Below are 57,671 nucleotides of genomic sequence, written 5' to 3' on the forward strand. Positions count from 1 at the left end.
GTCTACGGGTTCAATGACGAACTGGAAAGCAACGCCCTCAACGTCCATATCCATCACCTGCGGCGCAAGCTCGGCAATGGCATTGTCGAGACGGTCCGCGGGCTGGGTTATCGGCTGGGCCCGGCCGACGACGGGGAGTCCTCCAAGTGATGAGTCTGCGATTGCGCCTGAGCCTGACCCTCGGCGCGGCCTTCGCCCTGATCTGGGCCCTGGCGGCGGCGTGGATGCTCAGTGATCTGCGCAACCAGATGATGTTTTCCCTTGACCAGCGGCTGGTGGCTTCGGCGCGGATGGTCGCCGGGCTGCTGGAACAGATGCCATTGCCCAGCAAAGGGGAAGGCACGCACCTGAAAACCGAGCAGGTGAGCATTCCGGGGGGCATGGCTTGCCAGGTCAGCTCCTTGCGGGGGGAGATCCTGGCCCGCAGCCATGGCACCCCAGACCAAACCCTGGAAGCCGAGAAGCTGGGCTTTCACGACCAGATGATCGACGGCGCGCCCTGGCGCAGTTTCACCCTGGCCCGAGGGGATTTGCGCATCACCACCGCCGACCGCCAGATCGAACGCGAAGCCTTGAACATGTCGGTGCTGTTGGCGGCCTCGGTGCCGGTCGGCGTGGCGCTGCTGGGCTGCCTGTGCCTGTTATGGCTGGGCATTGGCCAGGGCCTGGCGCCGCTCAATCGCATGCGCGATGCATTGATGCGACGCAATGCCGACTCCCTGGAGCCGTTGCAGATCCATCCGCTGCCCAGCGAACTGCGGCCGTTGCTTGAGACCCAGAACCAGCTGTTCCAGCGGATCGGCAAGACCATTGAGCGCGAGCGCCGGCTGACCGGCGATGCCGCCCATGAACTGCGCAGCCCATTGACGGCCATCAAGACTCACCTGCAAGTGGCGCGCATGACCGAAGGCGTCGCCCGCGATCAGTCCCTGGCCCGGGCCGAGGAGGGCGCCGACCGCTTGCACCGCACCCTCGAACAGTTGTTGCTGCTGGCCCGGGTCGAGGGCAGCCTGTCGTTCGACGATGGCGTGCAATGCAACGCCGAGCAAGTGGCGCGACTGGCGATCCAGGATGCGACCGGCGGCGCTCCCCAGCGGATCAAGTTGCACTTGGCACCCGGGGTGTCCGACGCGCCGGTGCAAATGCCGGCGGTGCTTTCCATCGCCGCCTTGCGCAATCTGCTGGACAACGCCTTGCGGCATACGCCGGACGGGACCGAGGTGCAATTGAGCCTGGAAATGATTGGCCAGCGCGTACGCTTCCAGGTTCGCGATCATGGTCCCGGCATTGACGCCGACGATATCCAGTACCTGACCCAGCGCTTCTGGCGCAACGGCCAGAGCACCGGCTGCGGACTGGGGTTGGCGATTGTCCAGGCCATCGTCCAGCGTTGTGGTTGCGGTCTGCATTTCGACAGCCGTCCGGACGGATTGCGGGTTGAATTGACGATGCCTGTACAGGTGGGTTAACCCAGGTCTACCGGGGAGCTGCATACATCCGTTGTAACGACCTGCCATTGGCGCACCCACCTCATCCGGGGCTATGTTTTTCTCAGCTCGACTCAAGGACTGAGGAACACCGCGCCATGGAACCACTCATTGAAATCAGCACCGCCACCCCCAGCGATGCCGGCATCATCAGCCGGATCGCCGAACGCTCCATCCGCCTCGGATGTGCCGCCGAACACCGTAACGACCCGCGCATCGTGGCAGCCTGGACACGCCACAACACCCTTGCCCACCTACAGCCCTTACTGCTCGACCCAAGGTTGCGCCTGACCCTGGCGCGTTTGCAGGGGCGGCTGGTGGGCACCGCCATGGCCTCGGTTTCAGGACGAATCGCGTTCTGCTATGTGCAACCGGAATGGTTTCGCCGCGGTGCCGGGCGAGCGCTGGTACGGGACATCGAGGCGTGGTTGCGCGGTCGCGGGGTCGTCCAGGCGACCCTCAACAGCACACGCAGCAGCCACGGGTTCTATCGACACCTGGGGTTCAGGCAAAGCGCCGAGGCGTTCGCCATCGGCGGTGTCACCGCCATTGCCATGCACAAGCCACTGGTCGAGCCTGCGGGGGAAAGTTCGATTCCAGAGTAAATCCTTGCCGCGCCGGTGCGTTTCCACAACAGGAAACCTGCACGTGCGCCCCGACCGGATGCGCACCTGCCCGGTGTGCCATTTGGGTCACTACTACAGTGTATTGCGGGGTCGAGAGATGTCAGTCGCCAATAGTCTTATCGAAGCACAGCCGGCGCGGGTCAGTTGCGCGCCGACCGAGACGCTCTACCAATTCAACGAGTCGCCGCTGCTGGCCCGCCAGAGCCGGCAGGAGTCCAATGCCCGCAGCTATCCACGGCGCATTCCCTTGGCCCTCAAGCGCGCCAGGGGTTTGTATGTCGAGGACGTCGAGGGTCGCACTTTCATCGACTGCCTGGCCGGGGCCGGCACCCTGGCCCTGGGGCATAACCATCCGGTGGTGATCGAGGCGATCCAGCAGGTGCTGAGCGATGAGTTGCCTTTGCATACCCTGGACCTGACCACGCCGGTCAAGGACCGCTTCGTCCAGGACCTGTTCGGCCTGTTGCCGGCAGACCTTGCCGCCGAGGCGAAGATCCAATTCTGCGGCCCCACCGGCACTGATGCGGTGGAAGCCGCTCTCAAACTGGTGCGCACGGCCACCGGGCGCAGCACCGTGTTGTCGTTTCAGGGCGGTTATCACGGCATGAGCCAGGGGGCGCTGAGCCTGATGGGCAGCCTGGGACCGAAGAAACCCTTGGGCGCCTTGCTCGGTAACGGTGTGCAATTCATGCCTTACCCCTACGATTACCGCTGTCCGTTCGGTTTGGGCGGTGCCTCGGGGGTGAAGGCCAATCTGCATTATCTGGAAAACCTGCTGACCGACCCCGAGGCCGGCGTGCAATTGCCGGCGGCGGTGATCGTCGAGGTGGTGCAGGGCGAGGGCGGGGTCATACCGGCCGATCTGGATTGGTTGCGCGGGTTGCGGCGCATCACCGAGCAGGCGGGCGTGGCGTTGATTGTCGACGAGATCCAGAGTGGTTTTGGCCGCACCGGTAAAATGTTCGCGTTCGAACACGCCGGCATCATTCCAGACGTGGTGGTGCTGTCCAAGGCCATCGGCGGCAGTCTGCCGCTGGCGGTGGTGGTTTATCGCGATTGGCTCGACACCTGGCTGCCGGGAGCCCATGCCGGGACCTTCCGTGGCAATCAAATGGCCATGGCTGCCGGTTCCGCGGTGATGCGTTATCTGGTGGAACACAACCTGCCGGCCCACGCCAGCGCCATGGGCGATCGCTTGAGCGAACACCTGCACGTCCTGCAGCGGGATTTTGCGCAACTGGGCGATATCCGTGGACGCGGGCTGATGCTTGGCGTCGAACTGGTTGACCCGGCCGGAATGCCGGATGCCTTGGGCCACCCGCCGGTAGATGCGCGCTTGGCGCCACGGTTGCAACGTGAATGCCTCAAACGCGGGTTGATCCTGGAGTTGGGTGGCCGGCAGGGCGGCGTGGTGCGTTTCCTGCCGCCGCTGACCATCACAGCGACGGAGATCGACCGGGTTGCCGAGATTTTCGGACGCGCCTTGAAGGCTGCCGTTGCCCAAGCCTAATTTTCACCCGGCTCCAAACGTTCCTTTCATACCCTGGCTGCGCATGCGCCGCAGTGAACCTCGAACAAAGATGGAGAGACACCCATGACTTCAGTATTCGACCGCGAGGACATCGTCTTTCAGGTCGTGGTCAACCACGAAGAACAGTATTCGATCTGGCCTGAGTACAAAGCCATCCCCGAAGGTTGGCGTGCGGTTGGCAAAAGCGGCTTCAAAAAGGACTGCCTGGCCTACATCGAAGAAGTCTGGACCGACATGCGTCCCTTGAGCCTGCGCAAGAAAATGGATGAGCAGGTGGCGGTAGTCCATTAATGCAGAGCATGTAAGGACGCCTCAACCCCTGTGGGAGCGAGCCTGCTCGCGATAGCGGTGGATCAGCGACATTAATGTTGGCTGGCACTCCGCTATCGCGAGCAGGCTCGCTCCCACAGGGTTTTGTGTTGTTGCGGGTTACTTGAACCGCCGCTCCACCCCTTTCTCCACCAGGATCTTCGCCGAAATCTCTTCCACGGAAAAATGCGTGGAGTTGATGTGGGGAATGTTCTCCCGCCGGAACAGGTTTTCTACCTCGCGCACTTCGAATTCGCACTGGGCGTAGCTCGAATAGCGGCTGTTGGGCTTGCGCTCGTTGCGGATCGCGGTGAGGCGATCCGGATCGATGGTCAGGCCGAACAGCTTGTGCTGGTGGGCGCGCAGGGCGCTGGGCAGTTGCAGGCGCTCCATGTCGTCCTCGGTCAGCGGATAGTTGGCCGCGCGGATACCAAATTGCATCGCCATGTACAGGCACGTCGGCGTCTTACCACAGCGCGACACACCCACTAGGATCAAATCGGCCTTGTCGTAATAATGCGTACGGGCGCCATCATCGTTGTCCAGGGCGAAGTTGACCGCCTCGATGCGCTCCATGTAGTTGGAGTTATGACCAATGGAATGGGACTTGCCGACCGAGTAGGAGGAATGCTCGCTCAGCTCCTGCTCCAGAGGCGCCAGGAAGGTGGAAAAAATGTCGATCATGAAACCATTGGACGTTGCGAGAATCTCACGGATGTCCTGATTGACGATGGTATCGAAGATAATCGGGCGGAAACCGTCGGTTTCGGCGGCTTTATTGATTTGCTGTACCATGGCCCGCGCCTTGTCGACACTGTCGATGTACGGACGTATGAATTTGGCGAAGGTAATGTTTTCGAATTGCGCCAACAGGCTTTGGCCCAGTGTTTCGGCTGTAATGCCGGTGCCGTCGGAGATAAAGAAAGCAGATCGTTTCATTTGCGCCTTGGGCCCTAGTGAGCTAGTGACGATTCTTGGATATGATAGGCGCGATTTGCCGGCCGCCAGTGGCCCGCATTCTCACTTATTTTCCAGGTCCAGGCCATATCGCCGGTATTAGCTCCCCTGGAGCCACCGGTGCCTTGAGCTTTTCCAACACAGTTAGTGGAGAGATCACCTTGGTAGAGTACGTAGTTTCCCTCGATAAGCTCGGCGTCCATGATGTAGAGCATGTGGGGGGCAAGAACGCATCCCTGGGCGAGATGATCAGTAACCTCGCCGGTGCCGGCGTATCGGTGCCAGGTGGCTTCGCCACGACGGCTCAGGCTTATCGTGACTTTCTGGAACTGAGCGGCCTGAACAAACAGATCCACGACGCGCTCGATGCCCTGGACGTCGATGACGTCAACGCCTTGGCCAAGACCGGCGCCCAGATCCGCCAATGGATCATGGAAGCCGAGTTTCCCGAGAAGCTGAACGCCGAAATTCGCACCGCCTTCGCCAAACTGTCCGAAGGCAATCCCGACGTTGCCGTCGCCGTGCGCTCCTCGGCCACCGCCGAAGACCTGCCGGATGCCTCCTTCGCCGGCCAGCAGGAAACCTTCCTGAATATCCGTGGCGTGGAAAACGTCATCCGTGCCGCCAAGGAAGTCTTCGCTTCCCTTTTCAATGACCGTGCCATTTCCTACCGTGTGCATCAGGGCTTCGACCACAAACTGGTCGCCCTGTCTGCCGGTGTGCAGCGCATGGTCCGCTCCGAAACCGGCACCGCCGGGGTAATGTTCACCCTCGACACCGAGTCGGGTTTCCGTGACGTGGTGTTCATCACTGGCGCCTACGGCCTGGGTGAAACCGTCGTACAAGGCGCGGTGAACCCGGATGAGTTCTATGTCCATAAAGGCACACTGGAAGCCGGTCGTCCGGCCATCCTGCGCCGTAACCTGGGCAGCAAGGCCATCAAAATGATTTACGGCGACGAAGCCAAAGCCGGTCGTTCGGTCAAGACCGTCGACGTGGACAAGGCCGAGCGCGCGCGCTTCTGCCTGAGCGACGCCGAAGTCAGCGAGCTGGCCAAGCAGGCGATGATCATCGAGAAGCACTACAAGTGCCCGATGGACATCGAATGGGCCAAGGACGGTGACGACGGCAAGCTGTATATCGTGCAGGCCCGTCCGGAAACCGTGAAGAGCCGTACCCAGGCCAATGTCATGGAGCGCTATCTGCTCAAGGAAACCGGCACCGTGCTGGTGGAAGGCCGTGCCATCGGCCAGCGCATCGGCGCCGGCAAGGTGCGGATCATCAAGGACGTCTCGGAGATGGATAAGGTCCAGGCCGGCGATGTGCTGGTTTCCGACATGACCGACCCGGATTGGGAACCGGTGATGAAGCGCGCCAGCGCCATCGTCACCAACCGCGGCGGACGTACCTGCCACGCGGCGATCATCGCCCGTGAACTGGGCATTCCGGCTGTGGTCGGTTGCGGCAACGCCACTCAGTTGCTCAAGGACGGCCAGGGCGTCACCGTGTCCTGCGCCGAAGGCGATACCGGCTATATCTTCGAAGGCGAACTGGGCTTCGACATCAAGAAGAACTCCGTGGACGCCATGCCGGACCTGCCGTTCAAGATCATGATGAACGTCGGCAACCCGGATCGCGCCTTCGACTTCGCGCAACTGCCGAACGCGGGTGTGGGCCTGGCCCGCCTGGAATTCATCATCAACCGCATGATTGGCGTGCACCCCAAGGCGTTGCTGAACTACGACGGCTTGCCGCCGGAGATCAAGGACAGCGTCGACAAGCGCATTGCCGGTTACAACGATCCGGTCGGTTTCTACGTCGAGAAACTGGTGGAGGGCATCAGCACCCTGGCGGCTGCGTTCTGGCCGAAAAAGGTCATCGTGCGCCTGTCGGACTTCAAGTCCAACGAATACGCCAACCTGATTGGCGGCAAGCTCTACGAGCCGGAAGAAGAAAACCCGATGCTGGGTTTCCGAGGCGCTTCGCGTTACATCAGCGAATCGTTCCGTGACTGCTTCGAACTCGAGTGCCGCGCCCTCAAGCGTGTGCGCAACGAGATGGGCCTGACCAACGTCGAGATCATGGTGCCGTTCGTGCGCACCCTGGGCGAAGCGAGCCAGGTTGTCGACCTGTTGGCGGAAAACGGCCTGGCCCGTGGTGATAACGGCCTGCGCGTGATCATGATGTGCGAGCTGCCGTCCAACGCGATCCTCGCTGAAGAATTCCTTGAATTCTTCGACGGTTTCTCCATCGGCTCCAACGACCTGACCCAGCTGACCCTGGGCCTGGACCGTGACTCCGGCATCATCGCGCACCTGTTCGACGAGCGGAACCCGGCGGTCAAGAAGCTGCTGGCCAATGCCATTGCCGCCTGCAACAAGGCCGGCAAGTACATCGGCATCTGCGGTCAGGGCCCTTCGGACCACCCGGACCTGGCTAAGTGGCTGATGGAGCAGGGCATCGAAAGCGTTTCGTTGAACCCCGACTCCGTGCTGGAGACCTGGTTCTTCCTGGCTGAAGGTCAGGCTGCGGTCTGATCGAGTGAAGGGGCCTCACCGGCTGATGTCAGTCGGTGAGCGCAGCCCTTGTGGGAGCGAGCCTGCTCGCGATGGCGGAGTGTCAGTCAACGTTGATTTGCTGATCCACCGCCATCGCGAGCAGGCTCGCTCCCACAGGTTGCGCGGCAGCCCCTTTTGATTGAAGTAGGGCGGGCTCCAGGCGGATGCCGCCCTTTTTTGTGCAAGAGCATTATGCAAAGCAGCAGCAACCTTTTTCCTGTCGCCCTGATCAGCGCCGAGCGGCGTGGTGATCTGAGCGAAGACGTCTATCGTCTGAAGCCCGGCAACAGCCCGGACTACAGCGTTGAACTGGCCGTCACCCGACTGGGCATGGCCGACGGCAGCGAGGTTCGCGGCGTTCCCGTGATCCTGCTGCACGGCAGTTTTTCCAACCGGCGCTTCTGGTATTCGCCTAAGGGCCTGGGACTGGGGGCCTATCTTGCGCGGCTGGGCTTTGACGTGTGGATTCCCGAAATGCGCGGTCATGGCCTGTCCCAGCGCAATCACGATTACCGCAAGAACCGCGTGGCCGATTACGCTCGTTACGACCTGCCGGCCATCGGCGCCTTTGTGCGTGAGCAGAGCGGGCAGGTGCCGCACTGGATCGGCCATTCTTTGGGCGGCATCACCCTGGCGGCGGCCTTGGGCGGTCACTATCTGGGCGAGCCGGCGGTGGCTTCGGCGGCGTTTTTTGGCACCCAGGTCAGCCGCACTTATTGGCCGCTGAAGATCCCGCCGGTGGAATGGAGCGGACGTTTCATTCTCAAGCGTTTTGCCCAGTTGTCCGGTTCGCGGCTCAAGCGCGGCCCGGAGGACGAGCCCATCGGCCTGGCGCTGGAGAGCATGCGCTGGTATGGCCTGTTCGGGCGTTTTGGTGATGCGCAGAAGAACTGGTGGGCGGGGCTGGCCGATGTGCAGGTGCCGATACTGGCGGTGAGCGCGGCCGGCGACCAGCAGGATCCGACCTGGGCTTGCCGCAAACTCTTCGAGCAGGTCGGCTCTGCGCACAAGCAGTTTGTCTGCCTGGGCCGGGAGCAGGGCTTTACCGACGATTTCGGCCATGTCGAGATGCTGGTCAGCAAAGCGGCCCATGCTGAGGTCTGGCCGCTGGTGGCGCGTTGGCTGGCAGATCAGCATGCACCGCTACTGGCGGATCCATCCAGGCTGGCCGAAGCGGTTTGAAGCGAAGGCTCTGACAAGGGCATTTCGCTCTTGTCGGCTTGCGGCTAAGATATGACGCGATACGCGGTTCCGGTCACAAACGGTTGCTCACTCAGCCTGACGTTCCAGCCTTTACAGGAGTTGTTCAATGAACCATTACCTCACGCCCGACCTGTGCGACGCCTACCCGGAGTTGGTGCAAGTGTTGGAGCCGATGTTCAGCAATTTCGGTGGCCGCGATTCCTTCGGCGGCGAAATCGTGACCATCAAGTGCTTCGAGGACAACTCCCTGGTCAAGGAGCAGGTGGAACTCAAGGGCAACGGCAAAGTGTTGGTGGTCGATGGCGGCGGCTCACTGCGCCGGGCATTGCTGGGTGACATGCTGGCCGAAAAAGCCGCGAAAAACGGCTGGGAAGGGCTGGTGATTTACGGTTGCATCCGCGACGTCGACGTCATCGCCCAGACAGACCTTGGTGTCCAGGCCCTGGCCAGCCATCCGATGAAAACCGACAAGCGTGGCATCGGCGATCTCAATGTCGCGGTGACCTTTGCCGGCGTGACGTTTCGTCCAGGCGAGTATGTCTATGCGGACAACAACGGCGTGATTGTGTCGCCCAGCCCGCTGAAAATGCCTGAATGAAGCGTCAAAGCCATAAGGGATGAGGATGTTCGAGGAAGAAAACGCGCAATGGGGGCTGGTGCATGCCCTGGTGCTGGACGGTAATGGTGGCGCGCGTTCGATAGCCCGGACAGAACTCGACGATTTGCAGTTACAGGCCCACGAAAGCTTGTGGCTGCACTGGGATCGCAGTCATCCGCAAACCCACACCTGGCTGCGCAAGTCCAGTGGCCTGAGCGAATTCAACTGCGACCTGCTGCTGGAGGAGAACACCCGGCCGCGCCTGTTGCCGCTGCCCAACGCCGAACTGCTGCTGTTTCTGCGCGGCGTCAACCTCAATCCGGGCGCAGAACCGGAGGACATGGTGTCGGTGCGGATCTTCGCGTCCCCCCAGCGAGTGATCTCCCTGCGCCTGCGTCCGTTGCGCGCCACCGATGAACTGTTGACGCAACTGGCCGAGGGCGAGGGGCCAAGGACTGCGTCGGAACTCATCCTTTATATGGCGCAGTACCTGACCAACAAGGTGCAGGATCTGGTCACCCAGCTCTCGGAAATCGTCGATAGCGAAGAAGAAAAGATTGATACCGACGAACGGTATACCCCCGAGCATGATGCCATTTTGCACATTCGCAGAAGGGCGGCCGGGCTGAAGCGGTTCCTGGCCCCCCAGCGGGATATTTTCGGCCAGATGACACGGCTCAAACTGCCGTGGTTTGTCGAGGATGATGGCGATTACTGGAATGAATTGAACAACAGCCTGACCCGCTACCTCGAAGAGCTGGAATTGACCCGAGAGCGCGTGGGGCTTGTGCTGGAGGCCGAGGACCGGCGTCTGTCGGTGCGTATGAATCGCACCATGTACCGCTTCGGCATCATCACCGGGATTTTTCTGCCGATGAGTTTTCTCACCGGTCTTTTGGGCATCAACGTCGGCGGTATTCCGTTCTCCGAAAGCCCTTATGGCTTCCTGGTTGCATGCCTGTTGATGGTCGGCGTGGCCCTCGGTCAGTGGTGGCTGTTCCGCCGTTTGCGCTGGGTTTGACGGGGCGCCATGTGACCTGCCGAAATTTGATCGCGTCTTTCACAGACATCACGAGAGGTGCGTATGCACGATCCGTTTGAACAGTCTTTGCGCGACATGCTCAAGGCTTCGCCGTCCAGCCGGGACGACGATGCATGCCTGGGACGTGTACTGAAAACCGCCAACCGCCAGGTTGGCGCCGGCGATCTGTTCAGCCTGCTGGGCCGCTGGTTGCCCGCGCTGATGATCGCCCTGAATAACGGGTCGGCCCACGTTTCGCCGGTTTCCCGTCGTAAACCTGTTACTCGCACCGCTGATAAGGCTGATTGAATATGGAACTTGATCTCTGGACCCAGAGCCTCGTCACGGCAATGACCGCGTTGTGGACCAAGGTGGCTAATTTCATCCCCAACCTCTTCGGCGCCCTGGTGGTGCTGTTGTTGGGGTTCGTGGTGGCCAAGCTGCTGGACACCCTGCTTTCAAAACTGCTCGCCAAATTGGGGCTCGACCGCCTGATGGGCGGCACCGGCCTGACCAAGCTGCTGTCGCGCGGTGGCATTCAGGTTCCGATCTCGACCTTGGTCGGCAAGATCGTCTACTGGTTCGTTCTGCTGATTTTCCTGGTTTCTGCCGCTGAATCCCTGGGCCTTGAGCGAGTTTCAGCTACGCTCGATATGCTAGCGCTGTATTTGCCGAAGGTTTTCGGTGCCGCGCTGGTATTGCTGGTGGGCGTTCTGCTGGCGCAATTGGCCAACGGGCTGGTGCGCGGCGCGGCCGAAGGTGTCGGGCTTGACTACGCCCAGGGCTTGGGGCGAATTGCCCAGGGCCTGGTGATCATCATCAGTATTTCGGTCGCGATCAGCCAGTTGGAGGTCAAGACTGACCTGCTCAACCATGTGATCGTCATCGTATTGATTACCGTTGGTCTGGCGGTTGCGCTGGCAATGGGGTTGGGAAGCCGGGAAATCGCCGGCCAGATTCTTGCGGGAATCTATGTGCGTGAATTGTATGAGGTTGGGCAACAAGTGCGTGTTGGCGAGGTCGAAGGCCAGATCGAAGAGATCGGCACGGTGAAGACCACATTGCTGACCGAGGAGGGTGAATTGGTATCGCTCTCCAATCGGATCCTACTGGAACAGCATGTGAGTAGCCGCTAACCCGGCAAACCCTGCTAATGTATGCCGCCGCAAAATGCCCGTTAACGCAGGCTGCGGCGCACATTGACCTAGACTGTCGGCCCGACTTGTTTTGAACAAACCCCAATCGCTATCCACGCGCTACGACCCCCGTGATCTCTCCGATGAGGAGTTGGTCGCGCGCGCGCATACGGAACTTTTCCACGTAACGCGTGCTTACGAAGAATTGATGCGCCGTTACCAGAGAACATTATTTAACGTTTGTGCGCGTTATCTGGGGAACGATCGTGATGCTGACGATGTCTGTCAGGAGGTGATGTTGAAGGTGCTGTATGGCCTGAAGAACTTCGAGGGGAAATCGAAGTTCAAGACATGGCTCTATAGCATCACGTACAACGAATGCATCACGCAGTACCGCAAGGAACGGCGAAAGCGTCGCTTGATGGATGCTTTGAGCCTGGATCCTCTGGAGGAAGCGTCTGAAGAAAAGGCGCCCAAACCAGAGGAAAAGGGTGGGCTGGATCGCTGGCTTGTCCATGTGAACCCGATCGACCGGGAAATTCTGGTGCTACGATTTGTCGCAGAGCTGGAATTCCAAGAGATCGCAGACATAATGCACATGGGGTTGAGCGCGACAAAAATGCGTTACAAGCGCGCTCTTGATAAATTGCGTGAGAAATTTGCGGGTATTGCTGAAACTTAGTTCGGCGCAAATATCTCTTACGTGTAGGCAAGTTCTGATAGACTTGTCGCCGAGTTGTCCCCCGGTTTGCGGGACTGCTTTACAATCACCAGATGGGGATTTAACGGATGAAACTGAAAAACACCTTGGGCTTTGCCATTGGTTCTTTGATTGCTGCCACTTCGTTCGGCGCTCTGGCACAAGGCCAAGGCGCAGTTGAAATCGAAGGCTTCGCCAAGAAAGAAATGTTCGACAGCGCTCGCGACTTCAAGAACAACGGCAACCTGTTCGGCGGCTCGATTGGTTACTTCCTGACCGACGACGTAGAACTGCGTCTGGCCTACGACGAAGTGCACAACGCACGTGCCGAAGACGGTCGTAACATCAAGGGCTCCAACACCGCTCTGGACGCTCTGTACCACTTCAACAACCCAGGCGACATGCTGCGTCCTTACGTATCGGCTGGTTTCTCCGATCAGAGCATCGGTCAGAACGGCCGTAGCGGTCGCAACGGCTCCACCTTCGCCAACGTTGGCGGCGGTGCCAAGCTGTACTTCACTGACAACTTCTACGCCCGTGCCGGCGTTGAAGCTCAGTACAACATCGACCAGGGCGACACCGAGTGGGCTCCAAGCGTCGGTATCGGTGTGAACTTCGGTGGCGGCTCCAAGCCTGCTGCTGCTCCAGTTCCAGCTCCGGCTGAAGTCTGCTCCGACAGCGACAACGATGGCGTGTGCGACAACGTCGACAAGTGCCCTGACACCCCAGCCAACGTAACCGTTGACGCTGATGGCTGCCCAGCTGTTGCTGAAGTCGTACGTGTTGAGCTGGACGTCAAGTTCGACTTCGACAAGGCGGTCGTTAAAGATAACAGCTACGGCGACATCAAGAACCTGGCTGATTTCATGAAGCAGTACCCATCCACCACCACTACTGTTGAAGGTCACACTGACTCCGTCGGTCCTGACGCTTACAACCAGGCTCTGTCCGAGCGTCGTGCAAACGCCGTTAAGCAAGTCCTGACCAACCAGTACGGTGTTGAATCGTCCCGCGTTCAGTCTGTTGGCTACGGCGAATCCCGCCCAGTTGCCGACAACGCTACTGACGCTGGCCGTGCTGTTAACCGTCGCGTAGAAGCGCAGGTTGAAGCCGAAGCTAAGTAATTAGCCCACAGCTTTGGAAAAGCCCGGCTTAGGCCGGGCTTTTCTTTGCCTGCGATTTATGAAAATCAGGGGCGGGGCTGGAGAAACACAAAAAACTGTGGGAGCGAGCCTGCTCGCGATGGCGGTGTGTCAGTCAGCATCAATGTTGCTGATCCACCGCCATCGCGAGCAGGCTCGCTCCCACAGGTTTGCTGGTGTCTGTGCTATAGCGCCGAAGCCTGGACCCAGGCCGGTTGCGCGCCTGCCAGCTCAGCAGCTCTGGCCACCTCGCCAATCACCAGGATCGCCGGGCTCTTGAGTTGAAATGCGCCTGCATCGGCCTCCATCGAGGTCAGGTCACTGCGACAGTCGCGCTGATGGGGCAGAGAGGCATTTTCAATCATCGCCACCGGCGTGTCCGCCGCCAGGCCTCCGGCCAGCAGTTGCTCGCGGATCTCGCTCAGTTTCGCCACCCCCATGTACACCACCAAGGTGGTCCCGCTTTGTGCCAGGGCTTGCCAGTTCAGGCTGCTACCGTCCTGGGTGTGGGCGGTGACCAGCGTCACGCCCCGGGCAATCCCACGCAGCGTCAGCGGAATATCACATTGCGTCGCACCCGCGAGGCCGGCCGTAATGCCATTGACCAGTTCCACTTCGACGCCATGCTCGCGCAGCCACTGCGCCTCTTCGCCGCCCCGGCCGAAGATGCACGGGTCGCCGCCCTTGAGGCGTACCACGCATTTGCCCTGACGGGCATAACGCAGCATCAGCCGATGGATAAAAGCCTGTGGCGTGGAACGGCATCCGCCGCGCTTGCCGACGGCGATGATCCGCGCGCCAGGGCAGTGCTCCAGCACTGCATCGTTGACCAGATCGTCGATCAACACCACGTCGGCTTCGCCCAAGGCGCGCACGGCTTTGAGGGTCAGCAATTCAGGGTCGCCAGGACCTGCACCCACCAGCCAGACTTTTGCGTTCATAGTGTTTTCCTCACGAGACAGCGGCCACCGGTTGCGCGGTGGCAACCAGCAGGCGTTTGATTTCCGGTACACAGGAGCCGCATTGCGTGCCGCAGCCCAGTTCCTGTTTCAGCCCCTGCAAGTCCAGGCCACGTTCAATGCCGGCGCAGATCGCACGCTGGCTGACGTTCATGCAGTTGCACAGTGTTTTGCTGCCGCCAACGGCGGCGCCGGCATTGCCTGGTGGGGCGCTCAAAGGCGCCAGCAGCCAGCGCCGCAACTGCTCATCGGCGCGGCCTTCCAGCCAGAGGTTTTGCAGCCAGTGGCGGGCCAGGGTTTCGCCGGCCAGGCGAATGGCGGTGATGCGACCGTTCTCGATTCGCACCCGTTTACCGATGGAACGACGCGGGTCGTCATAGGCCAGTACCGGCCCTTCGATCAGCCCCAATTGCTCGTCGATCGCCTGCAGCAACTGCGGTTCGGGGGCGACGGCGCTGGCCGCGCGAATCAGCAACGCGGGACGTTCGCGCCCAGTCAGGCTCAGGCTGACGTAGGCAAACGCCTCACACAGTGGTCGCAAAGTCTCCAAGTGCTGTTGAACATCGCCTTCGACCAGGGCGAAAAGCTGCCAGGGCAGGTTCACCGGTTCCAGGCGCACGCCGCTGTGTTTGAGTTCCGGCTGTTTTGACAGAGGGTCGAAGGCCGGTTGAGTCAGGGTATTGACCCCACCCTTGAGAAAGCGATCGCCCCAGTGCATGGGCAGAAACGCCTGCCCGGGGCGCACGCTGTCGTCGCTGTCCACCGCCACGATCACGGCGCCACGACGGCTCTTGAGGCTGACCAGGTCGCCGGCTTGCAGGCGATGGCGAAGCAGTTCGTCAGGGTGCAGGCTGAGCACGGCTTCGTTCACATGACCGAACAATTGCGCGGCGGTGCCGGTGCGGCTCATGCCATGCCATTGGTCCCGCAGTCGACCCGTGTTGAGGGTCAATGGGTAGCGGGCGTCGCGCAACTCTTTGGCGGCGCGATACGGTTCTGCGACAAACCGCGCGCGGCCATTGTCGGTAGGAAAAATCCCGTCCAGATACAGGCGCGGTGTTCCGCTGCTGGCGCCTTGCGGGAAGGGCCATTGCTGAGGACCGAGTTGATCGATCAGGGCATGGCTGATACCGGACAAGTCCAGGTCGCGGCCACGGGTCAGTTGCTTGTATTCATCGAACAACTGGGCCGGGGTTTCAAAGGCGAACAGGCTGGGTTGACCCGGGCGCAGGCGTTTCTCCAGGCGTTGGGCGAAATCCACGGTAATTGCCCAGTCCGGCCGTGCCTCACCCGGTGCGGCAATCGCCCGGCGGACGTGGGAAATACGCCGTTCAGAATTGGTCACCGACCCTTCTTTCTCGCCCCAACTGGCCGCTGGCAGCAGCAGGTCGGCAAACGCGGCGGTTTCGGTGGTCCGGAAGGCCTCTTGCAGCACCACGAATGGACAGGCTTGCAGGGCTTCCCGGACCGCCGTCTGGTCAGGCATCGACTGCGCGGGGTTGGTGCAGGCAATCCACAGTGCCTTGATCTTGCCACTGCGAACCTGTTCGAACAGTTCGATGGCGCTCAAACCCGTGGTCGCGGGCAATTGCTCAACACCCCAGTAGCGAGCGACTTCGGCGCGATGTTCGGCGTTGGCGGCGTCGCGATGACCCGGCAGCAGGTTCGACAAGCTACCGGTTTCCCGACCGCCCATGGCATTGGGCTGACCGGTCAGCGAGAAGGGCCCGGCGCCCGGCCGGCCGATTTGGCCGGTGGCCAGGTGCAGGTTGATCAACGCGCTGTTCTTCGCACTGCCGGCGGTGGACTGATTCAAGCCCATGCACCACAACGACAGGAAGCTGGGCGACGTGCCGACCCATTCGGCGCACTGGTGCAGTTGCTCGACGCTGATGCCGCAGATCTGGGCGACCATGGCCGGGGTGTAGTCGCGCACCAGGTTCTTGAGGTCCGCCAGGCCTTCGGTGTGGGCCTTGATGAAGCCGCGGTCGACCCAGTCTTCCCACAACAACAGGTGCAAAATCCCATGGAACAAGGCGACATCGGTGCCCGGCAGGATCGCCAGATGCAGGTCGGCAAGGTCGCAGGTGTCGGTACGCCGTGGGTCGATGACGATGATTTTCATCTGTGGTCGGCGGGACTTGGCGTCCTCGAGGCGGCGAAACAGGATCGGATGGGCGTAGGCCATGTTACTGCCGACAATCATCACACAGTCGCTCAGCTCCAGGTCTTCATAGCTGCAGGGCGGGGCGTCGGCACCGAGGCTGCGCTTGTAACCCACCACCGCCGAGGACATGCACAGCCGGGAATTGCTGTCGATGTTGTTGGTGCCCACCAGTGCCCGGGCGAGTTTGTTGAAGGCGTAGTAGTCCTCGGTCAGCAGTTGCCCGGAGATGTAGAACGCCACGCTGTCGGGGCCGTGTTCGGCGATGGTATCGGCGAAGATGCTGGCCGCGTGATCCAGCGCGCTGTCCCAATCGGTGCGGGCGCGGGACAGGCCCTTGCCCAAGCGCAGTTCGGGATACAAGGCGCGCGCGGCGAGGTCGCCGGTCAGGTGCAGGGTCGAACCCTTGCTGCACAGTTTGCCAAAGTTGGCCGGGTGAGCGGGATCGCCACTGACGCCGAGGATACGCTCGTCGTCATGTTCGATCAGCACGCCGCAACCGACCCCGCAATAACAGCAGGTCGAGGCGGTGGTTTGACGGCTCATCAGCTTGCTTCCCGCAATGCCAGCATCACCCGGCCGTTTTCGACCCGCGCCGCATGATGATGAGCGCAACCCACATCCGGGGCCTGAGCCTGGCCGGTTTCCAGGTCGATCTGCCAGTTGTGCAGCGGGCAGGCCACGCGCTTGCCATAGATCAACCCCTGGGACAGCGGGCCACCCTTGTGCGGGCAGCGGTCATCGAGTGCGAAAACCTCATCGTCGCTGGTACGAAAAATCGCGATATCGCCTTTCGGGCCATTGATGATGCGCGAGCCCAGGGCGTTGATCTCTTCCAGTGCGCAGATATCCAGCCAGTTCATGCCGGTACCTCCAGGTTTTTCACGGTGATGACTTCAAACTCTTTCTTCAGCTGGGGCTGTTCCAGGCGTTCTTTCCATGGGTCCTGTTCCAACGACAGGGAGAACTTCAGGCGGTCATGCAAGGCTTTGCGTCGTTGCGGATCTTCAAGTACTGCTTTCTTGATGTGCTCCATGCCGACCCGTTGCATGTAGTGCACGGTGCGTTCGAGGTAGAAGGCTTCTTCGCGGTACAACTGCAGGAATGCGCCGTTGTATTCGCGCACTTCTTCGGCGGTCTTGAGTTTGACGAAGAATTCGGCGACCTCAGTCTTGATCCCGCCGTTACCGCCGATGTACATCTCCCAGCCGGAATCGACGCCGATAATGCCGACATCTTTGATGCCCGCTTCCGAGCAGTTGCGGGGGCAACCGGAAACGGCCAGCTTCACTTTGTGGGGCGACCACATGTTGAAGAGGTCGTGCTCCAGCTCGATTCCCAATTGGGTGGAGTTCTGCGTGCCAAAACGGCAGAATTCGCTGCCTACGCAGGTTTTTACGGTGCGGATGGATTTGCCATAAGCGTGGCCGGACGGCATGTCCAGGTCTTTCCAGACTCCGGGTAGATCCTGCTTTTTGATCCCTAGCAAGTCGATACGCTGGCCGCCGGTGACCTTGACCATCGGCACGTTGTATTTGTCGGCCACATCGGCAATGCGCCGCAACTCAGACGGATTGGTCACGCCACCCCACATCCGCGGGACGACGGAGTAAGTGCCATCTTTCTGGATGTTGGCGTGGGCACGCTCGTTGATCAGGCGCGACTGCGGATCGTCGTGCGCTTCGCCGGGCCAGGTGGAAATCAGGTAGTAGTTGAGCGCCGGGCGGCAGGTGGCGCAGCCGTTTGGGGTGCGCCAGTTCAGGTAGCTCATGGTTGCGGCGATGGTCAGCAGATGCTGGTCGCGGATCGCCTGGCGAATCTGCCCATGGTTGAGATCGCTGCAACCGCAGATGGCTTTTTCGCTTTTCGGTTTGACGTCCGCCGCGCCGCCCACGGTGTTGATCAGGATCTGCTCCACCAAACCGGCGCAGGAGCCACAGGAACTGGCGGCCTTGGTGTGTTTTTTCACATCATCGACGCTGAACAGCCCATGCTCCTGGATCGCCTTGACGATGGTGCCCTTGCACACGCCGTTGCAGCCGCAGACTTCGGCGGTGTCGGCCATGTTCATGGCTTTGTCCTGGCCCTGGTGTCCTACGTCTCCCAGGGCGTTTTCCCCAAACATCAGGTGATCGCGGATCTCGCTGATGGTGTGGTTCTCACGGATCTGACGGAAATACCAGCCACCGTCTGCCGTATCGCCGTACAGACAGGCGCCGACCAGCACGTCATCCTTGATCACCAGTTTTTTGTAGACGCCACCAATCGGGTCGGAAAGGGTGATGGTCTCGGTGCCTTCGCCGCCCATGAAGTCCCCGGCGGAGAACAGGTCGATGCCGGTGACTTTGAGTTTGGTCGAGGTCACTGACCCCTTGTAGGTGGCGAAGCCCAGTTGCGCGAGGTGGTTGGCACAGACCTTGGCTTGCTCGAACAGCGGTGCCACCAGGCCGTAGGCGGTTCCACGGTGGCTGGCGCATTCACCGATGGCATAGATGCGCGGGTCGTAGGTTTGCATCGTGTCGTTGACCAGAATCCCGCGGTTGCAAGGGATGCCGGACTTTTCCGCCAGTTCGGTATTGGGGCGGATACCGGCGGCCATCACCACCAGATCGGCCGGGATGATGTCACCGTTTTTGAATTGCACCGAGCCGACCCGGCCATTGCCGGCGTCGTGCAGGGCTTGCGTTTGTTCGCTCAGGCGGAATTTCAGCCCGCGATTTTCCAGGGCGGTTTGCAGCAACTGACCGCTGGTCTTGTCCAGCTGACGCTCCAGCAGCCATTCACCCAGGTGCACCACTGTCACGTCCATGCCCCGCAGTTTCAAGCCGTTGGCGGCTTCCAGGCCGAGCAGCCCGCCGCCGATCACCACGGCGTGTTTGTGGGTCTTGGCGGTGTTGATCATCGCCTGGGTGTCGGCGATGTCGCGGTAGCCGATGACGCCATCCAGGGTGTTGCCGGGGATCGGCAGGATGAATGGCGTGGAGCCTGTGGCGATCAGCAGACGGTCGTATTCGGCTTCGCTGCCGTCCTCGGCGATGACCCGGCGCTTGACTCGGTCGATCTCCACGACCTTGCGGTTGAGCAGCAGCTTGATGTTGTTGTCCAGGTACCAGCTCAGGTCGTTGAGCACGATCTCTTCAAACGTCTGCTCGCCGGCGAGCACGGGCGAGAGCAGGATTCGGTTGTAGTTGGTATGAGGCTCGGCGCCGAACACCGTGATGTCGTATAGCTCATTGCTCAGCTTGAGCAGTTCTTCAAGGGTTCGAACCCCGGCCATGCCGTTGCCGATCATCACCAGTTTGAGTTTCTTCATCAGGGTTCTCCACAAGCTCAGGCCCGGTTCATCACGGTGCTCGGACTGGCTCGATACTTTTACGAAAACAAAAAAAGGCGTCCCGCTAGTTGCCTAGCGAGGACGCCTTTGTCCTTGTCCCGTTCTCTCGGGAAGCACCGCCCTCATCGTTGGAGGCGTTGCTTTATGTATGGTGAGAGAGGTTATGCAGTGGTTGTGCCAACTGGCTTGAGGGCGCGGATTTATTGGAGGGGAGGCGGGTTGTGCGGATTGGAGCGGGATTTATTGCACCGAATCAAAGCGTGTTGCCCGGTATTGGAGCGTCCCGCAGGCGCAGTTGCAGGGACCATCAGGCCGCCATCGCGAGCAGGCTCGCTCCCACATTGGATCTGCGGTGGACACAAAACCTGTGGGAGCGAGCCTGCTCGCGATAGACGCGACTGGGTTTCAGCCATGAAACGCTAAATACAGCAGCACCAGATTCACCACCAAAGACACCAGCGCCAATGTGCGCCAAACCTTCAGCGGCTCCCTTTCCAGTAGCGGCCGAGGCCTGACGCCCAAGCTGCGCCGTTCACCCTGTTCCAGCAGCAACAGCCATTCCTCGGCGGTTTCAAACCGTTGCCCAGGATCCGCCGCCACGGCACGCTCCAGGCTTTGCCCAAGCCATTCGGCCAGGTCCGGTCGATAGCGATGGGCACTGACCGGTATGCCAAAGCGCGGTCGCTGGAACGCCTCGATTTCGCCGTAGGGATAGTGTCCGGTGAGCAGGAAATACAAAGTCACGCCGACCGCATACAAGTCTTGTTGCGCCGTCGGCGGCGCACCCCCGAAGGCTTCCGGGGCGATATAGCTGGGCGTGCCGGGCAGCACGTTGGCCTGGTCTTCGGACAATCCCGGGCAGTACGCCAGGCCGAAATCCAGCAAGCGCAGTTCCCCATCCTCGCCCAGGTGCAGGTTCTCCGGCTTGATATCGCGGTGAAAGATCTGTCTTCGATGCAACAGGCCCACCGCGTGCACCAGCCGCTGCGCCAGATCCTGCCACTGGGGCAGAGGCAACGGGCCGCCCTGGTTGAACAGCTCGGCCAGGGTCTTGCCCGAATATTCCCGCATGACGTAGTACAAATGCTGACGCTGGGCAACGCCGTGGACTTCCGGAAACTGCCTCCCGGCGACCCGCCTGAGGAACCACTCTTCCGACAGCAACGACTGCCCGGCCTGAGTATCGTCCCGTAGATGCCCCGGCAAGGTTTTCAGCAACCACGGTTGGCCCTGGCCATCGTGTACCCGGTAGAGCAACGATTGCTGGCTCTGGCCGAGCAGGCTTTCGATCTGCCAGCCCTCGAACACTTGCCCCGGTTTCAATGCCGGGGGAAGGGGCCATTGCTGTAACTGGGCCAGCGCATCGCCTATGCTCGCTTCACCCACCGCATCGACCCGCACCAGCAGTGCGCTGGCGTTGTCCTGGCTGCCGGCCAGGTGCGCAGCGTTGACCAGGGTTTGCGCGGCAATGTCCAGGTCCGGCTGGTCGCGAAGGATACCGGCGATGGCCGTGTCCCCCAGAACCGCCCAGACGCCATCGCTGAGCAGTACGAAGGTCTCGTCGGCGCGCAGTTCGCCATCGAGGAAGTCCAGGATCAGGTGCTGATCCAGCCCCAGGGCACGCTTGAGCACGTGCTGCATGCCCTGTTGTTCCCAGACGTGATCCTCACTGACCCGCTGCAGATGATTGTCGTGCCAGCGGTAGACCCGGCAATCGCCCACGTGGGCCAGGGTGAAGCGCCGGCCCCGCAGGACCAGCGCGCTGACGGTGGTGAGCAGCGGTTGCCCGCCACCGTTGGCTTGCAGCCAGCGATTCTGTGCCAATAACAGCCGGTCCAGCGCTTGGGCCACACCCCAGGTTTGCGGCGTGGAATAGTAGTCCAGGGCCAGGGCCTGCAAGGTCGAACGGGCGGCCAGCCCGCCATCGGCGCATTGGCTCACACCGTCGGCGATGGCGAACAGGTACCCCTTGCTCGCGGCCAGGGCCGGCGCCGGGGTCACCAGGCGCAGGGCGTCCTGGTTTTCTTCCCGAGGGCCAATGGCACTGGCTTCGGCAAAACTCAGTTGCAGGCTCATGGAGGCTATTTATACCCGAGCCGCGGTGACAGCGGCCGAACCCCAGGTGGTCCTCCAGCGACGCTTGACGCCGTACAGGCCGAACCAAGCCAGGACGCCGAGGCTGGCGAACAACCACAGTGCCAGTTGATAGCTGCCGGTGCTTTGCTTGATCGCGCCCATGCCTGCCGCCAGGGCGAAACCGCCGATGCCGCCGGCCATGCCGATCAATCCGGTCATCACGCCGATCTCGCGACGGAAGCGTTGTGGCACCAGTTGGAATACCGCGCCGTTGCCCGCACCCAAACCGAGCATGGTGCAGACGAACAGGGCCAGGGCCGCGTAGGAGCTTGGCAGATTGAAGCCCACTGCCGCGATGCAGACAGCGGCCACGGTGTACATGCCCAACAGGGTGCGAATGCCACCGAAACGATCCGCCAGGGCGCCGCCCAGTGGACGCATCAGGCTGCCCCCGAAGACGCAAGCGGCGGTGTAGTAACCGGCGGTCACCGGGCTCAGGCCGTACTGGTCGTTGAAGTAGCCGGGCAGTGCGCTGGCCAGGCCGATGAAGCCGCCGAAGGTGACGCTATAGAAGAACATGAACCACCAGCTGTCCCGGTCGCCCAAGGCCTTGAGGTAGTCGCCCATGGATTTGGCTTTTGGCCGCTCGGGAGCGTTCTTGGCCAGCCAGGCGAAGAGGATCAGGGTCACGATCAGCGGGATCAGCGCGAAACCGAACACGTTGCTCCAGCCGAATGCCACTGCCATTACCGGTGCGATCAGCGCAGCCAGTACGGTGCCCGAGTTACCAGCGCCGGCAATGCCCATGGCCTTGCCCTGGTGCTGTGGCGGATACCACTGGGAGGCCAGCGGCAGGGCCACGGCGAATGACGCACCGGCCACGCCGAGGAACAGCCCCAGCAGCAAGGCTTGTTCGTAGCTGTGGATGCCCAGTTTCCAGGCACAGAACAGTGCACCGATCACAATCACCTGACCGACCATACCGGCGGTTTTCGGTGAAATCCGGTCGGCCAGCAGGCCCATGAACAAGCGCAGTACGGCACCGGCCAGGATCGGCGTAGCCACCATCAGGCCGCGTTGCTGGGTGGTCAGGTGCAGGTCGGCAGAGATCTGCACCGCCAGTGGACCGAGCAGGTACCAGACCATGAAACTCAGGTCGAAATAGAGGAAGGCCGCGAACAGTGTCGGGGTGTGGCCGGATTTCCAGAAGCTTGAATTCATCGCGCACCTCAGCTGTAAAAGTCTCGAGAAATGAGTCAGTGCCTTGAAGCAGTGCGCCGCCTGTGGCTGCACCACCGACCCCGGACTGTGGGATCAAAACAAAAAAACGCCGCAACCCGAATCGCCAGGGGGCGAGGAGGGTGTGCGACGTCTTTGTCGTAGGTGGGGCAACCGCCGTTGGTTACCTGTGGCTTTGCTAAAGCGAGAACTGTGCCAACAGGGGAGCAGTGTGAGACCTATCGCGAGCAGGCTCGCTCCCACAGTGGATCTTCAGTGGCCATGAAACCTGTGGGAGCGGGCCTGCTCCCACATTGGAGTTCCAGTGGCCACAGGATCTGTGGGAGCGAGCCTGCTCGCGATAGCGCCGGGCCAGGCGCTGCAAGGCTTTCAGCCGAGCAACTCATTCATCGCAATGATCTGCTCGGCCACCTGGATCAGCTTCTGCTGGCGACTCATGGCCTGGCGGCGCATCAGGGTGTAGGCCTGTTCTTCGTTGCATTCTTTCATCTTCATCAGCATGCCCTTGGCCAGTTCGATGCGTTTGCGTTCGGCCAGTTGCTGGTCCCGGGCCAGGAGCTGGGCGCGCAGGGCCTGGTCGCTTTCGAAGCGGGCCATGGCCACGTCGAGGATCGGTTGCAGGCGCGCGGCGTGGATGCCTTCGACGATGTAGGCGCTCACGCCCGACTTGATCGCCTGGCGCATTACATCCGGGTCGTGGGAGTCGGTAAACATGACGATCGGTCGTGGCTGGTCGCGGCTGACCAGCACCACTTGCTCCATGACATCGCGCCCGGGTGACTCGGTATCGATCAGGATCACGTCCGGACGCACTGTTTCGACGCGTGCCGGCAGGTCGATGGTCAATCCGGATTCATCGATGACTTCGAACCCGGCCTCAATCAGGGCCGCTTTGAGACGGCCGACTTTTTTCGCGGTGTCGTTGATCAGCAGGATACGCAGCATGGTCGTGGCTCCTGTCAGCGGCTGGCGAAGAGGGGAGCCGCATCGCTCAAAGCGTGCAGTTTGAAGCTTTTGGCATAAGCGGCCGGATCCGAGCCGTCCCAGATGGTGCCGTCGATCAATTGGCTGCTGCGCATGTCCTGGCGGGGGGCGGCGATGTCCAGTGCCGCGCAGGCTTGACGGTAGAGCGTGAGCTGCTGGACTTGCTGTGCCACGGCCAGATAATCCGGGTCTTCACGCAACAGGCCCCAGCGGCGGAACTGGGTCATGAACCACATGCCATCGGACAGGTAGGGCAGGTTCACTTCGCCGTTGCCGTGGAAACGCATCGCGTGAGGGTCCTGCCAGCTGTTGCCCAGCCCGTCGGCGTAAATCCCCAACAGGCGCGGCTCGATGCAATCCAGCGGTGCGTCCAGGTATTCGGGGGCACTCAATAGTTGTGCGGTGCTGCGGCGGTTCTCGGTGCTTTGCTCAATGAAGCGACTGGCTTGCAGGATCGCCATCACCAGTGCGCGGGCGGTATTGGGGTATTGCTCGACGAATGCACGGGTGCAGCCGAGGACTTTTTCCGGGTGATCGGGCCAGATGGTTTGAGTCGTCGCCAGGGTGAAGCCCAGGTTCTGTTTGACCGCACTGGCGCACCACGGCTCGCCCACGCAGAACCCGTCGATCCGTCCGGCCTGCAGGTGGGCGATCATTTGCGGCGGCGGTACCACCACACTGTCGACATCCGACAGCGGATGGATGCCTTGAGCGGCGAGCCAGTAATAGAGCCACATGGCGTGGGTGCCAGTGGGGAAGGTCTGGGCGAAAGTCAGTTTCGGGCGAGTTTGGTGCACATGCTGTTCCAGTGCCTCAGGACTGGTCACGCCTTGGGCCTGCAAGCCATGGGAAAGGTTGATGCTCTGGCCGTTCTGGTTCAGCCCCATCAACACCGCCATGTCGGTCGGCGCGACCCCGCCGATGCCCAGGTGCACCGCGTAGATCAGGCCATAAAGGCTGTGGGCGGCATCGATTTCACCGCTGACCAGCTTGTCCCGCAGGTTGGCCCAGGACGCTTGGCGCTTGAGGTTCAAAGTCAGCCCGTAAGGCTGGGCAAAGCCCTGGGTGGCGGCCACCACCAGCGGCGCGCAGTCGCTCAAGGCCATGAAGCCAAGATTGATCGCGCTCTTTTCCGGGGCATCGCTGCCGTTGACCCAGGCCAGGGGGTTGGCTGGAATTTCATTCATCGCGCATCACCTTTCCACAAAAAAAGGCGCCGTATCCGGACGCTTGCAAGGCCGGATGACGACGCCGTTGTCCTTCAAATACAGTGTGGCACTCATTCCGTCGTTGGCATGGGTGCCGATGAACGCAAGTGGTGCAAGGCATATGCCATCGCCGCTGTTTTGTGCAGGCGCCTCGCGTGCATCGTCGTAGCCCGGCTATAATCGCCGCCTCATTTCGTCGCCCGAGTCCAAGCCGCCCATGTACACCCTGGCCCGTGAACTGCTGTTCAAACTTTCCCCGGAAACCTCTCACGATCTGTCCCTGGACCTGATCGGCGCGGGTGGACGTTTGGGCCTCAATGGTCTGCTGTGCAAGGCGCCGGCTAAATTGCCGGTGAATGTGATGGGGCTTGAGTTCCCCAACCCGGTCGGGCTGGCGGCGGGCCTGGACAAGAATGGCGCGGCCATCGACGGTTTTGCCCAGTTGGGGTTCGGTTTCGTCGAAATCGGCACCGTCACCCCGCGTGCCCAGCCGGGCAACCCCAAGCCACGGATTTTCCGCCTGCCGCAAGCCGAGGCGATCATCAACCGCATGGGCTTTAACAACCTGGGCGTCGACCATTTGCTGGGGCGTGTGGCTGCCGCCAAGTACAAGGGCGTGCTGGGCATCAACATCGGCAAGAACTTCGATACACCGGTGGAGCGCGCGGTCGACGATTATCTGATCTGCCTGGACAAGGTCTACGCCCACGCCAGTTATGTGACCGTCAACGTCAGTTCCCCGAACACTCCGGGGCTGCGCAGCCTGCAATTTGGTGATTCGCTCAAGCAACTGCTGGCTGACCTGGCTCGACGTCGCGCCGAATTGGCGGTGATCCATGGCAAGCATGTGCCACTGGCCATCAAGATCGCCCCGGACATGACCGACGAAGAGACCGCACAGGTGGCCCAGGCCCTGATCGACACCGGAATGGACGCGGTGATTGCCACCAACACGACGCTGGGTCGCGAAGGCGTCGAAGGGGTGGAACACGCCGACGAGGCGGGCGGGCTGTCCGGTGCGCCGGTGCGGGACAAGAGCACCCATACCGTGAAAGTGCTGGCCGCCGAACTGGCGGGGCGCTTGCCGATCATCGCGGCGGGTGGCATCACCGAGGGCAAGCATGCTGCCGAAAAAATCAGCGCAGGCGCGAGCCTGGTGCAGATTTATTCGGGCTTTATCTATAAGGGGCCGGCGTTGATTCGGGAATCGGTGGATGCGATTGCTGCATTGCGTTGATTCTCAAGGTGCAACGCGATTCAACTGTGGCGAGGGGATTTATCCCCGCTGGGGCGCGAAGCGGCCCCAAACAGCTCACTCGTTAAACCTGACACTCTGAGGGGCTGCTGCGCAGCCCAGCGGGGATAAATCCCCTCGCCACAACTGTATTCACAGCCCAGCTTTTTGCAGTGTTCATGAAACCCAGGCATTAAAAAGGGCTCCTCGAAGGAGCCCCCTGGGCCGAAGCCCGCCGTCCGGATGGGACGTGCGTGGTTAAATCGATGTGAGTATCAAATTGTCGAGTTCTTGAGTGTTAAGCCCTGTGTCAGCCGACGGCGTGAAGTTCGTTGAGTCTATGGATACCCGCAGTGCCGGTCATACCGTCCCAATTGTCGCCGCGTCCTTCTCGCCAGCCATTGATCCAGGCTTGACGTACCGACGGTAGAGTAAAGGGGCAAAGCTCACGGGATTTACCACCAACGCCATATTGGTAACCGCGTAAAAATGCTCTTTCCAACGGATCACGCTTAAGTCTTCTCATAGGGTGTTGCCCTCACTTGTTGACTGTTGCTTAGCGTCGACCTCTATTGAGGCCGGGGCAGAATCATTCTGCCGTTGGTGGCTCGTTGCCGGCGTGACGAGCCGAGGTGTTGACGCCGTTGCGACGTCAACCTGTGTTGAGTTCTAACCAAAGCGTCACATGGATGGAATGATCGTTTTGTCATAAGCACGTAACAATAAAGATGTTAGGGCGATAAGTAACATGATGTTCGTCACCCGCTTTCAGGCAAGACCCCTGTATGATCGGCCCTGCATCGAAGGGTGCAGCCCTCAGGCGAATGAGAATGTCCCCCCGTTGCACTCGGGTACTATTCGACGAAAGGGTCGAGTTTTCACAATTTGTTGCACAGAATTTTTTATCTGCCCTCGCCTCTAAGCTCTTTTAACCTGAGCGGCGAGGGTGGCACGGCACACTTTCGTGCCACACGGGTGTTCTTGAGAAAAGCACCTGATTGAACCCGGCCCGGCAATGCGTTGCCCGGTCCACTTAGCCAAAGGCTCTGGAAATCCCATGTCCGATCGTTTCGAACTCTTCCTCACTTGCCCCAAAGGTCTTGAAGGCCTGCTGATCGAGGAAGCCGTCGGGCTTGGCCTTGAAGAGGCGCGTGAGCACACCTCGGCCGTGCGCGGCATGGCCGACATGGAAACGGCTTATCGCCTGTGCCTGTGGTCGCGCCTGGCCAACCGCGTATTGCTGGTGCTCAAGCGCTTCCCGATGAAGGATGCCGAAGACTTGTATCACGGCGTGCTGGATGTGGATTGGCAAGACCACATGCTCGCCGATGGCACCCTGGCGGTGGAGTTCAGCGGCCACGGCTCGGGTATCGACAACACCCACTTCGGCGCCTTGAAGGTCAAGGACGCCATTGTCGACAAGCTGCGTACCCCGACAGGCGAGCGGCCATCCATCGACAAGCTCAACCCGGACCTGCGCATCCACCTGCGCCTGGACCGCGGCGAAGCGATCCTTTCCCTGGACCTTTCTGGCCACAGCCTGCACCAGCGCGGCTATCGCCTGCAGCAAGGCGCCGCGCCCCTGAAAGAAAACCTCGCCGCGGCCATCCTGATCCGTGCCGGCTGGCCGCGTATTGCCGCTGAAGGCGGGGCGTTGGCTGACCCGATGTGCGGCGTCGGTACCTTCCTGGTGGAAGCCGGCATGATCGCCGCCGACATGGCGCCGAACCTGCGTCGCCAGCAGTGGGGTTTTACCGCCTGGCTCGGCCATGTGCCGGCGTTGTGGAAGAAGCTCCACGAAGAAGCCACCGAGCGTGCCGCTGCCGGCCTGGCCAAGCCACCATTGTGGATTCGCGGCTACGAAGCCGACCCACGGCTGATCCAGCCGGGCCGCAACAACGTTGAGCGGGCGGGCCTGAGCGAGTGGATCAAGATTTATCAGGGGGAAGTCGCCACGTTCGAACCCCGCCCGGACCAGAACCAGAAAGGCCTGGTGATCTGCAACCCGCCGTACGGCGAGCGTCTGGGCGACGAAGCCAGCTTGCTCTATCTCTATCAGAACCTCGGCGAGCGCCTGCGCCAGGCCTGCCTGAACTGGGAGGCCGCAGTGTTCACCGGCGCGCCGGACCTGGGCAAGCGCATGGGCATTCGCAGTCACAAGCAGTATTCGTTCTGGAACGGCGCCTTGCCGTGCAAATTGCTGCTGATCAAGGTCCTGCCCGATCAGTTCGTCACCGGCGAGCGTCGTACCCCGGAACAGCGCCAGGCCGAGCGTGAGCAGGCTGAGTACGATCAGGCGCCGGAAGTACCGCAAGAGCGCCAGTACAACAAGAACGGTAACCCGATCAAGCCGGCACCGGCTCCGGCTCCTGTGGTCGAGCAGGCCCGTTTGAGCGAAGGCGGGCAGATGTTCGCCAATCGCCTGCAAAAAAACCTCAAGCTGCTGAGTAAATGGGCCAAGCGTGAAGGCGTGGACTGCTACCGGGTCTACGATGCCGACATGCCGGAATACTCCATGGCCATCGACCTGTACCACGATTGGGTTCACGTCCAGGAATACGTCGCGCCAAAATCCATCGACCCGGAAAAGGCCTCGGCCCGGCTGTTCGACGCCCTGGCGGCGATTCCCCAGGCACTGAACGTCGACAAGAGCCGCGTGGTGATCAAGCGTCGCGAGCGGCAGAGCGGCACCAAGCAGTACGAGCGCCAGAGCACCCAGGGCAAGTTCACCGAGGTCAACGAAGGCGGCGTGAAGCTGCTGGTCAACCTCACCGACTACCTGGACACCGGGCTGTTTCTCGACCACCGGCCGATGCGCCTGCGGATCCAGAAAGAGGCGGCCGGCAAGCGCTTCCTCAATCTGTTCTGCTATACCGCGACCGCCAGTGTCCACGCTGCCAAGGGCGGTGCGCGCAGCACCACCAGTGTCGACCTGTCGAAAACCTACCTGGACTGGGCGCGGCGCAATCTGTCGCTCAATGGTTTTTCGGACAAGAATCGCCTGGAGCAGGGCGACGTGATGGCTTGGCTTGAAGCCAGTCGTGACGAATACGACCTGATCTTCATCGATCCGCCGACATTCTCAAATTCCAAGCGCATGGAAGGGGTGTTTGACGTGCAGCGCGACCACGTCCAACTGCTGGACCTGGCCATGGCCCGCCTGGCGCCGGGTGGTGTGCTGTACTTCTCCAACAACTTCCGCAAGTTCCAGCTCGAGGACAATCTGGCGGAGCGTTACGCGGTGGAGGAAATCACCGCCAAGACCATCGATCCGGATTTTGCCCGCAATGGCAAGATTCACCGTGCCTGGAAAATCATGGCCCGCTGACCTATAGCCGATTGGATCCATGGAAGCCTTGAAACTCAAGGCTTTCAGGCGTTTTTGTGCTGGTCAAAGTGATGGCTAATAGCTATAACTTAAGCCTGTGGACAGGGCAGTACCTACTGCCTGCCCCTTTCTGAGTTGTATTTATGGCATTGCATCAGGTACGCCCCAGAATCCTGGGTTTTATCAGCGAAGATGTGTCGGCCTGGCTGGTGGCTTCGCTGGTGCTGCTGGCCGGTGCGTTCCTGACCGGTTTGCTGACCTGGGCGATGGCCAATCTGTTTGACCAGCAATTGCGCCAGCGCTTTGAACTGCAAGCCGATGAACGCTTTAGCCGCATCGAGGAACGTTTTCAGGACCAGGAGCAACGTCTCGACAGCCTGAGGCGTTTCTTTGCCAACTCGGCCGGGGTTTCCGAGAGGGAATTCCATGGCTATGCCGAAGCGTTGCTGCGGCGCACCCAGGCGTTCGCCTGGGCGCCTCGGGTGCTGCGCGACGAACGATCATCGTTCGAACAACAAGCCCGCACCGAGGGGGGCGATACGTTTTCCATCCGTGAGCCCGACGACTCCGGTGGCTTGCGTCTGGCCGCCGAACGGGACGAATACGTGCCGGTGTTGTACCTCCAGAATCAACCTTCCTTCAAGGCTCCACGGGGCTTGGACCTGCTCGCCCAGCCCTTGCGCCGTGCCACCCTTGAGCGCGCTCGCCATCGGGAGACCATAGTGGTATCGCAACCTTTGGACCTGGCGGGAGAGGCCGCCACCGCCACCCGCGGGGTGTTGCTGGTCGCGCCGGTCTCCAAGGCGTGGTCCAAGGAACCTTTCGGTTACGTCGTGGCTGCCGTCAGCATGCGCCAACTGGTGGGTGATGGCCTGCCGGCGCCCGGTCAGGACAACCTTTCGATGCGGGTCATGGACCTGTCCACGGACGATCGGGAGGAAGTGCTGTTCGAGTCACTCGATCCACCGGGCGAAAGTGACTTGTCGGCGACCCGCCTGTTGCGCCTGGCCGATCGTGACTATCGGATAGAGTTGCGGCCCAGTCACATGTTCCTGTCCACCAACCCTTCCTCGGTGGCCAGCCTGGTGGTATTGGGGGGCTTGCTCAGCCTGCTCCTCAGTGCGCTGCTGTATGTGCTGGTCAGCCAGCGACAGCGGGCCCTGCAGTTGGTCGAGCTGCGGACCCGAGAGCTGCGCGAGCGTGAGCAGGAACTGCGGGGCACTCATGGTCAGTTGCGTGGTGTGCTGAATGCCGCGACCCAGGTTGCGATCATCGCCACGGATCTTCGCGGGGTGATCACCACGTTCAATGCGGGCGCCGAGCAGATGCTTGGCTACGACAGCGGCGAGGTTCTGCACTGCATGACCCTCGAAAGCCTTCACTTGCCGCGCGAGCTCCAGGCCCGGGCCGTACAACTTGCTGCGCGTTATGGCAAACCGATTCCCACGTGCCACGCAATGTTGGTCGAGGGCGGCGAACAGGGTGGCCAGCAGGCCCGGGAATGGACTCTGGTGCGCCGCGATGGCAGCCATCTGACCGTGAACATGCTGGCGACACCGATGCTCGATGATCAGGGGCTGTGGGTCGGGCATCTGGCGATCTGCATCGACATCACCGAACGCAAGCGCGTTCATGAGGCCTTGGCCGCCCGGGACCTGTTGCTGAAAAAACTCAGTGCCCACGTGCCTGGGGGCATCTACCAGTTCAAGATGGATTTCAATGGGCGTTTCAGCGTGATTTATGCCAGTGATGGCATTCGCGATATCTATGAACTGGAGCCCGAGACACTGGTGCGCAACGCCGAATCGATTTTCTCGCGCATCCATCCGCTGGACAGTGCGCGCGTGCGCAGATCGATCCGCACTTCGGCCGACACCCTGAGCCCATGGCGCGAGGAGTATCGCCTGCAGCTGCCGCAGCGGGGGTTGCGTTGGGTGCGCGGCGAGGCCACGCCTGAGGAGCTGCCAGGCGGCGGGGTGTTGTGGCACGGTTATATTTCCGACATTTCCGATCTCAAGCGGGTGGAAGAAGAACTGCGAGCCTTGTCAGTGACCGACGCCCTGACAGGTATTCGCAACCGGCGCTATTTCCAGGAGCGCCTGACCACGGAGATGGCGCGGGTGGAGCGGGGCACCGGCGAGTTGGCGGTCATCATGCTCGACATCGATCACTTCAAGCGCATCAACGATCAGCATGGTCATGCAGTGGGCGATCGGGTGTTGCAGGCGGTTTGCCAGCGCATCACCCAGCGGCTGCGACGTACCGACGTGTTCTGTCGGCTGGGCGGTGAAGAGTTCGTAGTGTTATGCCCGGACACCGACGGCGAAAGTGCCCAGGCCTTGGCCACAGGGTTGTGGGAAGGGCTGCGCAGCGCGCCGATCGAGGACGTGGGTGTCATCACGGCCAGCTTCGGTATCGCCACCTGGCGCGTGGGGGAGGGGGCGGATGCGCTGCTGCTGCGGGCCGACTCGGGGGTGTACGCGGCCAAGCAGGCCGGACGGGATCGGGTTGAGGTGCAGTTGGGGTAGGCGTTCGCGCCGGTGATCGATGTGGGAGCGAGCCTGCTCGCGATAACGGTGTGCCATTCAACATCGCTGTTCACTGGCTGACGCATCGCGAGCAGGCTCGCTCCCACATTCAATTTGGTACGGGTTTAGAGCACCGAAGCCGTCTGCGGCAGTTTCGGCTGGCGGTACAGGTCCAGCAGCACCTGGTCCAGCACCGACGAAGCGCCCCATGGCCGCGGATCGTTGAGAATCGCCACGACGGCCCAGGTGTTGCCGTTGATGTCACGGCTGTAGCCCGCGATGGCGCGAACGGTGTTCAGGGTGCCGGTCTTGACGTGCGCTTCGCCGGCCATGGCGGTGGTCTTGAGACGTTTGCGCATGGTGCCGTCGGTGCCGGCGATGGGCATCGAACTGATGAATTCGGCGGAGTACGGGCTGCGCCACGCGGCTTGCAGCATTGCCGCCATTTCCCGGGCACTCACCCTTTCGGCGCGGGACAGGCCGGAGCCGTTTTCCATGACCAGGTGCGGCGCGGTGATGCCTTTCCTGGCCAGCCACTGGCGTACCACCCGCTGTGCCGCTTTGGCGTCGTCACCGTCGGCTTCGTTGCGGAACTCTGCGCCCAGGCTCAGGAATAATTGCTGGGCCATGGTGTTGTTACTGTATTTGTTGATGTCGCGAATGATCTCCGCCAGGTCCGGCGAGAACGCCCGGGCCAGCACCTTGGCGCTGCTCGGGGTCGCCGCCAGGCGGTCCTTGCCCTGAATGCTGCCGCCCAGTTCCTTCCAGATCGCCCGCACCGCTCCGGCGGTGTAGGTGGGGTGGTCCAGCAGCGCCAGGTAAGTCTGGGAGCTGCAACCGTCACCGAGCTGGCCGCCGACGGTCACGGTCACGCTGCCGTCTGCCTGGGGCACCGGGTTGTAGCGCACGCCACCGGTGCATTGCTTGGAGTTGAGTGCCTTGACCTGGTTTTCGATGCGAATGCTGGCAATCGGCGGCTCCACCGACACCAGCACCCGGCCGGCGTCATTGCGGGCGACAAAACGCAGGGCCTTGAGGTTGACCAGCAAGGAGTCGGGCTTGACCAGGAACGGTTTGTTCTTGTCGTTGCCGTCGTCGTTGAATTCAGGCAACTGCGGTTTGATGAAGAAACCACGGTCCAGCACCAGGTCCCCGGTCACCTGTTGCACGCCATTGGCCCGCAGGTCGCGCATCAGCAGCCAGAGTTTTTCCATGTTCAGCTTGGGGTCGCCGCCACCCTTGAGGTACAGGTTGCCGTTGAGAATCCCGCCGCTGAGGGTGCCGTCGGTATAGAACTCGGTTTTCCACTGGTGATTGGGCCCCAGCATCTCCAGGGCGGCATAGGTGGTCACCAGCTTCATGGTGGAGGCCGGGTTCACCGAGACGTCGGCGTTGTACAGGGTCGGGGTGCCAGGGCCGTTGAGCGGGATCATCACCAGGGACAAGGCGTTGTTTTGCAGCTTGCTGTTCTTGAGGGCCTTTTGCACATTGGGCGTCAGGGCCGTGTTGATAGTGGCGGCGCTGGTGGATGCGGGCAGGGCCAGGGGAAGAAGAAGGCTGGCCAAAAGCAGTGGACGCAAAGATCTGATCATTTGAAATAAAACCCTACGGGCGAGGGGGAAAAAACGAGGACATGAAAATGAACGCCCTCAACGTCATGAAAGTGTCGGCATTATGCCCCAAGGTGCAACGGCTTGTGCCGTGCCTGAGCCCTTCGGGGCGCTATTTTTTACCGACGGTAGGCCCACACACCCGATCAGGCGGGCAAACAGTGCACCAAACTGGTAGAGTGCCGGCCGTTATTACTTATGAGGATTGTTCCAATGGCGACTAACCGTTCCCAGCGTCTGCGCAAAAAACTGTGCGTGGATGAATTTCAAGAGCTGGGTTTCGAACTGAACCTGGATTTCAAAGAAGATCTGGCCGATGAGGCCGTTGACGCTTTCCTCGACGCTTTCCTGAAAGAAGCCATGGAAGCCAATGGCCTGGGCTATGTTGGCGGCGACGACTACGGTCTGGTTTGCCTGCAGAAGCGTGGCTCGGTGTCCGAAGAGCAGCGTGCGGCCGTTGAAGCCTGGCTCAAGGCGCGTCCTGAGCTGACCAGCGTTGAAGTCAGCCCGCTGATGGACGTCTGGTACCCGGAAAAGCCGATCAATCCGGTCGCTTGATGGTCTGAAACCGGCAGCCCGTTTGGGTGCCGGTTTTTTTGTGCCTGTCGGTTGGGGTTATCGTTCCCACGCTCCGCGTGGGAATGCCTCTAGGGACGCTCCGCGTCCAGTGACGCGGAGCGTCACGGGTGGCATGCCCACGCAGAGCGTGGGCACGATCAATCGTTACGCCAGTTCAGGATCACTAAGGTCAACACCCCCGCGACAATCCCCCAGAACGCCGAACCGATGGAAAACAGCGTCAACCCCGATGCCGTGACCATGAAGGTGATCAGTGCTGCCTCCCGTTCCCGGGCTTCGCTCATGGCGATGCTCAAGCCATTGATGATTGAGCCGAACAGCGCCAGCGCCGCGATGGACAGTACCAACTCCTTGGGCAGCGCCGCGAACAACGCCGCCAGTGTCGCGCCGAACACCCCGGCAAGCCCATAGAAAACCCCGCACCAGACTGCTGCCGTATAGCGTTTGTTACGATCCTCATGGGCGTGGGGCCCAGTGCAGATGGCCGCACTGATGGCCGCCAGGTTAATGCCGTGGGAGCCGAACGGTGCTAGCAGCAGCGAGGCGATGCCGGTGCTGGTGATCAGCGGCGAGGCCGGTACGTTGTAACCGTCGGCCCGCAGCACCGCGATGCCAGGCATGTTTTGCGAAGTCATCGCCACCACGAACAATGGAATGCCGATGCTGATGGTGGCCGCCAGGGAGAAATGCGGCGTGGTCCATACCGGTGTGGCGACTTCCAGGGCAAAGCCGCTGAAGTCCAGCAGCCCCATCAAGCCTGACAAAGCTGTACCGATCAGTAACGCCGCCAGCACCGCGTAGCGCGGCGACAGGCGCTTGACGATCAGGTAGGTGAAAAACATCCCCAGCACCAGACCGGTTCGATGCTGGGCGGCGACGAAAATCTCGCTGCCGATCTTGAACAGGATCCCCGCCAGCAATGCCGCCGCCAGCGAGGCCGGAATGCGCTTGACCAGGCGCTCGAAGCTGCCGGTCAGGCCACAGATCGTCACCAGCACCGCGCAGGTGATGTAGGCGCCGATGGCCTCGCCATAACTGACCCCGCCCAGGCTGGTGATCAGCAGCGCCGCGCCGGGTGTCGACCAGGCGATGGTGATCGGTGTGCGATACCGCAATGACAGGCCAATGGAGCACACGGCCATGCCGATGGAAATCGCCCAGATCCACGAAGAAATCTGCCCGCTGGTCAGCCCCGCCGCCTGTCCGGCCTGGAACATCAACACCAGCGAACTGGTGTAGCCGGTCATCATGGCGATGAAACCGGCGACGATCGCCGATGGCGATGTATCGGCCAACGGACGAAGTGGCGTGGTCGTGACTTCGGTCATGGTGGGCGGTGGTCCTTGTTGTAAATTGCAGGAGGGCGGGGGCCACAGATTCGGGGTTTAAGCCTAAACTCAACTCCGTTGCCAATTGCAATACAGCCACGTCCGTAAACAGCCGTACAGTCGTGTTGCCATCAGAGGTTGTGTACAATCGACGTATTATTTACGTGATACTTGTCAGCGACCCGCTGAGGCGTATTACAGTCACGGTCAATTCGCCGCAGTTCTCCGACTCGAGTGCCCATGAACGAACAGTTGCAGCCCCTCAAGAAACAACCGCGAGCAGGCAAAGCCGGCCGCAGCGGAACCCAGGACGATATTGTCTATGCGCATATTTTCGAGGCCATCCTCGAACAGCGTCTGGCGCCCGGTACAAAGTTGAGCGAAGAGGCGTTGGGGGAGATTTTCGGGGTCAGTCGCACCATCATTCGCCGCGCGTTGTCGCGCTTGGCCCATGAAGGTGTGGTGCTGTTGCGGCCCAATCGCGGCGCCGTGGTGGCCAGCCCGAGTGTTGAAGAGGCCCGCCAGGTATTCATGGCCCGGCGTCTGGTGGAGCGGGCCATCACCGAACTGGCCGTGCAGCACGCCACCGCCGAGCAGCTTGCCGAGCTGCGGCAGATGGTCAGCGACGAGCGCGACAGTTTTTCCCGTGGTGACCGTGGCGCCGGCATCCGCCTGTCAGGCGAGTTCCACCTCAAGCTGGCCGAGGCGGCGAAGAATGCCCCGCTGATCAGCTTCCAGCGCAGCCTGGTGTCGCAGACCTCGCTGATCATCGCCCAGTATGAAAGCGGCAACCGCTCCCACTGTTCCTACGACGAACACACTCAATTGATCGACGCCATCGAGGCCCGCGACGCCACCCTGGCGGTGGACCTGATGATGCACCACATGGACCACATCGACAGCAAGCTCAACCTCGACGAAGAAAGCGCGTCGGATGATTTGCATGCGGTGTTTTCGCATTTGTTGCAGAGCAAGAAGCCAGGGCGGTCGACGGCCAAGCTTTGATGGGTTGAATCAGGCGTACCGAGTTGCCTTCATCGCGAGCAGGCTCGCTCCCCCAAGGGTTATGTGACTGAGACAAATCCACTGTGGGAGCGAGCCTGCTCGCGATTGGCGGTCTGATAGGCGCTAGAAATCTAGCGCTCATGCACCAACCGGCCCGCCGCAAAAGTCTGCGCCACCGTCCGATCATCCCCCAACGTCATCAACACAAACAACTTCTCGGCAATGTCCCGGGCCTGCTTGAGGCGATAGCTCAACAGCGGCGTGGCGTTGTAGTCCAACACCAGAAAGTCCGCATCGCTGCCCGGCTGCAAGGTCCCGATCCGGTCTTCCAGGCGCAAGGCCCGGGCGCCGCCAAGCGTGGCCAGGTACAGCGACTTGAACGGGCTCAGGCGGGCGCCCTGCAACTGCATCACCTTGTAGGCTTCGTTCAGGGTTTGCAGCAGCGAAAAACTGGTGCCGCCCCCCACATCCGTACCCAACCCCACGTTCACTTTGTGCTTCTCGGCCATTGGCAGGTTGAACAGGCCGCTGCCGAGGAAAAAGTTCGAGGTCGGGCAGAACGCGATGGCCGAACCGGTCTCGGCCAGGCGCGCGCATTCGTCGTCACACAGGTGCACGCCGTGGGCGAACACCGAGCGTTCGCCGAGCAGTTGGTAGTGGTCGTAGACGTCCAGATAACCTTTGCGCTCGGGGAACAGTTCCTTGACCCATTGCACTTCCTGCAGGTTCTCACTGATGTGAGTCTGCATGTACAGGTCGGGATATTCCCCCAGCAACTGACCCGCCAGGGCCAGTTGTTCCGGCGTGCTGGTCGGCGCAAAACGCGGGGTCACGGCGTAATGCAGGCGGCCCTTGCCATGCCAGCGCTCGATCAGCGCTTTGCTTTGGGTGTAGCTGGATTCGGCGGTGTCGGTCAGGTAGTCCGGGGCGTTGCGATCCATCATCACTTTGCCGGCGATCATCCGCAGGTCGAGTTTCTCGGCCACCTCGAAAAACGCGTTCACCGATTGCGGGTGCACACTGCCGAACACCAGCGCGGTGGTGGTGCCGTTGCGCAGCAGTTCCTTGACGAAAATATCGGCGACAGCGTCGGCATGGGCCTTGTCGGCGAACTGACTTTCGCACGGGAAGGTGTAGGTGTTGAGCCAGTCCAGCAATTGCTCGCCGTAAGCCCCGACCATGCCGGTCTGTGGCAGGTGGATGTGGGTGTCGATGAAGCCGGGCGTGATCAGCGCGTCCTGGTAATGAGTGATCTCGATGTCGGCCTCCAGGGTCGGCAGCAACTCGCTGGCGTGGCCGATGGCGCTGATCTGGCCGTTTTCCACCACCAGCAGGCCGTCTTCAAAATATTCATAGGACGCTTCAATGCCGACTTCGGCGGGGTCGGCAAGGCTGTGGAGCAGGGCGGCGCGGTAGGCTTTACGTGTCAGGGGCATGGGAATTCTCAACGATTGTTCAACGGTTCGCCTGGCTGCGGCGCGAGGCCGGCAACAGCTTGGCAATCGGTTCGGCGCGCGTGGTGTGCTGGCCGAAATCCGCGTTATAGGTGGCGATGATTTCACCGGCGATGGAGATGGCGATTTCCACAGGCAACTTGCCTTTGACGTCGCCAATGCCCATCGGGCAGCGCATGCGCTGCAAGGTGCTGCTGTCGAAGCCGCGATCGCGCAGGCGATGTTCGAACTTGACCCGTTTGGTTTTCGAACCGATCAGGCCGAAGTAGGCGAAGTCGTTGCGCTTGAGGATCGCGGCGCTCAGTTCCAGATCGAGTTGATGGTTGTGGGTCATGACGATGCAGTAGCTGCCAGCGGGCAGCTCGTCGATTTCATCCAGCGGCTCTTCACTGACGATCTTGCGCACGCCGTGGGGCAGGTGTTCAGGAAACTCCGCTTCCCGGGAGTCGATCCAGCGCACCTTGCAGGGCAGGCTCGCCAGCAGCGGCACCAGGGCGCGGCCGACGTGGCCGGCGCCGAATACGGCGATCTGCGCCTGGACCTGGCCCATGGGTTCGAACAGCAACACGGTCACGCCGCCGCAGCACTGGCCCAGGCTGGCACCGAGGCTGAAGCGCTCCAGATGGGTGCTTTGCTGGCCGCTGGCGATCATCTGCCGGGCGATCTCCATGGCCTTGTATTCCAGGTGGCCGCCACCGATGGTGTCGAACGTCTGGCTGGCGCTGATCACCATTTTCGAACCGGCATTGCGCGGGGTCGAGCCGAGTTCTTCGATGATCGTCACCAGCATGCAGGGTTCACCGCGATCTTGCAGGTCGGCGAGGGCGCTGATCCAGTTGTACATATTTCACCTCAACTGATCGTTCCCACGCTCTGCGTGGGAATGCATCTTTGGACGCTCCGCGTCCGCTCTTCAAACTTCGACGCAGAGCGTCGGGGGCTGCATTCCCACGCAGAGCGTGGGAACGATCATCAAATGGCTTCGGGCTCGGCTTCCTTAACCTTCGCCACCCGCAACCCACGCATCTGCTCACATCCCCACAACACCCGCTCCGGTGTCGCCGGTGCATCGATTTTCGGTTGGTGCTGGTAATCCCCCAGGCTCGCCACGGCATCCTTGATGGCGCACCACGCGGCGATGCCGAGCATGAACGGCGGTTCGCCCACGGCTTTGGAATGGAACACCGTGTCTTCCGGGTTCTTGCGGTTTTCCACCAGCTTGACCCGCAGATCCAACGGCATGTCGGCCACCGCCGGAATCTTGTAGCTGGCCGGGCCGCAGGTCTGTAGCTTGCCTTTGTCGTTCCATACCAGCTCTTCCATGGTCAGCCAGCCCATGCCCTGGATGTAACCGCCCTCGACCTGGCCGATGTCGATGGCCGGGTTTAGCGAGGCGCCGACGTCGTGGAGGATGTCGGTGCGCAGCATCTTGTATTCGCCGGTCAGGGTGTCGACGATCACCTCGGCGCACGCCGCGCCATAGGCGTAGTAGTAGAACGGCCGCCCTCGGGCCTGGCTGCGGTCGTAGTAGATTTTCGGGGTCTTGTAGAAACCGGTGCTCGACAGCGAAACCTGGGCGAAATACGCCTGCTGCACCAGCGCCTCGAACGTCAGGATGTGATCGCGCACCCGCACATGGCCGTTGTGGAACGCCACGTCTTCTTCGCTGACCTTGTACTGCCGCGCGGCGAACTCCACCAGGCGCTGCTTGATGGTTTCGGCGGCATTCTGCGCAGCCTTGCCATTGAGGTCGGCACCGCTGGAGGCAGCGGTGGGCGAGGTGTTCGGCACCTTGTCGGTGTTGGTCGCGGTGATCTGTACCCGGTCCATTTCCACCTGGAACACTTCGGCCACCACTTGCGCGACTTTGGTGTTCAAGCCCTGGCCCATTTCCGTGCCGCCATGGTTCAGGTGGATGCTGCCGTCGGTATAGACATGAATCAGCGCCCCGGCCTGGTTGAGGAAGCTGGCGGTGAAGGAAATACCAAATTTCACCGGGGTCAGCGCCAGGCCTTTTTTCAGAATCGGGCTATTGGCGTTGTAGCGGCGGATCGCTTCGCGGCGCTCGGCATACTGGCTGCTTTGCTCGAGTTCGGCGGTCATCTCCTCGAGCATGTTGTGCTCGACGGTCTGGTAGTAGTGGGTGACGTTACGCTCGGTCTTGCCGTAGTAGTTGGCCTTGCGCACCGCCAGCGGATCCAGCCCCAGATGCCGGGCGATGGCGTCCATCACCTCTTCGATGGCGACCATGCCTTGCGGCCCGCCGAAGCCACGGTAAGCGGTGTTCGACGCGGTATTGGTCTTGCAACGATGGCCGTTGATGGTTGCATCGCCCAGGTAGTAGGCGTTGTCGGCATGGAACATCGCCCGGTCGACAATCGAGGCCGACAGGTCCGGCGAGCAACCGCAGTTGCCGGCCAGCTCCAGGGCAATACCGTGCAGGCGCCCGGTGCTGTCGAAGCCGACGTCGTATTCGATGTAGAAAGGGTGGCGCTTGCCGGTCATCAGCATGTCTTCGACCCGGGGCAGGCGCATCTTGGTCGGCTGGCCGGTGAGGTGGGCGATGACCGCGCACAGGCACGCCGGGCTGGCGGCCTGGGTTTCCTTGCCACCAAAGCCGCCGCCCATGCGGCGCATGTCCACCACGACTTTGTTCATCGAAACGTCCAGCACTTCGGCCACCAGTTTCTGCACTTCGGTGGGGTTCTGTGTGGAGCAGTAGACGATCATGCCGCCGTCTTCGGTGGGCATCACCGAGGAAATCTGGGTTTCCAGGTAAAAGTGTTCCTGGCCGCCAATGTGCAGCGAGCCCTGGATACGGTGCTCGGCGCTGGCCAGTGCCGCCGCCGAATCTCCGCGCTGGTGGGTGTGGCTATCCAGCACGAAATGCCGCTTGCGCAGGGCCTCGACCACGTCCAGCACCGGTTCCAGATCTTCGTATTCGATGATGGCCGCCATCGCTGCCTTGCGCGCGGTTTCCAGGTCCCTGGCGGCAACGGCCAGCACCGGTTGGCCGACGAACTGCACGTCATCGATGGCCAATAACGGGTCACCGGGCAGCAGCGGGCCGATGTCCTTGAGGCCGGGCACGTCTGCATGGGTGATGGCGATGCGCACGCCTTCAAAGGCGTAGCAAGGCGCGGTGTCGATGCGCAAGATCCGGGCGTGGGCGCGGTCCGACAGGCGGGCGTAAACGTGCAACTGGTTCGGAAATTCCAGGCGATCGTCGATGTACTGGGCTTCGCCGGATACATGCTTGGCGGCGCTGTCATGCTTGACGCTGCGGCCCACGCCGGTGGTCAGGTCGCGGGCGAACAGTTCGGCCAGCTCGGCTTGAGTCTTCTCTACGGCGTGATGGTTAGACATAAGCGGTCACCCGAGTCTCGATGTGCGGCGTTTGCAGTTCGATGAAGTATTTGCGCAGCAGGTTGCGGGCGCTGAGCAGGCGGTATTCCTTGCTGGCGCGGAAGTCCGACAGCGGTGTGAAGTCCTCGGCCAGTGCGGCGCAGGCACGTTCGACGGTGTTGTCGTTCCACGCGGCACCGATCAACGCGGCTTCACAATGCTTGGCGCGCTTGGGCGTCGCGGCCATGCCACCGAAGGCCACCCGGGCGTCCTGGACCACGCCATGCTCGATACGCAGGTTGAACGCCGCGCATACGGCGGAAATGTCATCGTCCAGGCGCTTGGAGACCTTATAGGCGCGGAACGCTTGCTCGGCGTTGGCCCGGGGCACGATGATCTTCTCGATGAATTCGCTTTCCTGGCGGGCGGTGACCCGGTAATCGATGAAATAGTCTTCCAGCGCCAGGGTGCGGCGGGTCTGGCCCTTGCACAAGACGATCTGCGCGCCGAGGGCGATCAGCAAGGGCGGCGAGTCGCCAATCGGCGAGGCGTTGCCGATGTTGCCGCCCAAGGTGCCCTGGTTGCGGATCTGCAACGAAGCGAAGCGCTGCAGCAGTTCGCCGAAGTCCGGGTATTCAGCCTGCAAGGCTTCGTAGCAGTCGGAGAGTGCGGTGGCGGCGCCAATCTCCAGGCGATCGGCGAAACGCTCGATACGCTTGAGCTCAGCGACGTTGCCCACGTAGATCATCACCGGCAGGGTGCGATGGAACTGGGTGACTTCCAGGGCCAGGTCCGTGCCGCCGGCCAGCAGGCGCGCCTGGGGATAAGCGTCGTAAAGGTCGGCCAGGTCGGCCACGGTCAAGGGCACCAGGCAGCGTTTGTCGCCGCTGTTGAGCTCACCCGTGTCAGTCGGTGCGATGGCCTTGAGGCGAGCGATGGTCTCGGCTTCGCGGGCGTCGAACTGGTCCGCTTGCCTGGCGCAGCAGACCTGCTCGGCGGCCGCCAGAATCGGCCGGTAGCCGGTGCAGCGGCACAGATTGCCGGCCAAGGCTTCGTGGGCCTTATGGGCGTCGGGCTGTTCGCTGTTCTTTTGCAGGGCGAACAGGGACATCACGAAGCCCGGTGTGCAGAAGCCGCATTGCGAACCGTGGCAATCGACCATCGCCTGTTGGACGCTGTGCAACTGGCCCTGGTGCTTGAGGTCTTCGACGCTGATCAACTGCTTGCCGTGCAGGGACGAGACGAAGGTCAGGCACGAATTGAGGCTGCGATAACGAATGCGTTCACGGCCGTCCTCGTCGGTCTGCAACTCGCCCACCACCACGGTGCACGCACCACAGTCGCCGCTGGCGCAGCCTTCTTTGGTGCCGGATTTGCCGAGGTGTTCGCGCAAATAGTTGAGCACGGTCAGGTTCGGGTCCAGGGCGTGCTCGCTACGGAGTTCCTGGTTGAGTAAAAACTGGATCACGGAAGGCCTCGCAGACTCATTATTGTTGTATCGACTTGGGCTGAATTTAGCAGGTCTGACTTTGCGGTCAACGATTTTCTGACTTAAAGGTCAAGAAACTCCGCTTGGTCGATGAACAACGGTCTATAGACACTGTAGAACCCTGTGGGAGCCGAGCTTGCTCGCGATGACGGCGGTACATTCAGTATGGATGCATGCTGACAGACCGCTATCGCGAGCAAGCTCGGCTCCCACAGGTTCTTCCACAGATTCTGTTTCAGGATGAGGGCTCAAACTTTTTTGCTTGGATCGTGCCAAAAACCCGCTGCAGGCCCTGCGCCATGACGTATTGAGTGCGCTACACTGCGCCGCTTGTGCAAATCGAAGAGTTTGAAGGACAACCATGACGTTCAAGGCCCCGGACAGCCTCGCCGAGCAAATCGCCCATCACCTGGCCGAGCGCATCATTCGTGGTGAAATGAAGCCGGGCGAGCGCATCCAGGAGCAGAAGGTCACGCTGGCGCTCAACGTGAGTCGCGGTTCGGTCCGTGAGGCTTTGCTGATACTGGAGCGCCGGCATCTGATCGCGATCCTGCCTCGCCGTGGTGCACACGTCACCGAATTGAGCGAACACAAGGTGCGCAGCCTCTGTGCGCTGATGAGCGAGCTGTACATCCTGCTGGGCAACGCCGTGGCTCATGGCTGGCAGGAACAGGCCGACATGGCGCCGTTCATCGAGATCCAGCAGCGTCTTCAGGACGCCTTCGCGCGCCAGGACATCCGCACCTTCGTCGATGAAAGTTTCAGCGTGATGCGCGCCGCGTATCCCTTCGCCAACAACCCGTACTTGCAGGAAACCGTCGAGAACCTGCAACCGGCCATGAGCCGCGCCTACTTCCTGGCCCTGGAACAACGCAAGGCCGAGATGAGCGAATTCCTCGACCTGTTCCAGCGCTTGCTGACCGCCGTGCTGGCCCGTGATTTGCCGCAGATCCGCATCGTGCTGACGGCTTATGCCCAGCGCAGTTGCGATCTGGTGGTTTCTGCCCTGACGGCGGCCTGAACGTGCGGCTCAAATGCATCAAACTGGCGGGGTTCAAATCCTTCGTCGACCCGACCACGGTGAACTTCCCCAGTAACATGGCGGCGGTGGTCGGGCCCAACGGTTGCGGCAAGTCGAACATCATCGACGCCGTACGCTGGGTGATGGGCGAGAGCTCGGCCAAGAACCTGCGCGGCGAGTCGATGACCGACGTCATCTTCAACGGCTCCACCAGTCGCAAACCGGTGAGCCAGGCGAGCATCGAGCTGGTGTTCGACAATTCCGACGGCACCCTGATTGGCGAGTACGCGGCCTACGCGGAAATCTCCATTCGCCGCAAAGTGACCCGCGACAGCCAGAACAGTTATTTCCTCAACGGCGCCAAGTGCCGACGTCGCGATATCACCGATATTTTCCTCGGCACCGGCCTCGGCCCGCGCAGCTATTCGATCATCGAGCAGGGCATGATCTCCAAGCTGATCGAGGCCAAGCCCGAAGACCTGCGCAACTTCATCGAAGAAGCCGCCGGCATCTCCAAGTACAAGGAGCGGCGGCGCGAGACCGAAAACCGCATCCGTCGCACCCACGAAAACCTGGCCCGCCTGACCGACCTGCGCGAAGAGCTCGAACGCCAGCTCGAGCGCTTGCACCGCCAGGCCGAAGCCGCCAAGAAATATCAGGAATACAAAGGCGAAGAACGTCAGCTCAAGGCCCAGCTTTCGGCCCTGCGCTGGCAGGCGCTGAACGAGCAGGTCGGCCAGCGCGAGGCGATCATTGGCAATCAGGAAGTCAGCTTTGAAGCCCTGGTGGCCGAGCAGCGCAATGCCGACGCCGCCATCGAGCGCCTGCGTGACGGCCACCACGACCTGTCCGAACGCTTCAACCTGGTGCAAGGGCGCTTCTATTCGGTGGGTGGCGACATCGCCCGGGTCGAACAGAGCATCCAGCACGGTCAGCAACGGCTGCGCCAGCTGCAGGATGATTTGAAAGAGGCCGAGCGCGCGCGCCTGGAAACCGAATCCCACCTGGGCCACGACCGCACGTTGCTGCTGACCCTGGGCGAAGAACTGGACCGGCTCACGCCCGAGCAGGAACTCACCAGCGCCGCCGCCGAAGAGGCTGCCGCCGCCCTGGAAGAAGCCGAGCTGAGCATGCATGGCTGGCAAGAGCAGTGGGACAGTTTCAACCTGAGCTCTGCCGAGCCGCGGCGTCAGGCCGAAGTCCAGCAGTCGCGCATCCAGCAACTGGAAGCCAGCATGGAACGCCTGGCCGAGCGTCAGCGCCGTTTGGCCGAAGAGCGCGCCTTGCTCGCGGCGGACCCTGAAGACGCGGCGATTGTCGATCTGAGCGAACAACTGGCTGCCAGCGAAGCCACCCTTGAAGACTTGCAAGCCAGCGAAGATGCCCAGGTCGAGCGGCTCGAGCAACTGCGCCAGGCCTTGCAACTGGCCCTGCAGAATCAGCAGCAGGCCCAGGGTGAATTGCAGCGCCTCAATGGCCGTCTGGCTTCGCTGGAGGCCTTGCAGCAAGCGGCGCTGGACCCCGGCACCGGCGCTGCCGAATGGCTGCGCGACCAGCATCTGGCCGAGCGTCCGCGACTGGCCGAAGGCCTGAAGGTCGATGCCGGTTGGGAACTGGCGGTGGAAACCGTGCTGGGCGCCGATCTGCAAGCGGTGCTGGTGGATGACTTCGCAGGCTTCGATCTGTCGGGCTTCACTCAGGGCGATCTGCGCCTGCTCAGCCCGCCTGGCGATGGCGTGCGGATGCCGGGCAGCTTGCTGGATAAAGTCGAGGCCCAGGTCGACCTGTCTCCCTGGTTGGGGCAGGTGAAACCGGTGGACAGCCTTGAACAGGCCTTGGCCCTGCGCGGACAACTGGCGGCCGGGGAAAGCCTGATCAGCCGGGACGGCTATTGGGTCGGTCGGCATTTCCTGCGGGTGCGCCGGGCCAGCGAAGCCGAGAGCGGCATGCTTGCCCGAGGCCAGGAAATCCAGCGCCTGAGCGCCGAGCGTGAAGAACGCGAAGCGAGCGTCGAAGCCCTGGAAACCGAATTACAGAATCTGCGGGCGCAACAGCGCCAGCAGGAGAATGGTCGCGAACACTTGCGTCGGTTGTTGCAGGACGAAGCACGCCAGCAGGGCGAGCTCAAGGCGCAGTTGTCCGCCGGCAAGGCCAAGGTTGAACAACTGGCCTTGCGCCGCACGCGCCTTGAGGAAGAAATCGCCGAGCTGGGCGAGCAGCGGGCGCTGGAGCATGAGCAGATCGGTGAAGCGCGCCTGCAACTGCAGGAAGCCCTCGATGCCATGGCCGTGGACACCGAGCAGCGCGAGTTGCTGCTGGCTCAGCGCGACAGTCTGCGCGAACGCCTCGACCGGGTGCGCCAGGATGCCCGCCAGCATAAGGATCACGCCCATCAGTTGGCGGTGCGCCTGGGCTCGCTCAAGGCCCAGTACGATTCCACGCGCCAAGCGTTGGAGCGGCTGGAAATGCAGTCCGAACGCCTGACCGAAAAGCGCGAGCAATTGAGCCTGAACCTGGAGGAGGGCGAAGCGCCGCTGGAAGAGTTGCGCCTCAAACTCGAAGAGTTGCTCGACAAGCGCATGAGCGTTGATGAAGAACTCAAGACTGCGCAAATTGCCCTGGAAGATGCCGACCGCGAACTGCGCGACGCCGAAAAGCGTCGTAGCCAGGCCGAACAGCAATCCCAGCTGATCCGCAGCCAGATGGAACAGCAACGCATGGAATGGCAGGCCCTGACGGTGCGCCGCAAAGCCTTGCAGGACCAATTGCTGGAAGACGGCTACGACCTCGACGGCGTGCTCGCCACGTTGGTGGCCGGGGCCAACGAGAAAGACGCCGAAGAAGAGCTGGAACGCATCGCCGCGCGCATTCAGCGTCTGGGCGCTATCAACCTGGCGGCCATCGACGAGTACCAGCAGCAGTCCGAGCGCAAGCGCTATCTGGATGCCCAGAACGACGATCTGGTGGAAGCGTTGCAGACCCTGGAAAACGTCATCCGCAAGATCGACAAGGAAACCCGTAATCGCTTCAAGGATACCTTTGATCAGATCAACGGCGGTTTGCAGGCACTTTTCCCGAAAGTTTTCGGTGGCGGCAGCGCTTACTTGGAACTGACGGGCGAAGATTTACTCGATACAGGGGTGACCATCATGGCGCGTCCCCCGGGCAAGAAGAACAGCACCATCCATTTGCTCTCCGGGGGTGAAAAAGCGCTGACGGCATTGGCCCTGGTTTTTGCCATTTTCAAATTGAACCCGGCGCCGTTCTGCATGCTCGATGAGGTGGACGCGCCGCTGGACGACGCCAACGTGGGGCGTTATGCGCGGCTGGTAAAAGAGATGTCTGAGACTGTGCAGTTCATCTACATCACCCACAACAAGATCGCCATGGAAATGGCCGACCAGTTGATGGGCGTGACCATGCATGAGCCGGGTTGCTCGCGTCTGGTGGCCGTGGATGTGGAGGAGGCGATGGCGATGGTGGACGCGTGAAACACTGCTTGTAGGGCATCTATTTAGGATGCTGTAGGATTTTTTTGAGCCTTGGGCTTGTCGTTCAATTCACAGAATGGCGCAAGCCTACGCGACAGACGGTGTAAAGTTATCTTTGGTCGTGCTAGTTTAATGTCAATTTTTCGTATGCGTGGGCAAAACGCCATTCAGAACATAGAGTTGGCGCCACGTTTTAAAGCGGTTTGCACATAGCTAAGCCCCTTATTTTTCAGCATTTTTATAGAGGCACGGGATTACATGGAAATCGGTCTGCGCGAGTGGCTGATCGTCATCGGCATTATTGTCATTGCCGGTATTCTTTTCGACGGCTGGCGCCGCATGCGCGGCGGCAAGGGGAAACTCAAGTTTCGTCTCGACCGCAGCCTGTCGAACCTGCCGGATGACGATGGCAATGCCGAGCTGTTGGGCCCGCCCCGGGTGCTGGATACCCATAAGGAGCCGCAACTGGATGAGCATGACCTGCCGTCGATGAGCGCGCCAGTGCGCGAGCCACGGGAAACGGGTTCCAAGCGCGGCAAGCGCAACAGCGAACCGTCCCAGGGCGACCTGAACCTCAATCTTGACCTGGACGGCGGCCCGAGCTTCAGCAGCCGCGACGACGACTTCCCGGACGAGAACAAACCCGTGCGCGGCGACAAGGACCAGGCCCAGGCCGAGGAAGTGCTGGTGATCAGCGTGATCTGCCGCGACCCGGCCGGCTTCAAGGGCCCGGCGCTGTTGCAGAACATCCTGGAGAGCGGCCTGCGTTTTGGCGAGATGGACATTTTTCACCGCCATGAAAGCATGGCCGGCAACGGCGAGGTGCTGTTCTCCATGGCCAACGCGGTCAAGCCAGGCGTGTTCGACCTGGACGACATCGACCATTTCAGCACCCCGGCGGTGAGCTTCTTCCTCGGCCTGCCCGGCCCGCGTCATCCCAAGCAGGCCTTTGACGTGATGGTGGCCGCGGCGCGCAAGCTGTCCCAGGAACTCAACGGTGAGCTGAAGGACGACCAGCGCAGCGTGCTGACCGCCCAGACCATCGAACACTACCGCCAGCGCATCGTCGAATTCGAACGCCGGGCGCTGACCCAGAAGCGCTAAAGTCGGCAGAATTTTTTTGGCTGAAGGGCTTTTGTGGCGAGGGGATTTATCCCCGCTGGGCTGCGCAGCAGCCCTAAATCCTGGCGCCTTGGCCTTATCAGCTAGTTGAGTCGTTAGCTTTGGGACTGCTTCGCAGCCCAGCGGGGATAAATCCCCTCGCCACAGGTTGTATGTTCGGCGGGCTCAGGTCCGACTGCCGATGATTTCAAAAAATTGAGCAGCCTAGGCTGCTCTTTTGCTTTATGAGAGAACATCCATGACTGCCGTCCAAACCCGCATCCAACAGTTGCGTACCGAGCTGGATCAGCACAACTACCGCTACCACGTCCTCGACGAACCGAGCATCCCGGACGCCGAGTACGACCGCCTGTTCCATGAGCTCAAGGCCCTGGAAGAGCAGCATCCGGAGCTGGTGACCAGCGACTCCCCGACCCAGCGTGTCGGCAGTGTTGCACTGTCGGCCTTCAGCCAGGTCCGCCACGAAATCCCGATGCTCAGCCTGGGCAATGCCTTCGACGAAACCACCATGCGTGAATTCGACCGCCGGGTGACCGAAGGCCTCGACCTGCCCATGGGCGACTTGCTGGGCGGTGGCGCGGCGGTGGAGTACAGCTGTGAGCCGAAGCTCGACGGCCTGGCGGTCAGCCTGCTGTACCAGGACGGCCTGCTGGTGCGCGGCGCCACGCGCGGCGACGGCACCACCGGCGAAGACATCAGCGTTAACGTGCGCACGGTGCGCAACATCCCCCTCAAGTTGCAGGGCAGTGGCTGGCCGCCGGTGCTGGAAGTGCGCGGCGAGGTATACATGTCCAAGGCCGGCTTCGAGCGTCTCAACGCCACGCAACTGGAGGCGGGCGGCAAGACCTTCGCCAACCCGCGCAACGCGGCCGCGGGCAGCCTGCGCCAGCTGGATTCGAAGATCACCGCCAATCGTCCGCTGGAATTCTGCTGTTACGGCATCGGCCAGGTGACGGCGGACATTGCCGACACCCACATCGGCAATCTCAAGCAGCTCAAGGCCTGGGGCTTGCCCATCAGTCGCGAACTGAAACTGGCCCACGGCATCGACGAGTGCCTGGACTACTACCGTGACATCGGCGAGCGGCGTAACGCGCTGCCATACGAAATCGATGGCGTGGTGTTCAAGGTCAACAGCATCGCCTCCCAGCGCGAACTGGGTTTCCGCGCCCGGGAACCGCGCTGGGCCATCGCCCATAAATTCCCGGCCAGCGAAGAACTCACCGAACTGTTGGACGTCGAGTTCCAGGTCGGCCGCACCGGCGCCGTGACACCCGTTGCGCGACTCAAGCCGGTCAAGGTAGCCGGTGTGACCGTAGCCAACGCCACGCTGCACAACATGGACGAAGTGGCGCGCCTGGGCCTGATGATCGGCGACACGGTGATTATCCGCCGCGCCGGTGACGTGATCCCGCAAGTGGTGCAAGTGGTCACCGAGCGTCGCCCGGAGAACGCCCGCCCCGTTGCAATCCCGCAACAGTGCCCGGTGTGTGGCTCCCATGTGGAACGCACGCAACTGATCAAGCGCAGCAAGGGCCGTGAAACCATCAGCGAAGGCGCGGTGTACCGCTGCGTTGGTCGTCTGGCCTGTGGTGCGCAGCTCAAGCAGGCAATCATTCATTTCGTGTCGCGCCGGGCCATGGACATCGAAGGCCTGGGCGAGAAGAGTGTCGAGCAGTTGGTGGACGAAGGGCTGGTGGGCTCGCCTGCCGATCTGTATGCCCTGACCTTCGAGCAAGTGGTCGACCTGGAAGGCTTCGCCGAACTGTCGAGCAAGAACCTGTTGGCGGCCATCGTCGACAGCAAGAAGCCGAGCCTGGCGCGCTTCATCTACGCCCTCGGCATCCCGGACGTGGGCGAGGAAACCGCCAAGGTCCTGGCCCGCTCCCTCGGCTCACTGGAGCGTGTGCAAGCGGCCTTGCCGCAAGTGCTCACGTACTTGCCGGACGTCGGCCTGGAAGTGGCCCACGAGATCCACAGCTTCTTCGAAGACTCGCACAACCGCCAGGTGATCGAGGGCTTGCTGCGCCATGGCCTGGATATCCAGGACCAGGGCGAACTGGGCGCCGAGTTCTCCGCCAGCACCACCCTGGGCGGTTTCCTGGACAAGCTGAACATTCCCTCGGTCGGGCCGGGCGGGGCGCAGAAGCTGGCGGACAAGTTCGGTTCGCTCGAAGCGGTGATGAACGCCGACTGGCTGGACATGCGCCAGGCCCTGCCGGAAAAACAGGCCAACGCCGTGCGCGAGTTCTTCGCCATCGCCGCCAACCGCCAACAAGCCGAAGCCGCCGAGAAGCAACTGCAGGCCTTCGGCATGCACTGGCAGAGCGAGAAAAAAGTCGTCGAAGGTTTGCCCGAAGCCGGGCACACCTGGGTGCTGACCGGATCGCTGGAGTTGATGAGCCGCGATGTCGCCAAGGACAAACTGGAAAGCCTGGGGGCCAAGGTGGCCGGTTCCGTGTCGGCGAAAACCCATTGCGTCGTCGCCGGGCCTGGGGCCGGGTCGAAACTGACCAAGGCCAATGAGCTGGGGCTCAAGGTGCTGGATGAAGAAGCGTTTGTGGCGTTCTTGAGTCAGCACGGCATTACGGTTTAGTCATGTCGCCAGGAAACTCGGACCCATTGTGGCGAGGGGATTTATCCCCGCTAGGCTGCGCAGCAGCCCTAAAATCTGCCATCTCGGTCTGTCTGGCTGATTGAGTCGACAGGATTGGGGCCGCTGCGCGGCCCAGCGGGGATAAATCCCCTCGCCACAGGGTTATGTGGAGAGTCGGCTAGCGCGGGTCGACGTTATCCAGCGCCCGATTCACCAGCAACCCTCCCAGCTCAATCAACTGCTGAATACCCAGCGCAACATGCCGCCGCGAACCCTCCAGCTCGAACGCCAGATCACTGATCATGGCATCGGCTGAAGCCAGGGTTTCACTGAGGTTGGCGAGCAGGCATTCGGTGTCGATGCCGTTGATCACGGTGAAGAGCTGAGCGGGTGCGGGATCGGCTTCCGGCGTTTCCGGTTTTGGCTTCAGGTAGAAGTCGAGGGCGCGCTCGGCGGCTTCGTCGAGTTTCTTAGCGGCGGCGGTTTTGTGCGGGGATGTTGGATCGGTGTCCGGTGGGTTGGGGGTTGCTTTGAACATGGTGACGCTCCTATGGGATGGAGCCACCAAGGCCGTCGCTAAACAGAAATGGTGGCGGCTGCACGCAGGTTAGCGAACCGGTCATAGGCACCCGGCAGACTCGAAGGTCTCCCACATACAGCCGCCATAACGTCATTGCAGTTAGACCTGCAACGAAGCATGGGCCGCTTATGCACCTAGAATGATCCGGGTCGCTAAACCCGATCGCTGATTCGTCAGCGACCCGGAAACGATAAAGTCCGGCCCATAGGCGCACAAGCCGGCGGATTCTGGCGCAGTTGTAGGCAATGGCGCAAGGCGGGGTAGCCCGACCCGGCAGCGTCCTACACAATGCTCACAATCTTCGGATGATTCGCACGCTCCTGGGAACGATCACGCACAGGAGGGGATCTAGTCTTGCAGGCCCCCGGAGATCACCATGTACCGCTTCTTCGAGCAACTGAGTTCACGCATCGCCGCGCCCTTTACGGGCGATCGCTCGCGTAACAGCAAAATCTGGCCGTGTCGTTGCGGCCAGTCGCTGTTTTTTCGCAACAGCCAGTGCCTGGCCTGCCAGGCGGTGTTGGGCTATCAGCCCGAGCAAAGCCGCTTGTCGTCCCTGCAACCCGGCGAGCAGCCTGGCACCTGGACCCTGGATGCCGACCCACAAGCCGGGTTGTTTCGCCGTTGCGCCAACCTCGACACGCCGGCGGCCTGCAATTGGCTGCTGCCGGCCAATGGGCACGACACCTTGTGCATCGCCTGTAGCTTGAACCGCACCATTCCCGACCTGTCGATCCCGGAAAACCCCGAACGCTGGTGCAAGGTCGAAACCGCCAAGCGGCGGCTGGTGGCGCAATTGATCACCCTCGGTTTGCCTGTCATCCCAAAAACCGTCAGTGAAAGTGAGGGGCTGGCCTTCGATTTCATCGGCGTCGACCTCGATGGCACGCCTCCGACCACCGGCCACGCCAGCGGGTTGGTCACGCTCGACATCAAAGAGGCCGACGATGCCCACCGCGAGCATGTGCGCCAGCAGATGCGCGAGCCGTATCGCACTTTGCTCGGGCACTTTCGTCATGAGGTGGGGCACTACTACTGGGACCGGTTGATCGCCAACAGCCATTGGCTCGATGCATTTCGCGAGCAGTTTGGTGACGAGCGGGCCAGCTATTGCGATGCCCTGGAACGTCACTATCAGCAAGGCGCGCCGCTGGACTGGCAAACCCACTACGTCAGCGCCTACGCCACCATGCATCCTTGGGAAGACTGGGCGGAAACCTGGGCGCATTACCTGCATATGATGGACGCGGTGGACACGGCCCTGGGTTTTGGCATGAGCGCCGGGGAAATGGATTTCGACTACCAGCCGTTCCCGCCCGAGACCTTGTTCGACCCTGAACATACGGGGGGCGTGGCCTTTCTTTCGTTCGTCAACGCCTGGATCGAACTGGCCGGCATGCTCAACGAACTGTCGCGCAGCATGGGCCAACCGGATTTCTACCCGTTCGTCGTACCCGCCGCGGTGATTACCAAGCTGCATTTCATCCATCTGGTGATTCAGGAGGAGGGCGGCCGGGCTGACGAGGTGCTGCTGTAACCGCCAACTTGTGGGAGCAAGCTTTGTTCTCACAGGCAAGTGCTTGAACATCTTCAGTTTTTTAATCCGGCGCGAACGGTTGTAACTTCTCGTCAGATAGGTACAATGGCGCGGCTCGCCGTCAGGCGGGCGTCGTTATGGTGACCCCATCGGTCCCCCCGCAACGATTACCCGTGAACCTGGTCAGATCCGGAAGGAAGCAGCCACAGCGGGAACATTGTGTGCCGGGGTGTGGCTGGTGGGGTTGCCTCCATAACGCCCAGGCCTTCGTTCGCAAGGTTTGTCGAATTTTCTTATCTACTTTGTTTGTTGATCGATTACCGGTCGATATTTTCTGCTGCCTGATGGAAAGCAAAGAGCTCCAGTGCGTTGCTGCGCAGTGGGGCTTTTTGACTGGAGGGGGCAAAGGGTTTGCGTACGGGCCCTTGCAGTGCTCATTCTCGATATCGCACCAATAGTATGATAATTTGCGTGAGTCGATCATTTTCCCGGAGGCTCATCATGGGTACCGTTCGAAAAACCATCACCGTCACCGACCAACAAGACGGCTGGATCAAGGCTCAGATCGAAGCGGGTCACTACACCAATGATAGCGAATACATTCGCGATCTGATTCGGCGCGAGCAGGAGCGTAGCGCTGAACTTGAGGCTATCCGGTCCGCCCTGAAAGAGGGTGAATCCAGTGGAAAACCTCAACCATTCGATCCCGATGCGTTCAAGAAGAGAATGCTGACAGCGCATGGCTGAATACCGCCTCACACCTGCCGCCGAGCGTGATCTTGAAATTGTCTGGACCTATACCGCCCAACGATGGGGCGTGGCGCAGGCCAATCGATACGTTGATACCATCATTGCGGCGTTTTCTGAACTGGCGCAGCAGCCTAAGATAGCTCCAGCCTGTGACCATGTTCGAACTGGTTATCGCCGACGTAGTGTCGAACGACACATGATTTACTTTCGGATCACGGCTTATGGGATTGCGGTGATTCGTGTCTTGCATGATCGGATGGATACACTTCGGAATTTGTGACAGTAGCCTTTCAATAGAGCCGGACAGCGAACAAGCAAAAAAGCCAAAGAGGAACCCGATCCGTCGCACACCGACAGCCCGGACTCCTCTTTTTTCATGTCTGCTTCAAGGCTTCGACAGTGCCTGGTCTACCGCCGCAATCAGCTTCCCCAGATCCTTCGCGGTGGCTCTGTGTATGACACCAAACAGGTACGCTCGCTGTTCGTCCTCATCGTCCATGTCGGCAAAAAATGCTTTGAGCTGCACATCCAGTTTGTCGGCAAGCAAGACCAAGGCTTCCATGCTCGGGGTGTAGGTGCCGGTTTCGAAGCGGCTGATGGTTTTGGGGTCAAAACCGGTTTTTTCGCCAAGTTCAGCCTGAGTAAGCCCCGCTACTTTGCGATAGCGTCTGATGGCCGGACCCAAACTTGAAATTTGCATCGCTTAATTCCCATTTAGAATCAAGAACTTAACGATAGATTTTTGCATTAGGCAACCGCATGATCCATCACCTTGCTTTGCAAAATGTGATGTGTTTCGTAGAATCGGCCTTTGGCACGGGCATTTGGTGACCTGCTTCAGAAGCCTGGATGTGCGAAAAAGGCGAGCCTTGCGTTTTCTTGTTGTACACAAGGCGACGCTTGGCGCCTTCAGGTAGCACCGCCACGGCCCGCGCTCCAGCGTATCTCAAGGTGTTTGAGCCTAGTTGATTTTTCGCCTGTCCTGGGGCGGTGCAACCGCGCGCGACAAATGAGCCTGACTCATGGATGACTGCTTCGATGGATAAGAAGTACCGCAGAGCCGTTGACGCCGCCGCGATTTTTTCTGAAACCGATCTGAGCGGGCGCATTACCTACGTCAACGACCAGTTCTGTAAGCTTTTTGGCTACCCGCGCGATGAGCTGTTGGGGGCTAACCATCGCCTGATCAACTCCGGCCAACACCCGGACGAGTTCTTCAGCGCCATGTGGCGCACCATCGCCCTGGGGCAGGTCTGGAAGGGTGAGATCTGCAACCGGGCCAAGGACGGTACGCTGCATTGGGTCGATACCACTCTGGTGCCGGTGATCGACGATGCGACCGGTCAGATCGAGCGCTATCTGGCGATTCGTTTTGATGTCAGCGAGAAGCGTCAGTTGTTGCATTCGCTGCAATGGCGGGTCGGTCACGACGTGTTGACCGGGTTGCCCAACCGCACCTACCTGTCCGACCTGCTGGATCAGGCCCTGGAATTTTCCAGGGCGCAGAGCTTGCCCCTGGCGGTGTGCATGCTTGACCTGGATGGCTTCAAGGCTGTGAACGACGGCCACGGCCATGCCAGTGGTGACCAGTTGCTGGTGGAGGTCGCCCGGCGTCTGCGCAGCATCGTGCGGGGGGAGGATGTGGTGGCGCGGTTGGCCGGCGATGAGTTTGTGCTGGTACTGCGCCATGTATGCGGGCTTGAGGAATTGCATGCCGCGTTGAACCGGGTGCTGATTGCCGTCTCCATGCCGTATGCCATTGATGGCAAGGCCATCAAGGTTTTCGCCAGCATTGGCGTCACCCTGTTTCCCGGTGACAACGAAGACGCCGATACCTTGTTGCGCCACGCCGACCAGGCGATGTACGTGGCCAAGCAGAGCGGCCGCAATCGCTTTCATTTGTTCGACGTGTCCCGGGACCAGGAAGTGCGGGCCACTTACCAGACCGTCGAGCGGGTGCGGCAGGCCATGGCCGGCAACGAATTGCGCCTGCATTTTCAGCCCAAGGTCAACATGCGCCATGGCGCGGTGGTGGGGCTCGAGGCGCTGCTGCGCTGGAAACACCCCCAACGGGGCCTGGTACCGCCCCGGGAGTTCCTGCCGCTGGTGGAGGAAACCGACCTGATCGTCGAGATCGGTGAGTGGGTCATGGAGCAGGTGCTGATTCAGTTGCAGCAATGGCAGCACGCGGGGCAAGTCTGGCCGGTGAGCATCAATATCTCGGCGCGGCATTTCCAGCGGGCAGATTTCGTCGAGCGGTTGCGGCAGGTGCTGCAACGGCACCCGGCGGTGTCGCCGCGCATGCTGGATCTGCAGATCGTTGAATCCTTGGCGGTGGAAAACCTTGCCCACGTCAGCGCCTGTCTCCAGGCGTGCCAGGCCTTGGGCGTGGGGTTTTCCCTGGGCGGTTTCGGCACGGGATACTGTTCGCTCAATGACCTCAAACACCTGCGCACGCAGACCATCAAGATCGACAAGACCTTTGTCCGCGACATACTCAATGACCGCGATGATCTGGCGCTGACCGAAGCGGTCATCGGTTTGGCCAGGGCGTTTGGGCGCCAGGTGGTGGCGGAGGGGCTGGACAGCCTGGAGCATGGTCAATTGCTGCTGCGCCTGGGCTGCGAAGTGGCCCAAGGCTATTTCATCGCCCGACCCATGCCACCCGACCAGGTGCCTGGCTGGGTGAAAGGATTTGTTTCGCCGCCGCAATGGCAGCATCAGTCGGACGTTCAGGGCGAATCGGATCCGGCTTGCGGCGACTCTTTATGTCCGGTGTAGGACTGGATGATCGCGTCGATTTCCCCCGACGTTTTCATCTTCAATAAGGTGCGCAGAATGCGTTGGGCCGGAATGTTTTGATCATCGCGTACATAACAGCCCAGCCCGCGCTCCTGGAGAACCGCCACGGCACGCAGTTGCCGGTCTGGGGGATGTCGTTGATTGAACCAGTCCAGCGCCCATTGATTGCTCACCGCGTAGCGATAGCGCCCGGCCAGAAGCTTGGCCAGGACTTGTTCCTGGCTGCGTGCATCGTCACGTCGCAGATGCCCGCCGTCGAATAACGGCTGCAAGGTCGGGTAGGTATAGCTGAGGACGGTCCCGACCGGCTGGTGGGGCAGGGTGGCGGGCGTCACCACCTTGGGGGAGCTGGCCGTGCCCACCAGCACGTCGCGCTGGAAAAACAGCGGGACGCTCCACAGGTAATTGCCCCCCGTATCCTTTACCCACTCGGGGGTGACATAACACCGTACGTCGACTTCGCCGTGGTTCATGGCATTGTCCAGCCGGGCGCGGGCCAGCACATGAAACTGCGCCGGCATCCCCACCTGGGCCGCCAGGCGGGTCATTACGTCGGGGATGATACCCTGGATCGGGCGACCTTCTTCAGTCTGCACCATGGGCATGGCCCAGCTATCGGTAATGGCGAAACGCAACGGAA

At 61.3% G+C, this 57,671-nt stretch carries 45 protein-coding genes and 1 other RNA gene (2 of these 46 cut by a window edge); 27 read left to right on the plus strand and 19 right to left on the minus strand.

Going from position 1 to position 57,671, the window contains the following annotated elements; translation table 11 throughout:
- From CRX69_RS13920 to CRX69_RS13940, 5 genes are all read left to right on the plus strand, one after another.
- On the plus strand, positions 1 to 150 hold the end of the coding sequence (locus CRX69_RS13920; protein WP_047227135.1) for a response regulator. The gene continues 531 nt to the left of window position 1, outside the view; 150 of the gene's 681 nt are visible here — the last part of the coding sequence; its start codon lies beyond the left edge, outside the window; the stop codon is at positions 148 to 150.
- Positions 147 to 1,469, plus strand: a complete 1,323-nt coding sequence (locus tag CRX69_RS13925; protein WP_107322189.1) for an ATP-binding protein — start codon at positions 147 to 149, stop codon at positions 1,467 to 1,469. Before CRX69_RS13920 ends, CRX69_RS13925 begins: the two co-directional genes overlap by 4 nt.
- A gap of 116 nt (positions 1,470 to 1,585) precedes the next feature.
- A complete protein-coding gene (locus tag CRX69_RS13930) occupies positions 1,586 to 2,092 on the plus strand; it encodes a GNAT family N-acetyltransferase (protein WP_107322190.1) in 507 nt (168 codons plus the stop codon).
- 118 nt (positions 2,093 to 2,210) lie between these two features.
- The gene (locus tag CRX69_RS13935) at positions 2,211 to 3,623 is read left to right on the plus strand and encodes an aspartate aminotransferase family protein (RefSeq protein WP_047227280.1); all 1,413 of its coding nucleotides are present in this window, start codon (positions 2,211 to 2,213) and stop codon (positions 3,621 to 3,623) included.
- Between the two features lie 84 nt (positions 3,624 to 3,707).
- Positions 3,708 to 3,935 carry an MbtH family protein gene (locus CRX69_RS13940; RefSeq protein ID WP_047227138.1) on the plus strand — a complete coding sequence of 76 codons (228 nt, stop codon included), beginning with the start codon at positions 3,708 to 3,710 and terminating at the stop codon, positions 3,933 to 3,935.
- 138 nt (positions 3,936 to 4,073) lie between these two features.
- Here the strand turns inward: CRX69_RS13940 and ppsR are convergent, their stop codons facing one another.
- Entirely contained in the window at positions 4,074 to 4,892 is an 819-nt protein-coding gene (gene ppsR / locus CRX69_RS13945) for a posphoenolpyruvate synthetase regulatory kinase/phosphorylase PpsR (protein ID WP_003199510.1), read from the minus strand.
- Between the two features lie 179 nt (positions 4,893 to 5,071).
- On the opposite strand from ppsR, the gene ppsA reads away from it, so the two are divergent.
- The 8 genes from ppsA to CRX69_RS13990 all read left to right on the plus strand — a co-directional run bounded on the left by ppsA (position 5,072) and on the right by CRX69_RS13990 (position 13,250).
- A complete protein-coding gene (ppsA, locus tag CRX69_RS13955; RefSeq protein WP_047227140.1) occupies positions 5,072 to 7,447 on the plus strand; it encodes a phosphoenolpyruvate synthase in 2,376 nt (791 codons plus the stop codon).
- 213 nt (positions 7,448 to 7,660) lie between these two features.
- Positions 7,661 to 8,650, plus strand: coding sequence for an alpha/beta fold hydrolase (locus tag CRX69_RS13960; RefSeq protein WP_047227141.1), 990 nt, complete (start codon positions 7,661 to 7,663; stop codon positions 8,648 to 8,650).
- 127 nt (positions 8,651 to 8,777) lie between these two features.
- Complete coding sequence (gene rraA, locus CRX69_RS13965; protein WP_047227142.1) at positions 8,778 to 9,269, plus strand: ribonuclease E activity regulator RraA; 492 nt, start codon at positions 8,778 to 8,780, stop codon at positions 9,267 to 9,269.
- A gap of 25 nt (positions 9,270 to 9,294) precedes the next feature.
- Positions 9,295 to 10,290 carry a zinc transporter ZntB gene (locus CRX69_RS13970; RefSeq protein ID WP_047227143.1) on the plus strand — a complete coding sequence of 332 codons (996 nt, stop codon included), beginning with the start codon at positions 9,295 to 9,297 and terminating at the stop codon, positions 10,288 to 10,290.
- Between the two features lie 63 nt (positions 10,291 to 10,353).
- On the plus strand, positions 10,354 to 10,599 hold the full coding sequence (locus CRX69_RS13975) for a hypothetical protein (RefSeq protein WP_014337331.1): 246 nt from the start codon (positions 10,354 to 10,356) through the stop codon (positions 10,597 to 10,599).
- A 2-nt stretch (positions 10,600 to 10,601) separates the two neighbouring features.
- Positions 10,602 to 11,426 (plus strand): mechanosensitive ion channel family protein, encoded by an 825-nt coding sequence (locus CRX69_RS13980; RefSeq protein ID WP_047227144.1) that lies wholly within the window; start codon positions 10,602 to 10,604, stop codon positions 11,424 to 11,426.
- A gap of 91 nt (positions 11,427 to 11,517) precedes the next feature.
- Positions 11,518 to 12,108, plus strand: coding sequence for an RNA polymerase sigma factor SigX (gene sigX, locus CRX69_RS13985; protein WP_042729583.1), 591 nt, complete (start codon positions 11,518 to 11,520; stop codon positions 12,106 to 12,108).
- Between the two features lie 107 nt (positions 12,109 to 12,215).
- Complete coding sequence (locus tag CRX69_RS13990) at positions 12,216 to 13,250, plus strand: OmpA family protein (protein WP_047227145.1); 1,035 nt, start codon at positions 12,216 to 12,218, stop codon at positions 13,248 to 13,250.
- Positions 13,251 to 13,453: 203 nt separating this feature from the next.
- Here CRX69_RS13990 and cobA read toward each other — a convergent pair whose 3' ends face one another.
- From cobA to CRX69_RS14030, 8 genes are all read right to left on the minus strand, one after another.
- Positions 13,454 to 14,209, minus strand: coding sequence for a uroporphyrinogen-III C-methyltransferase (gene cobA / locus CRX69_RS13995; protein WP_047227146.1), 756 nt, complete (start codon positions 14,207 to 14,209; stop codon positions 13,454 to 13,456).
- 10 nt (positions 14,210 to 14,219) lie between these two features.
- Positions 14,220 to 16,937, minus strand: coding sequence for a nitrate reductase (locus CRX69_RS14000; protein WP_107322191.1), 2,718 nt, complete (start codon positions 16,935 to 16,937; stop codon positions 14,220 to 14,222).
- Positions 16,937 to 17,254: a nitrite reductase small subunit NirD gene (gene nirD, locus CRX69_RS14005; protein WP_047227148.1), complete on the minus strand. Its 318-nt coding sequence runs from the start codon at positions 17,252 to 17,254 to the stop codon at positions 16,937 to 16,939. The genes CRX69_RS14000 and nirD overlap by 1 nt, the downstream gene beginning before the upstream one ends.
- Positions 17,251 to 19,704 carry a nitrite reductase large subunit NirB gene (gene nirB / locus CRX69_RS14010; protein WP_047227149.1) on the minus strand — a complete coding sequence of 818 codons (2,454 nt, stop codon included), beginning with the start codon at positions 19,702 to 19,704 and terminating at the stop codon, positions 17,251 to 17,253. Before nirB ends, nirD begins: the two co-directional genes overlap by 4 nt.
- Positions 19,705 to 20,130: 426 nt before the next feature.
- A complete protein-coding gene (locus CRX69_RS14015; protein ID WP_047227150.1) occupies positions 20,131 to 21,801 on the minus strand; it encodes a bifunctional protein-serine/threonine kinase/phosphatase in 1,671 nt (556 codons plus the stop codon).
- A gap of 9 nt (positions 21,802 to 21,810) precedes the next feature.
- Positions 21,811 to 23,022: a nitrate/nitrite transporter gene (locus CRX69_RS14020; protein ID WP_047227151.1), complete on the minus strand. Its 1,212-nt coding sequence runs from the start codon at positions 23,020 to 23,022 to the stop codon at positions 21,811 to 21,813.
- Positions 23,023 to 23,409: 387 nt separating this feature from the next.
- The gene (locus CRX69_RS14025; protein WP_047227152.1) at positions 23,410 to 23,985 is read right to left on the minus strand and encodes an ANTAR domain-containing response regulator; all 576 of its coding nucleotides are present in this window, start codon (positions 23,983 to 23,985) and stop codon (positions 23,410 to 23,412) included.
- A 14-nt stretch (positions 23,986 to 23,999) separates the two neighbouring features.
- Complete coding sequence (locus tag CRX69_RS14030; RefSeq protein WP_076385656.1) at positions 24,000 to 25,211, minus strand: CmpA/NrtA family ABC transporter substrate-binding protein; 1,212 nt, start codon at positions 25,209 to 25,211, stop codon at positions 24,000 to 24,002.
- A gap of 238 nt (positions 25,212 to 25,449) precedes the next feature.
- Here CRX69_RS14030 and CRX69_RS14035 point away from each other — a divergent pair, with 238 nt between their 5' ends.
- Complete coding sequence (locus CRX69_RS14035; protein WP_047227154.1) at positions 25,450 to 26,469, plus strand: quinone-dependent dihydroorotate dehydrogenase; 1,020 nt, start codon at positions 25,450 to 25,452, stop codon at positions 26,467 to 26,469.
- A gap of 307 nt (positions 26,470 to 26,776) precedes the next feature.
- Here the strand turns inward: CRX69_RS14035 and rmf are convergent, their stop codons facing one another.
- A complete protein-coding gene (rmf, locus tag CRX69_RS14040; protein ID WP_003223300.1) occupies positions 26,777 to 26,992 on the minus strand; it encodes a ribosome modulation factor in 216 nt (71 codons plus the stop codon).
- 531 nt (positions 26,993 to 27,523) lie between these two features.
- On the opposite strand from rmf, the gene rlmKL reads away from it, so the two are divergent.
- Positions 27,524 to 29,794, plus strand: a complete 2,271-nt coding sequence (gene rlmKL / locus CRX69_RS14045; protein ID WP_076385654.1) for a bifunctional 23S rRNA (guanine(2069)-N(7))-methyltransferase RlmK/23S rRNA (guanine(2445)-N(2))-methyltransferase RlmL — start codon at positions 27,524 to 27,526, stop codon at positions 29,792 to 29,794.
- Positions 29,795 to 29,937: 143 nt separating this feature from the next.
- Positions 29,938 to 32,322, plus strand: coding sequence for a sensor domain-containing diguanylate cyclase (locus CRX69_RS14050; protein WP_107322192.1), 2,385 nt, complete (start codon positions 29,938 to 29,940; stop codon positions 32,320 to 32,322).
- Between the two features lie 125 nt (positions 32,323 to 32,447).
- Here the strand turns inward: CRX69_RS14050 and dacB are convergent, their stop codons facing one another.
- Complete coding sequence (gene dacB / locus CRX69_RS14055; protein ID WP_076385650.1) at positions 32,448 to 33,914, minus strand: D-alanyl-D-alanine carboxypeptidase/D-alanyl-D-alanine endopeptidase; 1,467 nt, start codon at positions 33,912 to 33,914, stop codon at positions 32,448 to 32,450.
- 231 nt (positions 33,915 to 34,145) lie between these two features.
- Between dacB and CRX69_RS14060 the strand changes: the two genes are divergently transcribed.
- Positions 34,146 to 34,490 (plus strand): YggL family protein, encoded by a 345-nt coding sequence (locus CRX69_RS14060; RefSeq protein WP_047227158.1) that lies wholly within the window; start codon positions 34,146 to 34,148, stop codon positions 34,488 to 34,490.
- Between the two features lie 158 nt (positions 34,491 to 34,648).
- On the opposite strand, the gene CRX69_RS14065 is transcribed toward CRX69_RS14060, so the two are convergent.
- Positions 34,649 to 35,839, minus strand: a complete 1,191-nt coding sequence (locus CRX69_RS14065; protein ID WP_107322193.1) for a benzoate/H(+) symporter BenE family transporter — start codon at positions 35,837 to 35,839, stop codon at positions 34,649 to 34,651.
- A gap of 240 nt (positions 35,840 to 36,079) precedes the next feature.
- Between CRX69_RS14065 and CRX69_RS14070 the strand changes: the two genes are divergently transcribed.
- The gene (locus tag CRX69_RS14070) at positions 36,080 to 36,844 is read left to right on the plus strand and encodes a GntR family transcriptional regulator (protein WP_003183531.1); all 765 of its coding nucleotides are present in this window, start codon (positions 36,080 to 36,082) and stop codon (positions 36,842 to 36,844) included.
- A 131-nt stretch (positions 36,845 to 36,975) separates the two neighbouring features.
- Here CRX69_RS14070 and guaD read toward each other — a convergent pair whose 3' ends face one another.
- The 4 genes from guaD to xdhA form a co-directional block, all read right to left on the minus strand.
- Entirely contained in the window at positions 36,976 to 38,280 is a 1,305-nt protein-coding gene (gene guaD, locus CRX69_RS14075; RefSeq protein ID WP_047227160.1) for a guanine deaminase, read from the minus strand.
- Positions 38,281 to 38,299: 19 nt separating this feature from the next.
- Positions 38,300 to 39,142 (minus strand): xanthine dehydrogenase accessory protein XdhC, encoded by an 843-nt coding sequence (gene xdhC / locus CRX69_RS14080; RefSeq protein WP_047227161.1) that lies wholly within the window; start codon positions 39,140 to 39,142, stop codon positions 38,300 to 38,302.
- A gap of 128 nt (positions 39,143 to 39,270) precedes the next feature.
- Positions 39,271 to 41,664, minus strand: coding sequence for a xanthine dehydrogenase molybdopterin binding subunit (xdhB, locus tag CRX69_RS14085; RefSeq protein WP_047227162.1), 2,394 nt, complete (start codon positions 41,662 to 41,664; stop codon positions 39,271 to 39,273).
- Positions 41,657 to 43,111, minus strand: coding sequence for a xanthine dehydrogenase small subunit (xdhA, locus tag CRX69_RS14090; protein ID WP_047227163.1), 1,455 nt, complete (start codon positions 43,109 to 43,111; stop codon positions 41,657 to 41,659). The genes xdhB and xdhA overlap by 8 nt, the downstream gene beginning before the upstream one ends.
- Before the next feature lie 382 nt (positions 43,112 to 43,493).
- On the opposite strand from xdhA, the gene CRX69_RS14095 reads away from it, so the two are divergent.
- The 4 genes from CRX69_RS14095 to ligA all read left to right on the plus strand — a co-directional run bounded on the left by CRX69_RS14095 (position 43,494) and on the right by ligA (position 51,362).
- On the plus strand, positions 43,494 to 44,153 hold the full coding sequence (locus CRX69_RS14095; protein WP_047227164.1) for a GntR family transcriptional regulator: 660 nt from the start codon (positions 43,494 to 43,496) through the stop codon (positions 44,151 to 44,153).
- 2 nt (positions 44,154 to 44,155) lie between these two features.
- A complete protein-coding gene (gene smc, locus CRX69_RS14100; RefSeq protein WP_047227165.1) occupies positions 44,156 to 47,644 on the plus strand; it encodes a chromosome segregation protein SMC in 3,489 nt (1,162 codons plus the stop codon).
- Positions 47,645 to 47,902: 258 nt separating this feature from the next.
- Positions 47,903 to 48,748 (plus strand): cell division protein ZipA, encoded by an 846-nt coding sequence (gene zipA, locus CRX69_RS14105; protein WP_047227166.1) that lies wholly within the window; start codon positions 47,903 to 47,905, stop codon positions 48,746 to 48,748.
- A gap of 256 nt (positions 48,749 to 49,004) precedes the next feature.
- Positions 49,005 to 51,362 carry an NAD-dependent DNA ligase LigA gene (gene ligA / locus CRX69_RS14110; RefSeq protein ID WP_047227167.1) on the plus strand — a complete coding sequence of 786 codons (2,358 nt, stop codon included), beginning with the start codon at positions 49,005 to 49,007 and terminating at the stop codon, positions 51,360 to 51,362.
- A 178-nt stretch (positions 51,363 to 51,540) separates the two neighbouring features.
- Here the strand turns inward: ligA and CRX69_RS14115 are convergent, their stop codons facing one another.
- On the minus strand, positions 51,541 to 51,900 hold the full coding sequence (locus CRX69_RS14115) for a DUF6124 family protein (RefSeq protein WP_047227168.1): 360 nt from the start codon (positions 51,898 to 51,900) through the stop codon (positions 51,541 to 51,543).
- 418 nt (positions 51,901 to 52,318) lie between these two features.
- On the opposite strand from CRX69_RS14115, the gene CRX69_RS14120 reads away from it, so the two are divergent.
- The 4 genes from CRX69_RS14120 (at position 52,319) to CRX69_RS14135 (ending at position 54,509) form a co-directional block, all read left to right on the plus strand.
- Positions 52,319 to 53,479 carry a zinc-binding metallopeptidase family protein gene (locus CRX69_RS14120; protein WP_047227169.1) on the plus strand — a complete coding sequence of 387 codons (1,161 nt, stop codon included), beginning with the start codon at positions 52,319 to 52,321 and terminating at the stop codon, positions 53,477 to 53,479.
- Positions 53,480 to 53,626: 147 nt separating this feature from the next.
- Positions 53,627 to 53,723, plus strand: an RNA gene (gene ffs / locus CRX69_RS14125) — signal recognition particle sRNA small type.
- Between the two features lie 257 nt (positions 53,724 to 53,980).
- Positions 53,981 to 54,226, plus strand: a complete 246-nt coding sequence (locus tag CRX69_RS14130; RefSeq protein WP_047227170.1) for a type II toxin-antitoxin system ParD family antitoxin — start codon at positions 53,981 to 53,983, stop codon at positions 54,224 to 54,226.
- Complete coding sequence (locus tag CRX69_RS14135) at positions 54,219 to 54,509, plus strand: type II toxin-antitoxin system RelE/ParE family toxin (protein ID WP_076385640.1); 291 nt, start codon at positions 54,219 to 54,221, stop codon at positions 54,507 to 54,509. The genes CRX69_RS14130 and CRX69_RS14135 overlap by 8 nt, the downstream gene beginning before the upstream one ends.
- 105 nt (positions 54,510 to 54,614) lie before the next feature.
- On the opposite strand, the gene CRX69_RS14140 is transcribed toward CRX69_RS14135, so the two are convergent.
- Complete coding sequence (locus CRX69_RS14140) at positions 54,615 to 54,929, minus strand: helix-turn-helix domain-containing protein (protein ID WP_047227171.1); 315 nt, start codon at positions 54,927 to 54,929, stop codon at positions 54,615 to 54,617.
- A gap of 338 nt (positions 54,930 to 55,267) precedes the next feature.
- Between CRX69_RS14140 and CRX69_RS14145 the strand changes: the two genes are divergently transcribed.
- A complete protein-coding gene (locus CRX69_RS14145; protein ID WP_076385636.1) occupies positions 55,268 to 57,010 on the plus strand; it encodes a putative bifunctional diguanylate cyclase/phosphodiesterase in 1,743 nt (580 codons plus the stop codon).
- On the opposite strand, the gene CRX69_RS14150 is transcribed toward CRX69_RS14145, so the two are convergent.
- Positions 56,962 to 57,671, minus strand: partial view of a substrate-binding periplasmic protein gene (locus tag CRX69_RS14150; RefSeq protein WP_076385634.1) — the 3' portion only. It continues 58 nt past the right edge of the window; only the last 710 of its 768 coding nucleotides appear in the window; the start codon falls outside the window, past its right edge — the gene reads right to left on this strand; the stop codon is at positions 56,962 to 56,964. The two genes, CRX69_RS14145 and CRX69_RS14150, sit on opposite strands and share 49 nt — an antisense overlap.

It is taken from the genome of Pseudomonas rhizophila (genome assembly GCF_003033885.1).
GTDB classification, from domain to species: domain Bacteria; phylum Pseudomonadota; class Gammaproteobacteria; order Pseudomonadales; family Pseudomonadaceae; genus Aquipseudomonas; species Aquipseudomonas rhizophila.

What these genes read in the sequence shown, in the direction of transcription:
- CRX69_RS13930 (WP_107322190.1), top strand. Translation starts at nt 1,586, where the DNA reads ATGGAACCACTCATTGAAATCAGCACCGCCACCCCCAGCGATGCCGGC.
- CRX69_RS13935 (WP_047227280.1), top strand. Translation starts at nt 2,211, where the DNA reads ATGTCAGTCGCCAATAGTCTTATCGAAGCACAGCCGGCGCGGGTCAGT.
- CRX69_RS13940 (WP_047227138.1), top strand. Translation starts at nt 3,708, where the DNA reads ATGACTTCAGTATTCGACCGCGAGGACATCGTCTTTCAGGTCGTGGTC.
- ppsR (WP_003199510.1), bottom strand. Translation starts at nt 4,892, where the DNA reads ATGAAACGATCTGCTTTCTTTATCTCCGACGGCACCGGCATTACAGCC.
- CRX69_RS13960 (WP_047227141.1), top strand. Translation starts at nt 7,661, where the DNA reads ATGCAAAGCAGCAGCAACCTTTTTCCTGTCGCCCTGATCAGCGCCGAG.
- rraA (WP_047227142.1), top strand. Translation starts at nt 8,778, where the DNA reads ATGAACCATTACCTCACGCCCGACCTGTGCGACGCCTACCCGGAGTTG.
- CRX69_RS13970 (WP_047227143.1), top strand. Translation starts at nt 9,295, where the DNA reads ATGTTCGAGGAAGAAAACGCGCAATGGGGGCTGGTGCATGCCCTGGTG.
- CRX69_RS13975 (WP_014337331.1), top strand. Translation starts at nt 10,354, where the DNA reads ATGCACGATCCGTTTGAACAGTCTTTGCGCGACATGCTCAAGGCTTCG.
- CRX69_RS13980 (WP_047227144.1), top strand. Translation starts at nt 10,602, where the DNA reads ATGGAACTTGATCTCTGGACCCAGAGCCTCGTCACGGCAATGACCGCG.
- CRX69_RS13990 (WP_047227145.1), top strand. Translation starts at nt 12,216, where the DNA reads ATGAAACTGAAAAACACCTTGGGCTTTGCCATTGGTTCTTTGATTGCT.
- cobA (WP_047227146.1), bottom strand. Translation starts at nt 14,209, where the DNA reads ATGAACGCAAAAGTCTGGCTGGTGGGTGCAGGTCCTGGCGACCCTGAA.
- CRX69_RS14000 (WP_107322191.1), bottom strand. Translation starts at nt 16,937, where the DNA reads ATGAGCCGTCAAACCACCGCCTCGACCTGCTGTTATTGCGGGGTCGGT.
- nirD (WP_047227148.1), bottom strand. Translation starts at nt 17,254, where the DNA reads ATGAACTGGCTGGATATCTGCGCACTGGAAGAGATCAACGCCCTGGGC.
- nirB (WP_047227149.1), bottom strand. Translation starts at nt 19,704, where the DNA reads ATGAAGAAACTCAAACTGGTGATGATCGGCAACGGCATGGCCGGGGTT.
- CRX69_RS14015 (WP_047227150.1), bottom strand. Translation starts at nt 21,801, where the DNA reads ATGAGCCTGCAACTGAGTTTTGCCGAAGCCAGTGCCATTGGCCCTCGG.
- CRX69_RS14020 (WP_047227151.1), bottom strand. Translation starts at nt 23,022, where the DNA reads ATGAATTCAAGCTTCTGGAAATCCGGCCACACCCCGACACTGTTCGCG.
- CRX69_RS14025 (WP_047227152.1), bottom strand. Translation starts at nt 23,985, where the DNA reads ATGCTGCGTATCCTGCTGATCAACGACACCGCGAAAAAAGTCGGCCGT.
- CRX69_RS14030 (WP_076385656.1), bottom strand. Translation starts at nt 25,211, where the DNA reads ATGAATGAAATTCCAGCCAACCCCCTGGCCTGGGTCAACGGCAGCGAT.
- CRX69_RS14035 (WP_047227154.1), top strand. Translation starts at nt 25,450, where the DNA reads ATGTACACCCTGGCCCGTGAACTGCTGTTCAAACTTTCCCCGGAAACC.
- rmf (WP_003223300.1), bottom strand. Translation starts at nt 26,992, where the DNA reads ATGAGAAGACTTAAGCGTGATCCGTTGGAAAGAGCATTTTTACGCGGT.
- rlmKL (WP_076385654.1), top strand. Translation starts at nt 27,524, where the DNA reads ATGTCCGATCGTTTCGAACTCTTCCTCACTTGCCCCAAAGGTCTTGAA.
- CRX69_RS14050 (WP_107322192.1), top strand. Translation starts at nt 29,938, where the DNA reads ATGGCATTGCATCAGGTACGCCCCAGAATCCTGGGTTTTATCAGCGAA.
- dacB (WP_076385650.1), bottom strand. Translation starts at nt 33,914, where the DNA reads ATGATCAGATCTTTGCGTCCACTGCTTTTGGCCAGCCTTCTTCTTCCC.
- CRX69_RS14060 (WP_047227158.1), top strand. Translation starts at nt 34,146, where the DNA reads ATGGCGACTAACCGTTCCCAGCGTCTGCGCAAAAAACTGTGCGTGGAT.
- CRX69_RS14065 (WP_107322193.1), bottom strand. Translation starts at nt 35,839, where the DNA reads ATGACCGAAGTCACGACCACGCCACTTCGTCCGTTGGCCGATACATCG.
- CRX69_RS14070 (WP_003183531.1), top strand. Translation starts at nt 36,080, where the DNA reads ATGAACGAACAGTTGCAGCCCCTCAAGAAACAACCGCGAGCAGGCAAA.
- guaD (WP_047227160.1), bottom strand. Translation starts at nt 38,280, where the DNA reads ATGCCCCTGACACGTAAAGCCTACCGCGCCGCCCTGCTCCACAGCCTT.
- xdhC (WP_047227161.1), bottom strand. Translation starts at nt 39,142, where the DNA reads ATGTACAACTGGATCAGCGCCCTCGCCGACCTGCAAGATCGCGGTGAA.
- xdhB (WP_047227162.1), bottom strand. Translation starts at nt 41,664, where the DNA reads ATGTCTAACCATCACGCCGTAGAGAAGACTCAAGCCGAGCTGGCCGAA.
- CRX69_RS14095 (WP_047227164.1), top strand. Translation starts at nt 43,494, where the DNA reads ATGACGTTCAAGGCCCCGGACAGCCTCGCCGAGCAAATCGCCCATCAC.
- zipA (WP_047227166.1), top strand. Translation starts at nt 47,903, where the DNA reads ATGGAAATCGGTCTGCGCGAGTGGCTGATCGTCATCGGCATTATTGTC.
- ligA (WP_047227167.1), top strand. Translation starts at nt 49,005, where the DNA reads ATGACTGCCGTCCAAACCCGCATCCAACAGTTGCGTACCGAGCTGGAT.
- CRX69_RS14115 (WP_047227168.1), bottom strand. Translation starts at nt 51,900, where the DNA reads ATGTTCAAAGCAACCCCCAACCCACCGGACACCGATCCAACATCCCCG.
- CRX69_RS14120 (WP_047227169.1), top strand. Translation starts at nt 52,319, where the DNA reads ATGTACCGCTTCTTCGAGCAACTGAGTTCACGCATCGCCGCGCCCTTT.
- CRX69_RS14130 (WP_047227170.1), top strand. Translation starts at nt 53,981, where the DNA reads ATGGGTACCGTTCGAAAAACCATCACCGTCACCGACCAACAAGACGGC.
- CRX69_RS14135 (WP_076385640.1), top strand. Translation starts at nt 54,219, where the DNA reads ATGGCTGAATACCGCCTCACACCTGCCGCCGAGCGTGATCTTGAAATT.
- CRX69_RS14140 (WP_047227171.1), bottom strand. Translation starts at nt 54,929, where the DNA reads ATGCAAATTTCAAGTTTGGGTCCGGCCATCAGACGCTATCGCAAAGTA.
- CRX69_RS14145 (WP_076385636.1), top strand. Translation starts at nt 55,268, where the DNA reads ATGGATAAGAAGTACCGCAGAGCCGTTGACGCCGCCGCGATTTTTTCT.